Annotated in this window: 55 protein-coding genes (1 of these 55 cut by a window edge); 41 read left to right on the top strand and 14 right to left on the bottom strand. The window is 39.9% G+C overall.

The window, feature by feature from the left end; translation table 11 throughout:
• Nucleotides 1-19: 19 nt before the first annotated feature.
• From DX873_RS07440 to mnmE, 4 genes are all read right to left on the bottom strand, one after another.
• Nucleotides 20-580 (bottom strand): hypothetical protein, encoded by a 561-nt coding sequence (locus DX873_RS07440; RefSeq protein ID WP_147296621.1) that lies wholly within the window; start codon nt 578-580, stop codon nt 20-22.
• A gap of 466 nt (nt 581-1,046) precedes the next feature.
• On the bottom strand, nt 1,047-1,784 hold the full coding sequence (locus DX873_RS07435; RefSeq protein WP_116183748.1) for a LytR/AlgR family response regulator transcription factor: 738 nt from the start codon (nt 1,782-1,784) through the stop codon (nt 1,047-1,049).
• Complete coding sequence (locus tag DX873_RS07430; protein ID WP_116183747.1) at nt 1,781-4,039, bottom strand: tetratricopeptide repeat-containing sensor histidine kinase; 2,259 nt, start codon at nt 4,037-4,039, stop codon at nt 1,781-1,783. Before DX873_RS07430 ends, DX873_RS07435 begins: the two co-directional genes overlap by 4 nt.
• 222 nt (nt 4,040-4,261) lie before the next feature.
• A complete protein-coding gene (mnmE, locus tag DX873_RS07425; protein WP_116183746.1) occupies nt 4,262-5,632 on the bottom strand; it encodes a tRNA uridine-5-carboxymethylaminomethyl(34) synthesis GTPase MnmE in 1,371 nt (456 codons plus the stop codon).
• A gap of 180 nt (nt 5,633-5,812) precedes the next feature.
• On the opposite strand from mnmE, the gene DX873_RS07420 reads away from it, so the two are divergent.
• The 3 genes from DX873_RS07420 (at nt 5,813) to DX873_RS07410 (ending at nt 8,792) form a co-directional block, all read left to right on the top strand.
• Nucleotides 5,813-7,096, top strand: a complete 1,284-nt coding sequence (locus DX873_RS07420) for a phenylacetate--CoA ligase family protein (RefSeq protein ID WP_116183745.1) — start codon at nt 5,813-5,815, stop codon at nt 7,094-7,096.
• Between the two features lie 36 nt (nt 7,097-7,132).
• A complete protein-coding gene (locus DX873_RS07415; protein ID WP_147296620.1) occupies nt 7,133-8,260 on the top strand; it encodes an ATP-grasp domain-containing protein in 1,128 nt (375 codons plus the stop codon).
• Nucleotides 8,261-8,432: 172 nt separating this feature from the next.
• Nucleotides 8,433-8,792 (top strand): DUF4870 domain-containing protein, encoded by a 360-nt coding sequence (locus tag DX873_RS07410; RefSeq protein ID WP_116183743.1) that lies wholly within the window; start codon nt 8,433-8,435, stop codon nt 8,790-8,792.
• A 52-nt stretch (nt 8,793-8,844) separates the two neighbouring features.
• Here the strand turns inward: DX873_RS07410 and DX873_RS07405 are convergent, their stop codons facing one another.
• The 6 genes from DX873_RS07405 to DX873_RS07380 form a co-directional block, all read right to left on the bottom strand.
• A complete protein-coding gene (locus DX873_RS07405) occupies nt 8,845-9,915 on the bottom strand; it encodes a hypothetical protein (RefSeq protein WP_116183742.1) in 1,071 nt (356 codons plus the stop codon).
• 156 nt (nt 9,916-10,071) lie between these two features.
• Nucleotides 10,072-11,190: a DNA polymerase III subunit beta gene (gene dnaN, locus DX873_RS07400; protein ID WP_116183741.1), complete on the bottom strand. Its 1,119-nt coding sequence runs from the start codon at nt 11,188-11,190 to the stop codon at nt 10,072-10,074.
• Between the two features lie 119 nt (nt 11,191-11,309).
• Nucleotides 11,310-12,974 carry a gliding motility-associated ABC transporter substrate-binding protein GldG gene (gene gldG, locus DX873_RS07395; protein WP_116183740.1) on the bottom strand — a complete coding sequence of 555 codons (1,665 nt, stop codon included), beginning with the start codon at nt 12,972-12,974 and terminating at the stop codon, nt 11,310-11,312.
• A complete protein-coding gene (gene gldF / locus DX873_RS07390; RefSeq protein WP_116183845.1) occupies nt 12,974-13,705 on the bottom strand; it encodes a gliding motility-associated ABC transporter permease subunit GldF in 732 nt (243 codons plus the stop codon). The genes gldG and gldF overlap by 1 nt, the downstream gene beginning before the upstream one ends.
• The gene (locus DX873_RS07385; RefSeq protein WP_116183739.1) at nt 13,705-14,007 is read right to left on the bottom strand and encodes a putative quinol monooxygenase; all 303 of its coding nucleotides are present in this window, start codon (nt 14,005-14,007) and stop codon (nt 13,705-13,707) included. Before DX873_RS07385 ends, gldF begins: the two co-directional genes overlap by 1 nt.
• Nucleotides 14,008-14,838: an SAM hydrolase/SAM-dependent halogenase family protein gene (locus DX873_RS07380; protein WP_116183738.1), complete on the bottom strand. Its 831-nt coding sequence runs from the start codon at nt 14,836-14,838 to the stop codon at nt 14,008-14,010. It abuts the gene before it with no gap.
• A 125-nt stretch (nt 14,839-14,963) separates the two neighbouring features.
• Between DX873_RS07380 and DX873_RS07375 the strand changes: the two genes are divergently transcribed.
• From DX873_RS07375 to acs, 10 genes are all read left to right on the top strand, one after another.
• Nucleotides 14,964-15,923, top strand: coding sequence for a PhoH family protein (locus DX873_RS07375; RefSeq protein ID WP_116183737.1), 960 nt, complete (start codon nt 14,964-14,966; stop codon nt 15,921-15,923).
• 2 nt (nt 15,924-15,925) lie between these two features.
• A complete protein-coding gene (locus tag DX873_RS07370) occupies nt 15,926-16,879 on the top strand; it encodes a phosphoribosylaminoimidazolesuccinocarboxamide synthase (protein WP_116183736.1) in 954 nt (317 codons plus the stop codon).
• A gap of 146 nt (nt 16,880-17,025) precedes the next feature.
• A complete protein-coding gene (locus DX873_RS07365) occupies nt 17,026-17,439 on the top strand; it encodes an IS1/IS1595 family N-terminal zinc-binding domain-containing protein (RefSeq protein WP_116183735.1) in 414 nt (137 codons plus the stop codon).
• Nucleotides 17,440-17,534: 95 nt separating this feature from the next.
• A complete protein-coding gene (locus tag DX873_RS07360) occupies nt 17,535-18,764 on the top strand; it encodes a hypothetical protein (protein ID WP_116183734.1) in 1,230 nt (409 codons plus the stop codon).
• 12 nt (nt 18,765-18,776) lie between these two features.
• Nucleotides 18,777-19,040, top strand: coding sequence for a DUF4212 domain-containing protein (locus DX873_RS07355; protein ID WP_116183733.1), 264 nt, complete (start codon nt 18,777-18,779; stop codon nt 19,038-19,040).
• 21 nt (nt 19,041-19,061) lie between these two features.
• A complete protein-coding gene (locus tag DX873_RS07350; protein ID WP_116183732.1) occupies nt 19,062-20,774 on the top strand; it encodes a sodium:solute symporter family protein in 1,713 nt (570 codons plus the stop codon).
• 87 nt (nt 20,775-20,861) lie between these two features.
• Nucleotides 20,862-21,056, top strand: coding sequence for a hypothetical protein (locus DX873_RS07345; RefSeq protein ID WP_116183844.1), 195 nt, complete (start codon nt 20,862-20,864; stop codon nt 21,054-21,056).
• On the top strand, nt 21,049-23,736 hold the full coding sequence (locus DX873_RS07340; RefSeq protein WP_116183731.1) for a sensor histidine kinase: 2,688 nt from the start codon (nt 21,049-21,051) through the stop codon (nt 23,734-23,736). The genes DX873_RS07345 and DX873_RS07340 overlap by 8 nt, the downstream gene beginning before the upstream one ends.
• Entirely contained in the window at nt 23,733-24,095 is a 363-nt protein-coding gene (locus DX873_RS07335; protein ID WP_116183730.1) for a response regulator transcription factor, read from the top strand. Before DX873_RS07340 ends, DX873_RS07335 begins: the two co-directional genes overlap by 4 nt.
• A 31-nt stretch (nt 24,096-24,126) precedes the next feature.
• Complete coding sequence (gene acs / locus DX873_RS07330) at nt 24,127-26,034, top strand: acetate--CoA ligase (RefSeq protein WP_116183729.1); 1,908 nt, start codon at nt 24,127-24,129, stop codon at nt 26,032-26,034.
• Nucleotides 26,035-26,038: 4 nt separating this feature from the next.
• Here the strand turns inward: acs and DX873_RS07325 are convergent, their stop codons facing one another.
• On the bottom strand, nt 26,039-26,698 hold the full coding sequence (locus DX873_RS07325; protein WP_116183728.1) for a 3'-5' exonuclease: 660 nt from the start codon (nt 26,696-26,698) through the stop codon (nt 26,039-26,041).
• Nucleotides 26,699-26,700: 2 nt separating this feature from the next.
• Complete coding sequence (locus tag DX873_RS07320; protein WP_116183727.1) at nt 26,701-28,620, bottom strand: DUF294 nucleotidyltransferase-like domain-containing protein; 1,920 nt, start codon at nt 28,618-28,620, stop codon at nt 26,701-26,703.
• A gap of 128 nt (nt 28,621-28,748) precedes the next feature.
• Here DX873_RS07320 and DX873_RS07315 point away from each other — a divergent pair, with 128 nt between their 5' ends.
• From DX873_RS07315 to DX873_RS07280, 8 genes are all read left to right on the top strand, one after another.
• Nucleotides 28,749-30,521, top strand: a complete 1,773-nt coding sequence (locus tag DX873_RS07315; RefSeq protein WP_116183726.1) for a MutS-related protein — start codon at nt 28,749-28,751, stop codon at nt 30,519-30,521.
• Nucleotides 30,522-30,565: 44 nt separating this feature from the next.
• Nucleotides 30,566-31,726: a helix-turn-helix domain-containing protein gene (locus tag DX873_RS07310; RefSeq protein WP_116183725.1), complete on the top strand. Its 1,161-nt coding sequence runs from the start codon at nt 30,566-30,568 to the stop codon at nt 31,724-31,726.
• Nucleotides 31,727-31,848: 122 nt separating this feature from the next.
• On the top strand, nt 31,849-33,033 hold the full coding sequence (locus DX873_RS07305; protein WP_116183724.1) for an acyltransferase family protein: 1,185 nt from the start codon (nt 31,849-31,851) through the stop codon (nt 33,031-33,033).
• 23 nt (nt 33,034-33,056) lie between these two features.
• On the top strand, nt 33,057-33,776 hold the full coding sequence (locus DX873_RS07300) for a DUF6090 family protein (RefSeq protein ID WP_116183723.1): 720 nt from the start codon (nt 33,057-33,059) through the stop codon (nt 33,774-33,776).
• A gap of 221 nt (nt 33,777-33,997) precedes the next feature.
• Complete coding sequence (locus DX873_RS07295) at nt 33,998-34,561, top strand: lipid-binding SYLF domain-containing protein (RefSeq protein WP_116183722.1); 564 nt, start codon at nt 33,998-34,000, stop codon at nt 34,559-34,561.
• A gap of 207 nt (nt 34,562-34,768) precedes the next feature.
• Nucleotides 34,769-36,715 carry a hypothetical protein gene (locus DX873_RS07290; protein ID WP_147296619.1) on the top strand — a complete coding sequence of 649 codons (1,947 nt, stop codon included), beginning with the start codon at nt 34,769-34,771 and terminating at the stop codon, nt 36,713-36,715.
• 7 nt (nt 36,716-36,722) lie between these two features.
• The gene (locus tag DX873_RS07285; RefSeq protein ID WP_116183720.1) at nt 36,723-37,550 is read left to right on the top strand and encodes a DUF2490 domain-containing protein; all 828 of its coding nucleotides are present in this window, start codon (nt 36,723-36,725) and stop codon (nt 37,548-37,550) included.
• 33 nt (nt 37,551-37,583) lie between these two features.
• Nucleotides 37,584-38,444: an MORN repeat-containing protein gene (locus DX873_RS07280; protein WP_116183719.1), complete on the top strand. Its 861-nt coding sequence runs from the start codon at nt 37,584-37,586 to the stop codon at nt 38,442-38,444.
• Nucleotides 38,445-38,530: 86 nt separating this feature from the next.
• Here the strand turns inward: DX873_RS07280 and DX873_RS07275 are convergent, their stop codons facing one another.
• On the bottom strand, nt 38,531-39,391 hold the full coding sequence (locus DX873_RS07275; RefSeq protein WP_116183718.1) for an alpha/beta hydrolase family protein: 861 nt from the start codon (nt 39,389-39,391) through the stop codon (nt 38,531-38,533).
• Between the two features lie 331 nt (nt 39,392-39,722).
• Between DX873_RS07275 and DX873_RS07270 the strand changes: the two genes are divergently transcribed.
• From DX873_RS07270 to DX873_RS07260, 3 genes are read left to right on the top strand one after another with little or no spacing between them, the layout of a single operon-like run.
• Nucleotides 39,723-40,268 (top strand): hypothetical protein, encoded by a 546-nt coding sequence (locus tag DX873_RS07270; RefSeq protein WP_116183717.1) that lies wholly within the window; start codon nt 39,723-39,725, stop codon nt 40,266-40,268.
• A gap of 15 nt (nt 40,269-40,283) precedes the next feature.
• Nucleotides 40,284-41,393 carry an NAD-dependent epimerase/dehydratase family protein gene (locus DX873_RS07265; RefSeq protein WP_116183716.1) on the top strand — a complete coding sequence of 370 codons (1,110 nt, stop codon included), beginning with the start codon at nt 40,284-40,286 and terminating at the stop codon, nt 41,391-41,393.
• A 35-nt stretch (nt 41,394-41,428) separates the two neighbouring features.
• Nucleotides 41,429-42,172 carry a hypothetical protein gene (locus tag DX873_RS07260; RefSeq protein WP_147296618.1) on the top strand — a complete coding sequence of 248 codons (744 nt, stop codon included), beginning with the start codon at nt 41,429-41,431 and terminating at the stop codon, nt 42,170-42,172.
• A 16-nt stretch (nt 42,173-42,188) separates the two neighbouring features.
• On the opposite strand, the gene DX873_RS07255 is transcribed toward DX873_RS07260, so the two are convergent.
• Nucleotides 42,189-43,055 carry a helix-turn-helix domain-containing protein gene (locus DX873_RS07255; RefSeq protein ID WP_116183714.1) on the bottom strand — a complete coding sequence of 289 codons (867 nt, stop codon included), beginning with the start codon at nt 43,053-43,055 and terminating at the stop codon, nt 42,189-42,191.
• Between the two features lie 375 nt (nt 43,056-43,430).
• On the opposite strand from DX873_RS07255, the gene DX873_RS07245 reads away from it, so the two are divergent.
• The 17 genes from DX873_RS07245 to DX873_RS07170 form a co-directional block, all read left to right on the top strand.
• Complete coding sequence (locus DX873_RS07245; protein WP_067035995.1) at nt 43,431-44,642, top strand: site-specific integrase; 1,212 nt, start codon at nt 43,431-43,433, stop codon at nt 44,640-44,642.
• 88 nt (nt 44,643-44,730) lie between these two features.
• Nucleotides 44,731-45,000, top strand: coding sequence for a helix-turn-helix domain-containing protein (locus DX873_RS07240; protein ID WP_067035991.1), 270 nt, complete (start codon nt 44,731-44,733; stop codon nt 44,998-45,000).
• A gap of 2 nt (nt 45,001-45,002) precedes the next feature.
• Entirely contained in the window at nt 45,003-45,296 is a 294-nt protein-coding gene (locus tag DX873_RS07235; protein ID WP_067035988.1) for a hypothetical protein, read from the top strand.
• Between the two features lie 176 nt (nt 45,297-45,472).
• A complete protein-coding gene (locus tag DX873_RS07230) occupies nt 45,473-45,781 on the top strand; it encodes a DUF6660 family protein (RefSeq protein ID WP_067035985.1) in 309 nt (102 codons plus the stop codon).
• Between the two features lie 117 nt (nt 45,782-45,898).
• Nucleotides 45,899-50,308: a CusA/CzcA family heavy metal efflux RND transporter gene (locus DX873_RS07225; RefSeq protein WP_067035983.1), complete on the top strand. Its 4,410-nt coding sequence runs from the start codon at nt 45,899-45,901 to the stop codon at nt 50,306-50,308.
• Nucleotides 50,309-50,324: 16 nt separating this feature from the next.
• Complete coding sequence (locus DX873_RS07220; RefSeq protein ID WP_067036003.1) at nt 50,325-51,584, top strand: efflux RND transporter periplasmic adaptor subunit; 1,260 nt, start codon at nt 50,325-50,327, stop codon at nt 51,582-51,584.
• A 115-nt stretch (nt 51,585-51,699) separates the two neighbouring features.
• A complete protein-coding gene (locus DX873_RS07215; RefSeq protein ID WP_067036000.1) occupies nt 51,700-52,038 on the top strand; it encodes a P-II family nitrogen regulator in 339 nt (112 codons plus the stop codon).
• A gap of 11 nt (nt 52,039-52,049) precedes the next feature.
• Nucleotides 52,050-52,472 carry a Fur family transcriptional regulator gene (locus tag DX873_RS07210; RefSeq protein WP_067035981.1) on the top strand — a complete coding sequence of 141 codons (423 nt, stop codon included), beginning with the start codon at nt 52,050-52,052 and terminating at the stop codon, nt 52,470-52,472.
• Between the two features lie 34 nt (nt 52,473-52,506).
• A complete protein-coding gene (locus tag DX873_RS07205; RefSeq protein WP_067035978.1) occupies nt 52,507-52,878 on the top strand; it encodes a SpoIIAA family protein in 372 nt (123 codons plus the stop codon).
• 27 nt (nt 52,879-52,905) lie between these two features.
• Nucleotides 52,906-53,124, top strand: a complete 219-nt coding sequence (locus DX873_RS07200; RefSeq protein WP_067035975.1) for an SHOCT domain-containing protein — start codon at nt 52,906-52,908, stop codon at nt 53,122-53,124.
• A 42-nt stretch (nt 53,125-53,166) separates the two neighbouring features.
• Nucleotides 53,167-53,937 (top strand): AlbA family DNA-binding domain-containing protein, encoded by a 771-nt coding sequence (locus tag DX873_RS07195; protein WP_067035972.1) that lies wholly within the window; start codon nt 53,167-53,169, stop codon nt 53,935-53,937.
• A gap of 90 nt (nt 53,938-54,027) precedes the next feature.
• Nucleotides 54,028-54,384: a SpoIIAA family protein gene (locus DX873_RS07190; protein WP_067035997.1), complete on the top strand. Its 357-nt coding sequence runs from the start codon at nt 54,028-54,030 to the stop codon at nt 54,382-54,384.
• A 26-nt stretch (nt 54,385-54,410) separates the two neighbouring features.
• Nucleotides 54,411-56,399: a heavy metal translocating P-type ATPase gene (locus DX873_RS07185; protein ID WP_067035970.1), complete on the top strand. Its 1,989-nt coding sequence runs from the start codon at nt 54,411-54,413 to the stop codon at nt 56,397-56,399.
• A 38-nt stretch (nt 56,400-56,437) separates the two neighbouring features.
• On the top strand, nt 56,438-56,872 hold the full coding sequence (locus DX873_RS07180; protein WP_067035967.1) for a Fur family transcriptional regulator: 435 nt from the start codon (nt 56,438-56,440) through the stop codon (nt 56,870-56,872).
• A 124-nt stretch (nt 56,873-56,996) separates the two neighbouring features.
• Nucleotides 56,997-57,125: a hypothetical protein gene (locus DX873_RS19150; RefSeq protein ID WP_258537667.1), complete on the top strand. Its 129-nt coding sequence runs from the start codon at nt 56,997-56,999 to the stop codon at nt 57,123-57,125.
• A gap of 37 nt (nt 57,126-57,162) precedes the next feature.
• Nucleotides 57,163-57,372, top strand: a complete 210-nt coding sequence (locus tag DX873_RS07175; protein ID WP_067036942.1) for a hypothetical protein — start codon at nt 57,163-57,165, stop codon at nt 57,370-57,372.
• A 43-nt stretch (nt 57,373-57,415) separates the two neighbouring features.
• Nucleotides 57,416-57,671 carry the 5' end (the start) of a cation efflux transmembrane domain-containing protein gene (locus DX873_RS07170; protein ID WP_067036940.1) on the top strand. Its footprint extends 545 nt past the window's final position, so the window shows 256 of its 801 coding nt (coding positions 1-256); it begins with the start codon at nt 57,416-57,418; its stop codon lies beyond the right edge, outside the window.

The raw sequence follows: 57,671 nt of genomic DNA, 5'->3' as shown, positions 1-57,671 counted from the left end.
GGTTGATGTTTAATACTTTTTAATAGTCAATATTGATTAACTCTCCATTTAGGCCGTAGTTTAAGGTAAAGGTGGTGCCACCGTTTGGTGGTTTTAACATAACCACGTACTCGGTTTTTGTCCTTTCCCCATTTTTGGGCATTTTAACAAAAGCCATGTGCAGTAATGGATTTTCAATTTGTTTCTTGGCGGTAAGCTTTTCTTTTGAAATTTCGACCAGTCCCCCCAATTTCCCCAGATTAATAGTTTCATCTAGCTGAAACATAAAATCGGCGGCCTTTGTTCCAGCAGGCACTTCTAGGGTTATTTCAGAAGTTTGTGTCCAATTATCTTGAGAAAGGTTCCATTGTCCCATTTTTAAGGATTCTGGAGCTTCCGTAACGGTGACCCCAACAATATTTCCTATTGATTCATTATAGGTGATTGTTAAATCAGTATAATGGGCATCGTTACCAAACTTATCTTTTAGAATAATCTCAATGGCCCCAAAGCCTTTAGCGTTGGCCTTTTGTTTACTGGCTCCACCTCCACAGGAAACGAGTGTTGCCGCCATTATTAAGGTTATTAAAGTGGCTTTCATTTTTTCTTTTTTGGTTAATGATTTATTTCTCACTCGCTCCTCCAAAGAGGAAGAAAAAGGCTCTTCTGCCGAATATTAATAGGATTCTAATGACCCAACTTGCAGTACCGCCCCAAACATCAATCTAGGCTAAAAGCCTGATGTTGTAGTTAAAGACGGATAGCACAATTGAAAGAATATCCGTAGCCACCAGGACTAGACTTCCCAGACCTATATTTAGATTTGATATTTTCCATAAGAATTGGTTTTGTTATTTCTTGAAGAATAGCTGCTTATGGAAGGCTATTTTCCTAAGAGATTTCTGCAAGAAATGGTTTGGTCAGGGTAAAGATGAGGTAATGCGGTTTCCTATGAAACAGTTAATGTTTATGTGTGAAACCACAACTAATTTCTGTTGGTCCCAAACCCATATTCGTATTTTGGAAAAAAGAGGAAATAGGCTAAGGTATGCCTGGTGCAGGGTTAACTAATGACTATTGTATTCAAGGAAAGTAGAGATAAAAGCTTCTTTTTTTCTGGAAGAAACAGGAATCCTTTGACCATTTTTTAAAAAGATAATCCCTGATTTATCATATTTGTCAATAAACTTAAGGTTCACCATAAAAGATTGGTGGGGTCTTGTAAAATTTACCTTTTTAAGTTTTCCTTCATACTCCTTCAAAGGTTTGGAGGCTACATATTTTTTGTTATTGTTCAAGTAGAAGGTAGTGTACCCCTTATCGGATTCGCAGTACAGTAGTTCCTGCAGGTTGATGACCTGAAAACTATTGCTCAACGAAAGTACCAGTGTGGCTTCATCTTGATACCATACTTTTTTGGCGGTGTTTATTTGCTTCTTTTGCTCTTCCAAGGGTAGGGACTTAACTTTCTCTAGGGCAGTTTCTAGCTCACCAACATCCACAGGTTTTAACAAGTAGTCCACCGCACCTATTTTAAGGGCCTGAAGTGCATACTCCTCATATGCCGTAATGAAAATGATTTTATAGCTAAGGTGTTCCGTTTGGTCCAGAAAATCAAAACCTGTACCATCTGTAAGGTTGATATCCAAAAACACCAGGTCTGGTTTACAAGCTTCGGACACTACAACGGCTTCTTTTACAGAAGCACATTCACCAATGATTTCCACATCGGTCTCAAATGTTTCCAGAAGATTTATCAAGCCCTTTCGAATATAGGCTTTGTCCTCAACAATTAGGGCTTTCATGTATTCTCGATAACTTTATAAGGAATAATCAGTGTGACTTGTGTTCCTTGTGCATTATACTTTTTTCTGTCCTCAATGGATATGCCTCCAGGCACATTGAAATCTTTTGCCAAAAGTTGTAGTCTTTCAGCGGTAATTGTTGTGGCTAAAGACTTTTTGTTGGTATTTGATTTTTTTGAAATGGCATCAATCCCAATACCATTATCAGCAATGGAACAGCTCAATCTTTCGTCAATAAGGGTTAGATAAACTTCTAGTTCCCTATTGTCTTGTTGGGTCCTAAAGGCATGCTCAATGGCATTTTCAATAAAAGGCTGAATCAGCATAGGGGGTATTAGAAGCTGGTTAATATCTATACTTTCATCTACCACCAAGCTGTAATTGTAAGGTGGGTCAGCATCCATGTTTTGCAACATCATGTAGTTGTCAATGGCATCAAGCTCCTGAATGAGCGGAACCAATTTATCCCTCGAGTTTTCCAGTACAATACGCAATAGTTTTGAGAATTTTGACAGATAAGTCACTGACTTTTTCTCTTCCTTGTTCAAAATCATTCCTTGTAATACGGAAAGGGAATTAAAAATGAAATGGGGGGTCATTTGGGAGCGTAATAGCTTTTGCTCGGTTAGGATATTTTGATTCTTGACCTTAATAGTTGTAAACTTTTGGTAAAATACCAAGGAGCTCAATAGTATGGATACCGTTAAAATACCTATAACTGCCCAAAGGTAGTTTTGCTTTGATTTGGCCAAATCTTTAGATGTGGTCAGTACAGTTTTGGTTAATCTTAATTCACGAATACTAGCAGAGTCCAAAGCCTGTTTGTATTTGTATTCATATTCTAATTGGGCAATTTTTTCAACATTTTCTTTATTAAAAAGGCTGTCGTTTAAAATCTTAAATTGTTGATGACTTTCAAATGCCTTTTTGAAATCACCTAAGTTCTCATATATAGTTGAAAGTAAATTATAAGTATCCCTTTGGTAATCAATTGCCCCGATATTGTTTGAAATCTCTTTACATTTTATTGCGTTGATAAGGGCTAAATCAATTTTTTTTTGATTTAAATAGACTTTTGCTAATCCTAAATAGGAATGACATAGTCCCAATTGGCTTTCCAATTCAATATTGATTTCTTTGGCTTTTAAGAATTTCTGAAGAGCAATATTGTAATCCTTTAATTCTAAATATACATCACCCATACTGAGCAGACACCTCCCGATATTATCTTGATCGTTTATTGAAGTGCTCATTTCCAACGCTTCGGTCAAATAGATAAGTGCATTCTTATAATCCTTTTTTTGTCGGTATGCGACTCCAATATTATTCAATGAGATCCCTTTGTTCTTACTATTTATCTTGTTCTTCTTAAACTTTAATTTTAGCGACTCTTTGTAACTTGCAATCGCCTCATCGAATTTTTTATTCTTTTTATAAACAAGACCTAAATTGTTGAGAACAGATGAAATACCCGCAGTATCTTTCAGTATTTTATAATTGATCAAGGATTGGTTGTAATGTTCTAAGGCAAGTGGATAGTTTCCCTTATGTAGATAGCTGGTCCCCATATTATTTAAACAACTGGCCATCTCTAATTTATCATTGTTCGCCAGATTGATATCCATTGCTTTGTTGAAGTACTCCAAGGCCTTTTTATATTCGCCCATATCCAAATAACAGAACCCGATAAATTTTAAACTTACTGCCGTAGCTTTCGATTGTCCAATATTATTTAGAATTTCTATTGAATTCTTATAGTTTTCAATGGATTTATTATATTGATAATCATAATAATACGCCATTCCAATCTTTGCAAAGCAATCAGAAACACCTTTTTCGTAATGCTCTGTATTATACAGTAAAAGAGACTTTTTAAATAAACGTATTGCTTGCTTATTATTTGATTTCGAGGATTCAATTAGCCCCCTTATATAAATACTTCTAGCCCTCCCTTTTTTAAATTGGATATTTTCTGCTATCTCTTCTGCTTTATCCAAGTGTTCGAGAGATTTACCTATATCATTGTTGAAATAGGAAAAAGCCAATTCATTCAATAGATTCACCCTTATTGTATCCTTTTTTTGATGAAGCCCTAATTCAATTGTTAGGCTGTCAACTGTGCTTTTCTGTGCCTCCGTAGAAACTGCAATTAAGAAAAAGACTGGAAGAAGAAAACATTGAAAAACATTAAGGCCGCTAAATTTCAATGTACTTCCCAAAGTCTTGTTTCTAGTGAATACGGTCAAGAAATACATAGTAAGAATTGCATATTGTTTAATACTAATTGAACACGCATTTTACCTGAAATGCAAGGTTTAGTCCCAACCAAAATACGAGTTTTTAAAATCCTTCAAGAAATAAAACTGAGATATTCTTGATGATTAAATGACATGAATATATATCTGTCCGTTCAAAAGAAATATTCGTAGATACTGAATGATTATTTGCAAAGGTGCCAATTGTTTGTTTTACAATGGTTACTTTCCGATGCAGAAATTCGAAAAAATGTTACCCAGGAGATCGTCTGTGGTAACCTGACCTGTAATTTCACCAAGATGGTATAAAGCCTGCCTGATATCTATGGCCATAAGATCGCTCGGAAGGTCCATTTCCAGTCCTTCCTTTACTTTTTGGATTTCTTCCAGTGCTTTTAGTAGTGCATCATAATGCCTGCTGTTGGAAATAATGGTTTGATCTCCGCTCAAAGCTCCAGAATCAACTAGGCTCAATAGTTTTTTTTCCAATTCGTCAATCCCTTTCCTGTGTTTGGCAGAGAGGAATAGGACATGGGGGAATTCATCTTTGAGCAACTCTTTTTGTCTGTCATCCAAAAGGTCTAATTTATTACAGACAGGCAGCACTTCCTTGTTCGGATATTTTTTCTCTATACGTTCCAATTCCGCCCTATCAAAATCCGGATTATCAAAAAGGAAGAGAATAAGACGCGCTTCTTCAATCTTGTCAAAAGTGCGCTCAATTCCAATTTTCTCAACCATGTCTTGGGTTTCCCTAATGCCTGCGGTATCTATGAACCTAAAATTGATGCCATTTAGACTAATCTGATCCTCAACGGTATCTCTGGTAGTTCCGGCAATATTGCTCACAATTGCCCGCTCCTCGTTGAGTAAAGTATTTAACAACGTGGATTTTCCTACGTTTGGCTGACCTACAATGGCCACTGGAATACCTTGTTTGATAACATTGCCCAAGGCAAAGGAATCTATCAATTTCTTGAGAACTTCACTGATTTTGTCCAAAAGATTTTTGAAATGACTACGATCTGCAAATTCCACATCTTCTTGTGAAAAATCGAGTTCCAGTTCAATCAGGGAGGCAAAATTTAGAAGCTCTTCCCTTAGTTTTTGAATTTCATTGCTAAAACCACCCCTCATTTGTTGAATGGCTATTTCATGAGCTGCCTCACTGTCACTTGCAATTAGATCCGCTACAGCTTCTGCCTGGCTGAGGTCCATTTTTCCATTTAAAAAGGCTCGCAGCGTAAATTCTCCAGCAGTCGCCGTCCGGCAGCCTCTTCTCAACAAAAGTTGAATGATTTGTTGTTGTATAAAGGGAGAGCCATGGCACGAAATCTCCACAACATCCTCCCCGGTATAAGAGTTTGGCCCTTTAAAGATGGATACCAATACTTGGTCCAGCGTCTTTCCATTGTCCACAATATGCCCCAGGTGTATGGTATGGGTTCTTTGACCAACTAATTTTTTTGATTTAATCGATTGGAATATATCGTCTGCAATAGCAATAGCACCATCACCCGATATTCTGATTACTGCAATTGCTCCAGTTCCTGGAGGAGTTGCCATTGCCACGATAGCTTCTGAATAGCTCATGGTCAAAAATACAAATTAGACACTTGGCGATAAAATTGGGTAAACTATCTACACAGAAAGGTATCCTAACAAGATGAAGTAATTCTTTCTGACCTATGTGCTAAATATGTAGTTGATTTTGCTTTTTTTCATGTAATTTAAAAAGGTATCAGACGTTGTAAAACATAAGAGATTTTATAGATGAGAGAGCAAATCTTTTGGCTAGTTGATTTTTTTAGAGGACAACCTGTTCGCAAACATTACAAAGAACTAGGAGCTATCCTTAAAGACCCCTTTGGCGACTTAGCTAGTTCAATAAGGCAAAAAGCACTTTCAGAACTCTTGTCCCATGCCAATAAAACGGTTCCTTTTTATAAAGAAATCAGTCCTTCAAAGTTTGCTGATTTTCCTGTAATCGATAAAAAAAGGATTCAGGATGACTTTGACTCCTTCAAATCTGCAAAATTTGATACGGAAAACTTGTTTAAAGTGGCTACCAGTGGCTCTACAGGAGTACCATTTATACTTTTTCATGATCAACGTAAAAGAAATAGAAATACGGCAGATGTTCTTTATTTCATGGAAAAAACTGGATATAGAATTGGGAACAAATTTTTTGAACTAGAGGTGTGGCGAAAACATAACCAGCGTTCCAGATTGAGAAATTTTTTACAGAACAGTATTCAATTTGATATTTCAAAATTGACCGATGAGCGGATTGACGAAATGCTGGAATTGATAAAAAATACCAACCAAGAAATAAATATTCTTGGGTTTGCATCTGCATTGGAAACCATTTGCAAATACTTGGATGAAAAGAAACAAACTGCCAAGTTCAAGAATATCAAAGGAATTATTGCCAATTCTGAATATTTGAGCGATTACACCCGTGATGCTGTGGAGAGGCATTTTGGATCTCCCATATACTCCCGCTATTCCAATGAGGAAATTGGGATTATAGGCCATCAGACAAATACCTCAGGAACAGCTTTTGAATTGAATTGGGCTAGTTATTTTATTGAGATTTTGGATATGCAAGAGGATATTCCCGCTAAAAAAGGCTCCATGGGAAGACTTGTGATTACAGACCTTTACAATTATTCCATGCCGTTAATTCGTTACGACACTGGGGATGTGGGCATTTTTGATGAGCGGGGACAGCAATTCTTAAAAGTTGTTGAGGGGCGTAAAATGGATATGGTCTTTGACACAAGTGGTAATATACTTTCTTCTCATGTGGTTTATACAAAATTCCTGGCCTACTATGATTTATTGAATCAATATCAATTTATTCAAACAGGGAAAAAGGATTATACCATCAGATTGAATGCCAAAGTCAAATTTGACCGCGAAGAAGAATTGATAAAGTCTGTTAAGGAAGATTTTGGGCAGGATGCAAACATCAAAGTAGAATATGTTATGGAAATACCACCATTATCTTCCGGAAAACGGAGAAAAGTTATAAATAGGATGGTCTTTAAGTAATTTACATATTGTAGGTTAGAAAATCTGTTTAAAAGAGTGAGGCAAACAATTTCTGTACTTATTCCTGATGGTGAGAGTCACATGTTGATATTTGTGGTTAATAGTTTATCCAACATTCCACAATTGAAGATTTATGTGATGTCGGAAAAACCCGATATTGCCATGCGTTATTCTAGACATGTTCACAACTACTCATATTATCCTTTAGAATTGGAACCTAGGAAATGGATTGAGAACATTAATCAAGAAGTTGAACGCCATTCCATAGATATAATACTGCCAGTTTTTGAGACAGGAATCAGAAAGCTTATAGAGTACAAAGATCTACTTGATTTTCCAGAAAAGCTGATTTCATGGGTTGATTTGAAGAATTACGATATCGCAGTAGACAAATGGAGATTGGCACTCCATATGGAAAAAAATGGAATACCGTACCCAAAAACAAAATTGATTTGTTTTGAAAATGTGAATGACAAAATGGATTATCCCTTTATTGTCAAACCGGTCACAGATACAGGTGGCGGTAGAGGTGTTGAACTGATAGCAAATTATACTGATTGGGAGTTTTTCATTTCAAAAAATGCCCAAGATGAAGTAAAATATTTGTCACAAGAATTTATTATGGGGAGTGATTATTGTTGCAATGTCTTGTGCAAGGAAGGGAAGATTCTTTATTACACTATTCAAAGGGGAATATTATGGGGCAGAAATCGATTTTCAGCACAAACCGGGTATATTTTTCAGGATAAGCAAGAAATACTTGGGCTGACAGAGGACCTTATGAAATCATTGAATTGGTCAGGTGTTGCTTGCGTTGATATACGCTACGACAATAGCGATGATACTTTTAAAGTTTTGGAAATAAATGCACGATATTGGCGATCGTTAATGGGATCATTGTCGGCAGGAATAAATTTCCCATATCTCTCAATTGCGCAACATTTAAATCAAAATGTAGAAGTAGGAGAATTTAAAACTATAAAATATTTGAACCTTAAAGGTTTGGTAAGTTCCGTAGTCGAAAACCCGTTCATGATTTTTAAAATGGGATTTATTTGGAACAACACCCCTCTTAAATATGCATTGAAGGACCCTCTACCCATGATATACAAATTCTTCTGGAGAAATAAGAACCTGCTTTTGAAAAGATTTGGTAGAATATAGTTGAAAAAGTTTGGTCCATTTCTTTATCATTTGCTAGGATTTGGCTAGTTTAAAAGACATACGGTTTTCCCACTATTAGATGATGCCCCTTCTTAATTGATAAGTTTAATTTAAAAATGTAACATATTCTAGAAAATGTGCACTTATAGATTGAATATTAAATCAATCAAAAATGGAAGTCATCAATGGAAATGCAATTAGAAAGGACAATACATTGTTGTCCGTTACACATTTAACTCAACTGTTACATTATGTAACTGGTTTTGGGGGATTTATTGTACCCCTGATCATTTGGTTAACCTCGAGAAGAAATGTAGAGGGAATGGATGAACATGGAAAGGCAATTGTCAATTTTCAGTTGAGTCTATTGCTTTATATTATTATAAGCATTCCGGCAATCTTGTTGTTCGGACTTGGAATTTTAGGATTAATTGGTGTTGGAATATTGGGATTTGTTTTACCTATTGTAAATGCGGTAAAAGCAGCCAACGGGGAATCTCCATCAAATTTTTTGACCATACCTTTTGTATAAAAAAAGCTAGAGCTTTAGCTCTAGCTTTTTAAATCTAATCTATTTGTGAAGACTAGTCGCACACCACTGCATGCGCAATCACATAAATATCACCAGATAGACCTTCTTCAATTGTAAATTGACCTGGCGCAACGGTAGGTTTTCCGTTTTTACCTAATGGGAACATGTCATTACCAGCATACGTATGGGTCTCAGAGACCGTATAAGAGCTATCAATGTTGTAGGTAACTGTTACAGAGCCATCAGCATATTCTACTTCTACAGTTCCTACCAATTCACCTTTATTGATATCACATTGTCCCGCAGCTGCGTAAATTTCGTAGGATTCATCCGTTCCTTCTGAAAGAGGGCCGATTGACCATCCCCATTTACTGAAACCATTGTCCATAAAACAATTGTTCCCATCATTTCCTCTTGCATAGGCAGTTTCACAACCACCACTCGAAGGGCATTCAAGAGTATATGGTATAAACAAACTTTGTCTTCCATTTGTTGGAATCAATATTACAGCCAGTTTGTCTCCTTCACCTGGTTCATAACCTTCTCCATTGGCTAGTGCCAAATCAACAAGTTCAAGAGCCCTGTCATCATCCCAATCACCAAGATATAGACACTGGACGCAGTTACTGTCATCGATTAAGTACCAAATTGCTCTTTGGAAATCTCCAAAAGTATAGGGGTCTCCTCCTGAGCTAGCCTGACCAATGATATTCTGATTAAACAACCAGTTGACCAAATCAAAATTTTCTGGTTTTTCAAAAGCACCAATAGGAAGTTCTTCATAACTTGAATATATTTCTGCTTCAAAACATTCTCCAGCCTCTAAAGATGCATCTTGGTCAACGCACCATGCACTGTAATCACCAGCTAGACTGGTATCACTAATGGTTAGGTCAAAATAAGCATCGTTGGCGTCTACCCCTTTTGCAGTAGTACAGGCATTGACCACTGCTGGAAGATCTGGGAACAAGGAGATTTCACAAATCTCTTCTTCCACTACTTTTTCTTTTAACTTTCCTTTGCCATCAATACTGTCCAAGTTATCCGTTCCTGCAGGTTCAACTTCGCAGGAATAAAAAACCGCAACCATTGCAGCAAAAAGAGTCAGTGTTAATTTCTTCATGTCCAAGTGTTTAAGGTTTGAAATAATCTAGTTGTTAAAAATATGCAAAGTTGACGCTAGAGTCATTTTACAACGACCAACGTTGATAATACTCGACATAAGGTCAAGGTATTGGACTAGCTAGGAAATGTCACGAAGAATTTTGTAAGAAAGACCTTAACCGTTCAGCATTACAGGCATAACGAGCATAGTTACATGCTCCCCTTCATCCAATCCATCAATTGGAGTAAGGATACCGGCCCTGTTTGGTAAGCTCATTTCCAGTGAAACATCATCCGAAGATAAATTGTTGAGCATTTCTACCAAGAAACGGGAGTTAAACCCTATTTGCATATCATCTCCTTGGTAGGAACAGGATAGTCGTTCTTCTGCCTTGTTGCTGTAATCCACATCTTCGGCAGAGATGTTCAACTCGGCACCTGCAATTTTTAATCTGATTTGATGGGTGGTCTTGTTGGAAAATATGGAAACCCTTCTAACCGAGCTCAACAATTGATTTCTTGCGATGGTCAGCTTATTTGGATTTTCTTTAGGGATTACTGCTTCGTAATTGGGGTATTTACCGTCAATCAATCTACAGATGAGTTCAGAATTGTCAAAAATGAACTTGGCATTGCTGTCATTGTACTCAATGGTAACTTCTGATTCCGACCCGGCCAAAATTCCTTTCAAAAGATTCAATGGCTTTTTGGGCATGATGAATTCTGCCACCTGTGATGCTGTAACATCCTGTCGCTGATACTTCACCAATTTGTGTGCATCTGTGGCCACAAAAGTCAAATTTTCGGGCGAAAACTGAAAAAAGACCCCACTCATTACAGGGCGAAGGTCATCATTACCTGCAGCAAAGATGGTTTTGTTGATGGCCGTTGCCAAAATATCACCTAAAAGGACTGTAGAGCTAGGGTTGCTAACCTCCACAGCTTTTGGAAATTCAGCACCATCCGCATAGGCCAAAGCATACTTTCCATGATTGGAGCTAATTTCCACGGTATTGTTGTCCTCTACCACAAAAGTTAGGGGTTGCTCAGGAAAAGTCTTTAAGGTGTCCAGCAACAGACGGGCAGGAACTGCAATGGTTCCCTCCGCATCGGAATCTACTTCCAAAACAGAACTCATGGTGGTCTCCAAATCGGAAGCTGACACAGTGAGCTGATTCTTTTTTAGGTCGAACAAAAAATTATCGAGGATGGGCAAAGTATTGCTGTTGTTGATAACTCCTCCCAAAACCTGCAGGTTTTTCAATAGATATGTACTGGATACAATAAACTTCATCAAAGAGATTCTTTAGTATAGTTGCTGTTTCAACCTTTTTGGTCTAAAACAGGCTCTTAAAATGGATAAAAACAAATATATCTTAAAACGAATTAGCAACGAAACAAATTTATCAACACTTAGATACCAAATTTTCGTTTTCTATAGTAACTGAAGACCACCCCAAGGACCAACGTCAATAGTACCGGTATTCCAATATTCAAGAATTGCCATTTGGTTTTTTGCTCCACTATTTTTTTAGAATCCAAGAGCGGAATAGACACTTTTTTGTTCCTAATATGTATTAGTCCGGTATCGTCAAGCAAGTAATTAATGCAATTGACCAAAAACTCCTTGTTGCCATAAAAGCTATTGGTCCACTTGTCATAGCCCAATTCCAAAGGTCTGCCGTTTCTCAGTTGATTTTTTATGACATCTCCATCCGAGATTACAATCATTTTATTTGCGGGGCCTTCTTCAACCGTATTTTGTAATGATAACGGCTTGATTCTATTCTTGTACATGGAAGAAAAATTACCTTCCACCAAAACGGCCAAAGGTAGATTTCCATTGGTATAGGTTTCTTGATCGGGTGGATTGTTCAAAATTCCCAGACCAATTTGACCAGGAACACCTTCAGTCTTGGATAGGGGAGAGCTTTGAAGCAATACAAAATGTTCATAGTCATTTTCCAAAACCTCCATGGGACTTGTAAATTGATAACGGACCGCTTCAATATTCATATTGATGGGATGGTCATTTTTTGAAAATACCATCGGATAATAGTACCAGGGCACAGGATTGTACTGCGAATCATTTCCTTCACCAGTTGCCAAAACAATCTGGGTAAAATATAGATCATTCACCAAGAGCGGGTTGATCCTAACACCCATATTGAAGAAGAAATCCCGCATGTTCAAATCCCTTGGGAGGGCCAACGCGCTGCCATTTCCTTGATAAATACTGTCCATTTCAATGGCCACTTGGTCCATTAACCATACCGACTTTCCTCCATTGACCACGAATTGATCCAACACGTATTTTTCTTCATCCGAAAATGCCTGGGTCGGTTTTGCAATCAGGGCAAGGTCAAAACCTTTCAATTGATCCAACACCTTTTGAGGATTGCTCGATACCGAATCCAAGGTAATTGCACCAATGTTATAGTAATCCCGGATGGAGGTCAAGTAATCTGCCAAATACGCATCTGGAAGTTCACCATTTCCCTTAATGACCGCCACACTTTTCTTTTGGTCAATACTAAGCTTGGTAAAAGCATCTGCAAAGGCATATTCCAGTTGTTGTACCGAATTATTGATGCGGTCTTCGGTAGAGGACCCTAACTTATTTTTTAATAAGGGCACCTTAACGGTTTTATCCTTGGAATTGACCATTGCCCAAGGAAAAACCAGCTCCTGGGATACCTTACCATTTTCTTCAACGGTAACATTGGCAGGCTGCAGACCAAGACTTTGAAGTTCTGCTATGGTCTGTTGAGATTGTTCCTCGCCTTGTAATGGGTCAACCAGATTGTACTTTATATTGCTGTTTGCCGATGCAAATGATTCCAACAATTGTATTGTTTCAGTTTTGAGTCTTGAAAACTCAGGGGGAATATTTCCATCCAATAAAATGTCCACTACCACTGGAGTCTCAAATTTTTGCGCAACTTCTATAGCCGGCTCAGATAAGGTATATCGTTTATCTTCAGTGAGGTCGAATCTGGTATACAGAAAGCTTCCAACTAGGTTTAGTACTATTACGGCAGCAAAGGCCTTGAGTATGGATATTGAAAACCTCTGCATTATCTCGTTAGTTGATTAAGTCGTTGGCGGGTAAGATATAGAAAGAACAGGGAGAGGGAAATAAAATATACCAAATCCCGGGTATCCAATACACCTTGGGCCACACTTTTAAAATGGGATTGCGCCCCAAAGGACCTTATAAGTTCTTGGGTATCTCCACTCGTAAAAAGAGAGGAAATAGCCTCAAATCCATAAAAAACAAAGAAGCATAATAGAATTCCAATAAGGAATGCCATAATCTGGTTATCGGACAAGGTTGAAGCAAAAACCCCTATAGCCGTATATGTGGCAATCAAGAAAAACAGTCCAAAATAGGAACCAAAGACTACGCCCATATCTAGATTTCCTTCGATCATGCCCAATTTGGAAATGGCCAATACGTAAATAAAGGTGGGTAGAATTGCTATTAGACACAAGGAAAAACCACCCCAGAATTTACCCATAACCAAGTTCCAGGAAGAAATGGGTTTGATCATTAGCAATTCAAGCGTACCTGTTTTTAGTTCTTCCGAAAAGCTCCTCATTGTAATTGCGGGCACCAAAAAAACAAAGATCCATGGTGCAAGCAGGAAAAAGTTCCCTAAATCTGCAAAGCCGTAGTCAAAAATGTTGTAATCCCCTCTAAAAACCCATAGGAAAAGTCCATTGAGCAATAAAAATGAGCCAACTATCAAGTATCCGATTGGTGTGGTGAAAAAAGACCGTATCTCTCTTTTGTAGATTGCGAACATCATTTGGTTTTTGAAGAGTGAAGTTTTAAAACGCTCCAAGCTTCCGGCTTTTGCGCAAAGAGTTTTTTGGTGTTTCCCCAAACTCCTTTAAAAAAATCTGAATTTCTATAGTTTTCCAAGTCTGATTCCTTTTCCCAAAAGCTATAAGTGAAAAATACATTCGGGTTTTTTAGGTCTTGATAGAGTTCTACCAGGTTGCACCCCTCAAAGGCCAAAATCCCTTCTTTGGATTCTTCAAAAATTTGCTCAAAACTAGGAATATTTTCGGGTTTGAAGGTGAGTTTTACAATCCGTATCAACATTTATAAAAAATTTATGGTGACAGTGTCCCTATAGTTCAGTCCAAGTAGGGTAGATGCCCCTCCAACTGAATTTAGGTCACTTTTATAGATGGCCAATTCAACATAACCGGAAGAATTAAAAAGCGCAAGGGCATCCCCAGGGCCCTTTCTTTGTGGCTTGTCCAAATCAAAATTGATAATTCCGTTATAGCTTTCATGAATTTTTCGCAATCTGTTGGTGCGGGCAATGACCTCATAGTCCCTGCCATTTCGGTATGCTTCAAAAAGGCTGCGTCTAATGTTGGTGATCACATTGCCGTAGTTGTCAATATAGATGACATTACCAGAAATACTTTTCCCGTTGTTTGAGATTCTAGGTTCAAATTCCTTCAACTCTTTTAGATTGTCGAACGATTTGCCAATGACCTCCAATTTTCCCCCTCGTGCAATATGACAAGCTACAGGAACAAAGACATCAAGAACCGGAAAAGAACCAAGTTTTGTATTGGGAATATTGATTTCCACCATTTTTTCGGGACTCACCTCAGAGGTAATCAAAGAAATGACACCATTGTTGGAACTTACAAAAAAGTGCCCATCCACCAATACAACCATATGTTGGTTCTCAGGAGACAGTTCAGAATCAACACCCACAATATGCACGGTACCCTTTGGGAAGGACTTGTAGGCATTTTTTAAGATATACGAACATTCCTGTATGTTAAAAGGGCTTATGGCATGGGAAATATCAACAATGTCTACTTCGGGAAGGTTGCTGAGGATTGTTCCTTTAATGGCACCTACAAAGTGGTCTTTTAAGCCAAAATCTGTAGTTAAGGTTATGATTGCCATGCAATACTGTTGATATGTTTTTCCGTGGTCAAATTGATTTTTGGTTAAGTTTGTGAAGTAAAATTACATTAAAAAAGAAAGAATACAATTCTTCAAAAAATAACCTTTAAAATACCCCGCTTTTTTTGAACGAACTTATAATAGAACTGACGGAGATAAGCCCCCAAGATTTTTTTGGACGGCAGAATGAGAATATTGAACTTCTAAAGAAATATTTCCCAAAACTTAAGATTGTTGCCCGCGGTAGCAAAATAAAAGTTTATGGCGATGAAGAACTCTTGGAGGAGTTTGATAAGCGATTTGATATGCTTACCGATCAATTTGCCAAGTACAACAAACTTGATGAGAATATGATCGAACGTGTACTCACAAGCAATGGGCAAGAAGATTACACTTCCTCAAAAAGTAGTGGAGATGTGCTGGTACATGGTGTAAGTGGTAGATTGATCAAGGCGCAGACCGTGAACCAGAGAAAGTTGGTGGATGCGTGTAAAAAAGATGATATGGTCTTTGCCATTGGCCCAGCAGGGACAGGAAAAACATACACAGGGGTAGCTTTGGCCGTAAAAGCACTGAAGGAAAAACAGGTTCGTCGAATCATTTTAACCCGTCCTGCGGTTGAAGCAGGTGAAAATCTTGGTTTTCTTCCAGGGGATTTAAAGGAAAAACTTGATCCCTACATGCAACCTCTATATGATGCCCTTCGGGATATGATTCCTGCAGAAAAATTGGCAAAATACATAGAGGACGGAACCATACAGATTGCTCCAATGGCCTTTATGCGGGGAAGAACGTTGGACAACGCCTTTGTGATTTTGGACGAAGCACAGAATACAACCCACGCCCAAATGAAAATGTTTTTGACCCGTATGGGTAAGAACGCTAAATTTCTATTGACAGGAGATCCTGGTCAGATTGACCTTCCAAGACGGGTGATTTCAGGACTCAAGGAAGCCTTATTGATCTTAAAAAATGTTGATGGCATCAGTATAGTTTATTTGGATGACAAAGATGTCATCCGACATAAACTGGTCAAAAAAGTAATTGATGCCTACAAAAATATTGAGCACCAAAATCAATTCTAAATATGGGGCAAAATACCTTAATGGATACCGATTTCAATTTTCCCGGACAGAAATCGGTCTACAAAGGAAAGGTTAGGGAAGTATATACTTTGGAAAATGATATTTTGGTGATGATTGCCACAGATCGTCTTTCCGCTTTTGATGTGGTAATGCCCAAAGGGATTCCGTACAAAGGTCAAATCCTGAACCAGATTGCCACTCAGATGATGAAGGCTACCGAGGATATTGTGCCCAATTGGTTGTTGGCCAATCCCGATCCAAATGTGGCTGTGGGAAAGGCCTGCGCTCCCTTTAAGGTAGAAATGGTGATCAGGGGATATCTATCGGGCCATGCTGCTCGCGAGTACAAAGCGGGAAAAAGGATGTTGTGCGGTGAGCCTATGCCTGATGGAATGAAAGAAAATGATAAATTCCCAGAACCTATTATCACCCCTGCTACCAAGGCCGAAAAAGGAGATCATGACGAGGATATTTCAAGAGAAGAAATTCTTAATAGAGGTATAGTCTCAAAAGCGGACTACGAGGTATTGGAAAAATATACCAAAGCGCTTTTTAAGAGAGGAACTGAACTTGCTGGCAAGCGAGGTTTGATATTGGTGGATACCAAATACGAATTTGGAAAAACAAAGGACGGGGAGATTGTTTTGATTGACGAGATTCATACTCCGGATTCTTCAAGATACTTTTACGCGGACGGGTACGAAGAGCGCCAAGCAAAAGGAGAACCCCAAAAACAACTTTCCAAGGAATTTGTACGCCAATGGCTGATTTCCAATGGTTTTCAAGGGCTGGAAGGGCAGACGGTTCCTGAAATGTCAGATACTTATATCGAATCTGTGTCTGACCGTTATATAGAACTCTTCGAAAGTATCACCGGGGAAAACTTTGTCAAAGCAGACCTAGACAACATCCATTCAAGGATACAAAGCTCGGTTGAGGAATATCTAAAAAAATAACCCTCTTTTTTTCATAATCCCATTTTTTAAAGCTTTCAATTTTTGGATTGAAATAGCTTGGCTATTTCTATTGACAGATTGATAAATTCGTGTTTTTTGTCTATATGTTGCTAAATTGCTATATTTATGCTAATTAAATATATACAATGCAAACCTGTCCCAATTGTTCCTCGGATGTCTTCGTAAAAGCAGGAATTCTAAACAACAGACAACGCTATAAATGTAAAAGTTGTGGATACTACTTTACCGTAGGTAAACTGGGAAAACGTATAGATGATTATTACGTAAACAAGGCATTGCAGCTATATTTGGAGGGGCTTACGTATCGGGAGATTGAACGTATTCTCGGTGTAAGTCATGTCTCCGTAATGAACTGGGTCCGTAAATACAATATAAAACGACCCTATAGGACCAAGTATCACCCAACATATAAGATTTTGAGCCACACAGAGCTTGGAGCCTACTTTTCAGAGCAAGAAAATATTAAAGGAGCCGGTGTTTTGGTAACTGAGCTTGGTGATAAGTTCATGCTTATAAAATGGGAGCGTTTTCGTGATTAAATATAGTAAATGAGCAAAAAAGTATATTGATTTTCATTTAACAATACAAAATTTAGATGTTCGTGGTGCTTGAATAAACTACTAACATCTAGAAAATGAAAAAGATAACCTTACTTTCAGTTCTGATTTTGTTCGCCGGGAACTTGGCTTTTTCGCAAGGAAATACTGAATACACGGGCGGATACAAAATAAAGTTCAATGAAGATGGCTCCAAATATCTACGCATTATTGCCTGGGGACAATTTTGGGCACAGTACAATGACAATGTTCCTGATGATGCTAGCGAACTTAACTTTAGTGTTCGTAGAGCCAGGGTTTTGACCTTTACCCAACTGAACAAGAATTTCTTGATTCTTACCCATTTTGGACTTAACTCACTTAATGGTAATAATCTCAGTCCAACAGGTAAAGGGGAGTCTTCACAACTGTTCTTTCATGATTTTTGGGGCGAATGGAAATTGGGAAAAGATATTTCCGCTGGCGCTGGATTGCATTATTGGAACGGTATTTCTCGATTAAACAATGCGAGTACCCTCAACTTCATGACTTTGGACAATAACCGTCAGGCGTGGGCTGTTTTGGGGTTAACGGACCAATTCGCACGTCATGTTGGCGTATATGTGAAAGGAAAATTGGGTAAACTTCAGTACCGACTTGCCCTAAACGAAGCTTTGGCAAGCAATCTCCAGGATGGAGTGGTACCCACACCTAATGGGGCTGCAGTCTATCAAGGAAGAAACTTATTGGGTTCTGGAGATGCTGGAAAGCTTTTTCAAGGATACCTTGACTATAACTTTTTAGATCAGGAGTCCAACTTTTTACCTTATAAGGTTGGAACTTATTTGGGAAGTAAAAAAGTATTCAACATAGGTGCTGGTTTCTTAACGCATGCCAATGGCTCGGTTGTAGCCGATGCTGGTGGAAATCTGGAAGGAGAAGATGTAAATATTTTTGCGGTTGATGCTTTCTACGATGCTCCTCTTGGCGAAGATGGCTCAGCCATTACTGCTTACCTTATGTATCAAAGTAACGACTATGGGCGCAACTTTACCTTGGGCACTACCTATGAATCTGGAAGCATGGTCTATGGTCATGTGGGATATTTGATTCCAGGTCCAGCAGACAAGGCTCGTTTTCAGCCCTATATCTCGTATCAAAACAGGTCTATTGATGCCATAGACGACAATGCCAACCGTCTGGGACTTGGCGCTAATCTGTTCTTAACGGGACACCACTCTAAACTAAGTGTGGAATACAGTAACTTTAAGTATGGTAGCAACGATAATGTGGGAACGTTAACCTTGCAAGCCATGATTTATCTATAAAAACCAACAAATATGTCAGAAAAACAAAAAAAGGCAACAGCCTACTGGAAAGAGAATTTGCGGTATCTGGTGATTCTCTTAACAATATGGTTCTTGGTTTCCTACGGAGCGGGAATCTTATTCAAAGACGCATTGAACTCCATCCGAATAGGTGGTTTTAAATTGGGATTTTGGTTTGCACAGCAGGGATCCATCTATGTATTTGTAGTATTGATTTTTGTATATGTCCGCTTAATGAACAAGTTGGATAAAAAATATGGCTACGACGTCGATTAACTAACTTAAAAAAACAAGATTATGAGCGTTCAACTTTGGACATATATATTGGTAGGGATAACATTTGCCCTTTATATTGGAATAGCAATCTGGTCTCGGGCAGGTTCCACAAAAGAATTTTATGTTGCAGGAGGGGGAGTGTCTCCTCTGGCCAATGGTATGGCCACTGCAGCAGATTGGATGTCGGCGGCTTCTTTTATCTCCATGGCCGGTATCATTGCCTTCGCAGGTTATGATGGGGCAGTATATTTAATGGGCTGGACCGGTGGTTATGTGCTTTTGGCATTGCTTTTGGCACCTTATCTAAGAAAGTTTGGAAAGTATACCGTACCGGATTTTATCGGAGAAAGATATTACTCAAAAACAGCCCGGATCGTGGCAGTGGTTTGCGCATTGATCGTATCCTTTACCTATGTTGCTGGACAGATGAGAGGTGTTGGAATCGTATTTTCAAGATTCTTGGAAGTAGATATCAATACCGGAGTGGTCATAGGAATGGTAATTGTTTTGTTCTATGCAGTTTTGGGAGGTATGAAGGGTATTACCTATACCCAAGTAGCCCAATATTGTGTGTTGATATTTGCATTCATGGTTCCTGCAATTTTTATTTCCATCCAAATGACTGGAAATCCAGTTCCACAATTGGGAATGGGTGGAACCTTAACTGATGGTTCTGGAGCTTATTTGCTGGACAAATTGGATGGCCTCACTACCGAATTGGGTTTTGCCGAGTACACCAATGGCTCTAAAAGACTTATTGATGTATTTGCCATTACCTTGGCCCTTATGGTCGGTACCGCAGGACTTCCGCATGTTATCGTACGCTTTTTTACGGTTAAGAGAGTAAAAGATGCACGTAAATCTGCTGGCTTGGCATTGTTGTTCATTGCCATTCTGTATACCACTGCACCCGCTGTGGCAGTTTTTGCCAGAACCAATATGATCGAGACCGTAAGCGATAAAGATTACTCTGGTATGCCTGAGTGGTTCAAGAATTGGGAAACTACTGGTTTGATAAAGTTTGATGATAAGAATTCGGACGGGAAGATTCAGTACGTGGCCGATGCAGCTACAAATGAATTGACCGTTGATAGGGATATCATGGTACTTGCAAACCCTGAAATAGCAAATCTTCCTGCATGGGTAATTGCTCTGGTTGCTGCAGGTGGTTTGGCGGCGGCTCTTTCAACTGCAGCTGGTCTACTTTTGGTGATTTCATCTTCAGTATCTCATGACTTGATCAAGAACGTTTTCAACCCGGAACTTTCCGAAAAAGGTGAGTTATGGGCGGCTAGAGCCTCTGCTGTTGGAGCAGTTATTATAGCTGGATACTTCGGAATCAACCCACCAGGTTTTGTGGCGGCGGTGGTAGCCTTGGCCTTTGGTCTGGCAGCAGCCTCGTTCTTCCCGGCAATTATTTTGGGCATCTTCTATAAGAAGATGAACAGCAAAGGTGCCATAACGGGAATGATTGTAGGTATTTCACTGATGCTGTTCTATATGCTGAAGTTCAAGTTTGGAATCTTCGATGGAGGAAAAGCCGCAGTAGCAGGATTGAAAGAAAGCTGGTGGTTCGGAATTTCCCCGGAAGGCTTTGGAACCATAGCAATGGTAGTGAATTTCGCTGTGTCCTTGGTGGTCAACAAATTTACAGAGGAACCACCTGAAGAAGTTCAGGAAATAGTTGAAAACATTAGAATTCCCAGCGGAGCTGGGGAGGCATCGGCACATTGATTTCATTTGGTTGGTTACTAAAGACGGTGCTGGTATAATAACCCGCACCGTTTTTGTAATTTTAATTAGAAGAACCTAATCATGAACATGAAGAAAAGACATCAACAAAAACTGATTCTACTGGCAGCGGTACTTTTCTTTCTATGGAATGTCCCGTTTGTTGCTCTTTTTGATAAAGAGCTTCATGTCTTGGGATTTCCATTGTTTTATGCATTCATTTTTCTGTGTTGGTTGGGAGGCATAATAATTTCCTACATAATCCTTAAAAAGTTCTATGAGTAACTATTTGCTCATATTGATCATAGTTGGCTATTTGGGCTTCTTGTTCCTGATCGCTTTTTTTGCTGAAAAGAACGGTAAGAGCAAGTGGGTCAATAACCCATACGTCTATGTACTTTCCTTGGCAGTTTATTGTACCGCTTGGACCTATTATGGCAGTGTAGGGATTGCATCACAATCGGGAATCAGTTTTTTGGGTATTTATCTGGGACCCGTCATAGCTCTTCCTCTTTGGATAATTCTTATGAGAAAGATTATCCGTATTTCCAAACAACAAAAAATCTCCAGCATTGCAGATTTCATTTCCTTACGATATGGGAACAGTAGGTTTTTGGGGGCCTTGGTGACCTTTACCTGTTTATTGGCCATTATACCCTATATATCATTACAGCTGAAAGCGGTTTCCGAAACTTTTGAAATTATTACGGAAGACCAAGGTTATGCATCTTCCAGCATATTGAGTGACACCACTTTTTATATAGCCATTCTAATTGCGGTTTTTGTTGCATTCTTTGGGACATTATCTACGGATGCCTCCCTTCGGAAAAAGGGAATAATTGCAACGGTAAGTATAGAATCAATCCTAAAATTGTTCTTCTTTTTGATTGTTGGTATCTATGTGACTTTTTACCTTTTTGATGGTACGGAGGACCTGTACATCAAAGCTTCCTCCGCTTCCAACTTTAAGACGTTGAGCTCTTTTGGAGGTATAGAAAACGGATTCAATTGGTTATTTACCATCTGCTTATCGTTTTTTGCCATTTTTTTGTTGCCTCGACAATTTCACGTAGCTGTAGTGGAAAATGAAGAAGAAGGACACCTTAAAAAAGCTGTTTGGCTATTTCCTCTCTACCTTTTGCTGTTCAACCTTCTTGTCATTTTCATAGCATGGGCAGGAAACATTAGTTTACCCAGCTCGGTGAATCATGACTATTATACATTGCTCTTGCCTCTTCAGGAGGGAAATATTTTTTTAGCGACCTTGGTATTTATAGGTGGATTTTCCGCAGTTATATCCATGATCGTGGTATCTACATTGGCTTTGTCCACCATGGTCAGTAACAACATAATAATTCCCTACGGTTTTTTGAAGAAAATGATTCAGGGCAATCCAGAGGAAAATTCAAAGAACATTAAGAACATAAGAAGATTGGCCATTTTCACATTGACAATAGTGGCTTACTTTTTTTACATCATATTTTCGGCACAGCTGTCCTTATATTCCATTGGTCTCATCGCATTTGTGATTATAGCACAATTGGCCCCCTCATTCTTTTTTGGACTTTTTTGGAGAAGAGGTACAGCACAAGCTTCTATTTTGGGAATAGTAGTTGGGCTCGTGGTGGTCTGTTATACCCTCATCCTACCCATTGTGGTCAACACCGTTGATGCGGATAGTACCATTATGACATCAGGACTGTTTGACAAAGATTGGCTAAGACCTTCACAGCTGTTCGGTGTGGATTACCTTACCCCTGAAAACAATGCATTTTTGTGGAGTTTGAGCCTGAACACCCTTTGTTTTGTGGGCTTTTCGGTAAGCCACAAGGGAAACTACAGAGAGAGGAACTATGCTGAAATGTTCGTGAACTATGAAAACTATGAGAATTTGCAGGAGGGTGCCTTTGTTTGGAAAGGAGAAGCCTATGTAGCGGATATCAAAAGATTGCTCTACCGGTTTTTGGGCAAGCAGAAAACAGATAGGGCCCTTAAAATTTTTAATAGGAAACATAACATCGCCGAAACGGAGGAAAAAGCAGACTCACGGTTGATAAATTTTTCAGAAAAACTATTGACCGGTAGTATTGGGAGTGCATCGGCCAAAATATTGTTGTCCTCCGTATCCAAAGAAAAGCCAATTAGCTTGGTTGAGGTTTTGAACATTTTGGAAGAGACAAAAAAGACCAAGGCCAATAACAAACTTCTGATAGAAAAATCCGAGGAATTGTCTACAATGGCAGAGCAGCTAAAAAATGTCAACGTAGAGCTTAGGGAACAGGATAAACAAAAAGATGAATTTTTGGACACAGTGGCACATGAACTTAAGACACCCATTACATCAATCAAGGCTGCTTCGGAGGTATTGGTTGATGAGGATATGCCACAGGAGCTACGAAGGCAATTTCTTGAAAATATTAATAGAGACACGGACAGATTGGCAGCGTTGATACACAATATCCTTGACTTGGAAAAACTGTCGAGCGACAGGGCGGAGCTGAACATGAAGAGTCAAAAAATCAACAAAACCATAGAAAAGGCAATCAATGGAATTTCCCAAATAGCAGCTCGCAAAGGGGTTGAAGTAAGTTTTTCCCAACAAAAGAACATCAAGGGAGTTTACGATGAGGACCGTATTCTACAAGTATTGACCAATCTACTCTCCAACGCACTGAAATTTACCAAAGAAGATAAGGGCAAAATAGATATAAAAACTGCCGAGGATAATGGGTTTGTTTCCATTTCAGTGGAAGATAACGGAAGGGGAATCCCAAAAGAAGAACACAGTTACATTTTTGAGAAATTTTATCAATCAAAAAATCAGAATATCAAAAAGCCACAGGGAAGTGGTTTCGGATTGGCAATTTGCAAGCGAATTGTAGAGAGTCACAATGGAAAAATATGGGTGGACACTTCCTATGATAATGGTGCCCGTTTGATATTCACAATACCTAAATCAGAATGAAGAAAAAAATATTGATAGTGGACGATGAGCCCAATATTGTAATGTCATTGGAATATGCTTTCAAAAAAAAGGACTTTGAGGTATTCATTGCCCGTGATGGTACAGAAGCCCTTGAAATTGCGGAAAAACAATTCCCAGATGTTGTTCTGTTGGATATTATGATGCCTCAAATGGATGGTTATGCCACGCTTCAAAAAATAAAGGAGAACAAGGACATGCAAGACACAAAAGTTGTTTTCCTGTCTGCAAAGAACAAACCTGCCGATGTTCAAAAAGGACTGGATTTGGGCGCGGATATGTACATGACCAAACCATTTTCAATAAAAAAGATAGTGACGGAAATATCAAACTTGATGTAAAAAGAATTCAAATTAACTAAATAAAAACACCATGAGTAATTATCACATAAAACACTTAGAAGAGTATTTTCAGGTATATCGAAAATCCATAAGAAACCCAGAAAGCTTTTGGGACGAAGTAGCCGAAGAACATTTTGTCTGGAGGAAAAAATGGGACAAAGTTTTGGATTGGGATTTTTCAAAACCTGAGATCAAGTGGTTTGAAGGCGCAAAATTGAACATCACCGAAAACTGTATCGATAGACATCTGCATATTCGTGGTGACAAAACGGCCATACTTTTTGAACCCAATGACCCAAAAGAAGAGGCTCAACATATAACCTATAAGGAATTGCATGAAAAAGTATGCAAGTTTGCCAACGTGTTGAAGGATAAGGGCATTAAAAAAGGAGATAGGGTGGTTATCTATTTGCCCATGATTCCGGAGTTGGCTATTTCTCTTTTGGCATGCGCACGCATTGGGGCAGTACATTCGGTTGTTTTTGCAGGATTCTCATCTACAGCATTATCCACTAGAATCAATGATTGTGGAGCTAAAATGGTTTTGACTTCCGATGGATCTTTCAGAGGATCTAAAACCATCGACCTAAAAGGAATTGTGGATGAAGCCCTTACCCAATGTGATTCTGTTGAAAGCGTTTTGGTGGCAAAACGTACCAAAACAGAGGTTACCATGGAAGAAGGACGTGATTTTTGGTTGGAACCGTTGTTGGAAAAGGCTTACGCAGATTGCGAACCTGAAGTCATGGACGCTGAAGACCCCTTGTTCATTCTATATACATCTGGGTCCACAGGTCGCCCTAAAGGAATGGTACATTCAACTGCAGGGTATATGGTTTACACTGCCTATACATTTAAAAATGTATTCCAATACCGAGAGGATGACGTATACTGGTGTACAGCGGATATTGGATGGATAACCGGGCATTCCTACATTGTATATGGACCTTTGGCCAATGGTGCCACCACGGTAATGTTTGAAGGAGTTCCCTCTTATCCAGATTTTGGACGGTTTTGGGAGATTGTCCAAAAGCACAAAATTACCCAGTTTTACACTGCCCCAACGGCAATTAGGGCCTTGGCTAAAGAAAACCTGGATTTTGTTACAGAATATGACCTGTCCAGCCTCAAGATTTTAGGTACTGTGGGTGAACCCATTAATGAGGAAGCATGGCACTGGTACAATGATCATGTAGGTGAAAAGAAATGTCCAATTGTGGATACTTGGTGGCAGACAGAAACGGGAGGCGTACTTATTTCGCCCATACCATTTTCAACTCCCACCAAACCCACCTATGCCACCCTTCCCATGCCTGGGGTACAACCTGCATTGATGGATGAGAATGGCAATGAAATCAAGGGAAATCAAGTAGATGGAAGACTCTGCATCAAATTTCCCTGGCCATCCATAGCAAGAACTATTTGGGGAGATCACAAACGATATAAGGAAACCTATTTTTCTGCTTTCGATGGTAAATATTTTACCGGAGACGGTGCCCTTCGGGACGAAGTGGGATATTATCGTATTACAGGTAGGGTAGATGATGTTATCATAGTTTCCGGACATAATTTGGGTACGGCCCCAATCGAAGATGCCATAAATGAGCACCAGGCCGTGGCTGAATCTGCAATTGTAGGCTTCCCACACGACATCAAAGGAAATGCGCTTTATGGCTATGTTATTTTGAAAGAAACCGGAGAGTCCAGGAATAGGGAAAATTTGAAGAAGGAAATCAATCAAGTAATTACCGAACACATCGGACCAATTGCTAAACTTGACAAAATACAATTTGTTCCAGGGCTACCTAAGACTCGGAGCGGTAAGATCATGAGACGTATCCTTAGAAAAATTGCGTCGAAAGATACTTCCAATTTGGGCGACACCTCTACTTTGCTCAACCCAGAAGTGGTTGAAAAAATTATGGAAGAGTCGCTTTAAGCTATTACCAAAAAGGCCAAAACCTGTCTTTCTTCAATAAATTGTTAAGAGAGGCAGGTTTTAGTTTGCTTATAATATGAAGAAAAGCAACGGCTGTTATATAGGCGTCCCCAAGAGCAGTGTGCCTATCTCCTTTGGGCACATTGAATTCATGGGCCAGATGATCTAGGGAGAAATGTCCACCTAAATTTTCTCTATCCCTACGGCTTAAAGTTTTGGAATACAGTGTTGAGGTATCCAGGGATTTATTCATTAATTTGGGAAGTCCATTTCTTTTTAGGGCATTATTGATCATGGTAACATCAAATTTGGCGTGATGGGCAACAATGATAGCACCTTTAAGCATTTTAAGCAGCTTTTGGAGGGCTTCCAGCTCAGTTAATTGACCTTCAGAATCCTTTTTGAGAATCCCATGTATTTTGGCACTTTCAGATGAATATCGTTCTTGCTGAACAAAAACTTCTATGGCTTCATTGGCCTTTATGGCACTATTTTTAATAGTAAGTGCCCCAATGCTTAAAATACGGTCTTTTTTAATATCCAACCCCGTAGTTTCAGTATCCAGTACTACAAAAATGTTGTCCTCCAGTTGTGATGGGAGATTGGTCTTCAATGAAGCTTCGTAGCTTAGCCAAAAATCTGGATATGTTTTTGCCTTTCCCATTGCTATCGAAGTCTATGGGTCATAAAACGAACAGAGATCAGTTGTTGAATTTCCTTTACGGTTTTGAATGTTCGTTTAAGCTTCATTTTTTCCTCTTTGTTCAAGCTTTGCAATGAAATATACCTTCCAGAATCATTATGGGTCAAGCCTTGTCGTGTTCTGAACTTTAAAAGCGCTTTACTTGCGTAGGAACATGCCAGATAAAGCTCTTCGTTAGTCGGTTCCAATTGGGCCAATTTTTCATAGCGTTCCCAAGTATTGCTGATTCCGGTTATGTTGTGCGAAAGAATCAAAACTCTGGCAGCATCCACCAAGGGCATCATTGCTCGCCGTTTTAAATCAAAGGTATCCTTGTGTTCACCATCCTGTTCCACCAAAAATTGACGAAAAAAGCCAGTAGGAGAGGGGTTTTGCAAAGCACTGGTTGCTAAATGGGACAAGAAAATAGGGTATTTTTCAACGGTATCAAAGATATATGCAGATAGTTGTTCCACTAGCGCTTTATCACCATAGGTATGGTTATAATCAAAGAAGATGGTACAGAGCAATACTTCTTCTGGTCCGGGATTCATGATCCACTTAGCAGTCATTTGTTCAAACTCACTAAGACTTTTGCACCACTTGGGATTACTGGCCATCATATCTGCCGGACAATATTCATAACCTATAAGGTTAAGTCCTTGGGTAATATGTTTGGAAAGCTTCAGGAAATAATCTCGGGTAGTCTCAAGTTCGGATTCCTCAACATTGTTGAACAAGAGGGCATTATCCTGGTCGGTGTGCAACATTTGTTCACTTCTTCCTTGGCTTCCCATAGCTAACCAGGCAAAAGAAACCGGAGGTTCCTTCTCCATTTTTTGTAATGACAGCCCGATTACCTGTTTGATACAGGCATCGTTGAGTTCAGAAATGATTTTAGAAGTGAGGGACATGGGAATGTTTTGATCTAGATACCCCATTAAAAGGTTCATTACACCTTTTCTGATGGGTTTTATCTCATCAACCGATTTTGTTCTTTTTATGGCCTTGACCAATACAGCCGGATTGTTGCCGAGAGATAACATGATGTCATGCTTGGAAAGAATGCCCAAAGCTTTGGTGTTCACCGTGCCGTCCTCAGTGAGTACCAAATGACTGATATTGCTCTTCATCATGGCCATTTGTGCCTGGGTTAGAGTTAGTTTGGTAGGGTAGGTAATAACTGGTGACGACATTATTTGTTCCGCATTGACATCAATGCCAAAATTTCCAGTGGCAATTTTGTTTCTGAGGTCTTTGTCAGTAATAATCCCCACAGGAAGTCCCTCGTTTTCAATGAGCATGGCACCAATACCTTTCTGCGTCATTAAACGGGCAATATCCTTGACACTAGTTTCCATAGTAACGCTAGCTATATTATCCGAGTATTCAACGGGCTGTACATCCAATAACCGGGAACCTGAATTGTTGGGATTGAACTTGGCCGTGTCACCGAGCAATTGTCCTTTGTGCGTTGTAGAGTAGGGGTTTCTTGTATTTGAAGCAAAGCTTTCCACCAAATAGTTCCCAATGCTACCATTTTCCTTGGCATAAGGCTTAAAGAGTGAAATGGGTATGGCATAGAGCATACTTTCCTCCTGGGCCTTGGCGTCTAATCTATAGGTGTCGTTGGCTATAATGGGCCTAAGGCCAAAAATGTCCCCTTCATCACAGATATCGATGACCACATTTTCATCTTCCTTCCATAGCGCTATGGCACCCTTGTGAACCACATAAAAGAAATCGTGGGGCTGTTCACCGTTCTTAAAAACAATACTGCCCTTAGTTTTGTATAGAATGGTGATTTCCGTTGACAGGTCGAAGAGTTCCTCTAGGGATAAATAGGAGAATGGTGGGAATTTTTTGAGGAAATCGGCTATCCGTTCTGAAATACTATTTTTCATAACTCAAATTTAACGGTAATCATGCTTGGATGTATGGTTTAAAAAGTACCCTGTTCAGAATATTGAGCTTATATTAGCTTTTGGTTCTAATTATTGCAATTTTCTGCGCGTAACACCATTACCTACCTATGCATGATCCGGTTTTAGTTTACCAAAAACGCCTTAAAGAGTTCAATGAATTGATTCAGAAAGGCAACAGAACGCTTAAACTGATAGGTTCTTTGCGTTTATTGGTATTTCTGCTTACCGTGGTGTTAACCTATTTATTTTTTGAAAATACCCCTATGATATTGGTCATTCTAGGGGTAGGTGTAACAACTTTCGTTTTCTTGGTTAAGGTTTATCTTTCCCACAAGTCTTCCCATTTGCTGAATAAAGAAATATACGCCATCAATGAAGAGGAACTTCAAATTTTAAAAGGAGACTATCTAGATCGACCTGAAGGTCTGGAATATGAGGAAGCCAATCATTTCTATAGTTCGGATATCGATTTGTTTGGCAGGGGCTCTTTCTTTCAGTATGCCAATAGAACTGGACTTAAAGAAGGGCGAAAATATCTGGCCGATCTACTTTCTTCCAACAATATTCAAGACATCCCAAAACGTCAAGAAGCCATCAGAGAATTGGCAGGTAAGACAGCTTGGCGCCAGAACTTTACGGCGCTTGCCCGCATGGTGAAAAGTGAAACCCCCACTAAAAGTATCGTTGCATGGTTGAAAGGATTTAAACCGTTTATGGCTTCATATTTTAAATGGATTGTTCCACTTTTTGGTTTGGTATCAATTTTATTGTTGGCGGCCGCTATTTTGAGTTTTATTAGCTCGCAACTTCCTTTTTATTGGTTTTTGACTGGGTTGGCGATTACCGCAACGCACTTAAAAAAGGTGAATAATTTGAGTGCAAAGACCAATAGGATCAAAAAAGATATGCAACAATACGTCCTGTTGTTGGCAGCAATTGAAAATGAAACGGTACACGCTGAACTTCTAAAGAAGGAAAAGGAAGGGATTATAGCAGAACAAACGAAGGCGTCTGAAAAGTTTAAAAAATTTTCAAGGGCTCTGGACGCTTTGGACAACCGGAACAATCTACTTGTGGCAGTCATTGGAAACGGTTTCTTTTTATGGGACCTCTACTGCACCCTTCGAATAGAGCAATGGATTTTGGAACATGGCAAAGAGGTGGAACAGTGGTTTGATACCCTGGCATTTTTTGATGCCTTTAATTCGCTAGGGACGTTTGCATTTAATCACCCCAAAAACACCTATCCAGAGATTGTAGGGAACACTTCTAAACAAATAGAGGCCAAATCCCTGGGGCATCCCCTAATTTTTGGCGAAAAGAGAATCTGTAGCGATGTTCTATTGGAAAAAGAAGACTTCTTTATAATTACTGGGGCAAATATGGCGGGAAAAAGCACTTTTTTAAGAACGGTATCCCTGTTTATGGTAATGGCCAACTCCGGATTGCCGGTTTGTGCAGTGCAAAGCAAGTACAGTCCCATTAAACTCATCACCAGTATGAGGACGATAGATTCACTAACGGAGAACAGCTCTTATTTCTTTGCTGAACTGTCCCGCTTACAGTTTATCATGGACCAACTTAAAGAAGATACCTATCTGGTTGTACTAGACGAAATATTGAAAGGCACCAATAGTGTTGATAAAGCTTCGGGATCAAAGGAATTGATAAAGAAACTGAGCAAAATGGGAGTTACAGGAATCATTGCCACGCACGATTTAAGTCTTTGTGAGCTTTCCAAAACTCAAGACAAGGTGAAGAACCATTTTTTTGAAACTCAGATTGTTGATGATGAACTGCATTTTGATTATCTCCTAAAGGAGGGTATCTGCAAAAACATGAACGCTTCATTTCTACTGCGCAAAATGGATATTGTTTAAATCATCGTTATATCACCGTAGACAAATAATGTTTACATTTAGGTATGATGGAAGAAATACCCATTAGGACCAACCTTATTTCCCAAATACTGATTCTTGGGGTGTTTTTGGGCATTTATCTTTCCTATTTCCTCATAAAAAAATCACTAAAGACAAAATCTCCCAATTTTTTTATGGGATTGCTCTTGCTGATTTTGTCTTTGATTATGTTAGAGGGATGGCTGAATTATACCAGTTACATCTTTAGAGTCCTGTTCCTGACAAATTTTTCTGAGCCCTTGAATTTTGCAATTGCCCCGGTTATTTATTTGTTCATGTCGTCTCAATTAGGTGATAAAAGAACTAGGATGGATTGGTTGCACTTTATTCCCTTTGTGCTTTGGTTGGGCTATTGTATGTTCTTTTTTGGACAACCGGATGTTTTCAAGTATAATGACAACCTTGTTGCCATGAATTTGGGTATACCCTCTGTAAAAACTACCCAACCCTATGTAGGCGATCCTTTGAGCATCCGAAACTATGTAAACCTTGCTACCATTATCCACATTGTCGTTTACAATATCATTCTAACACGAAGATTGCTTCTTGCAGTCCGTAAAAATGGAGAAACCGTGTTCAATACCAAGGACAAAAAGTTACGTTCCATAAGAAACTCCTTTTACCACTTTTTAATAGTTACCCTAATCCTGGTTTTTGTAAAGGCCAATTACATAAGTGATGTTGGGGACTATTTGATTTTTCTGTACATGACTTTTATGATTTTCTTGACTTCACATGATATCATGAATACCTCTTCGTACTATAAAAGGGCATCTTCTTTTTTGGAGGGTCCGGTGCTGAAGTACAAAAAATCGTCTTTGGCAGATGAAGACAAATCAGCAATTTTGGAAGCCATTTTTAACCAGATGAAAAATGAGAAGTATTTCATGAGCAGCACAGCTTCGCTATCTGGTTTGGCAAAATCGATTAACGAAAGTTCCCACCACGTTTCGCAGGTGATCAACGAAAAATTGGGGCTATCATTTTTTGAACTTTTGGCCACCTACCGCGTGGAAGAGGCCAAGGAAATATTGAACTCGGAAATGGGAAAGAAACTGACCATTGAAGAGATTGCCGAGCGGGTTGGCTACAATTCAAAATCGGCATTTAATACGGCATTTAAGAAGATAACCTCGCACACTCCTTCCAGCTTCAGGGATTTGTAATCATCTGATTATCAGTAATATTTAGTGTTTCCCTATAAACTCGAACACCGTACTTATCGGGAGATTCGTTCAATGGCTGTTTGGGTCAATACATTTGGCTAAAACTGAAAAAACAAACAGCGATGAACTCTCAAAAATCAATTAAAAAGGACAGAAAATATTTTATTGACTGGTTAAGAATTGCACTGATTATTAGTGTATTCTTTTTTCATGTTGGGATGATCTTTAGGACGGAACAATGGCATGTTAATAGTACCGAAACTTTTGAGTTCCTGGAGCCTATCATGTGGTGGCTACATTTATGGAGAATGCCTTTGTTATTTCTTGTGTCTGGCGTGGGGACCTTTTATGCCATAGGACACAGAACCTCATGGCAATATGTAAAGGAACGTCTGAGAAGGCTATATATTCCTTTTACGGTTGGGTTCTTTACACTTGTGCCGCTTATGGTATTTGTGGAGCGTATAGATCAATATGGTACCCTATGGAATTTTATTCCCCATATGTTTGATGGTGGTCCGTACCCAGCAGGAAATATCTCTTGGCACCATCTATGGTTTATTTTATACCTACTTCTAATATCCTTGTTGATTGCTCCATTCTTAAACTATACCAAAAGTGGACACTATAACATGCTCAGGGGAAAGCTGATCAACATTACCTCAAAAACATTGGGACTTAACTGGTTTTTGCCCGTCCTCATATTGTCACAGGTCATTTTAAGGCAATATTTTCCAAATAGTACGCATGCTTTGGCCAATGACTGGGCCTACTTTGTGTATTATATGCTGTTCTTCTTAAGTGGGTTCATGCTGTTTACCAGTGATAAGATCATCAATGCTCTAGTTGAACAGCGTCGCCTGTATTTATATCAGACCATTTTATTTACCATACTTACGCTAACCTCCATGTACTTGGTGAATGACGAACTTTTTCGCCACTATGGTTATATGGTGTTTAGTATATCGGTAGCATGGTCTTGCGGATTGACCATGCTTGGGTACTTCAAAAAGTATTTTAGCAAGGACAATAAATATAGAAGTATCCTAAATGAGGCCATTTACCCATTTTACATTCTGCACCAGCCCGCCTTGATATTTATTGGCTATGTGGTTTTGCAATGGGACATATCTTATGGCTTACAGGCTATATTGATCACGGTTTTTTCTTTGATTGCAATTATTGCAACCTACCTGATCATTAAGAGATATAATGTTCTGAGGATTGCATTTGGACTTAAAAAAAAGCCAGAACCAAAGGTTCTTATTGAGGGCCAAACCACGCCGTCACCGGTGTTTGACAAGTAATTTCACCTTAAAATCCATTCATTATGACCCTGTTTCGAAAAATACGTAAAGACCTTATTAAAAAGGGGCAGTTAAAAAGATATTTCTTGTATGCCATCGGAGAAATCCTTTTGGTCATGATCGGTATCAGTCTAGCTTTTCAATTGGATAATTGGAATGAAGACCGAGTGAAGAAAAATACTGAAATCAGCTATTATAAAAACATCCAAGATCAAATAGTAGAAGATAGAGGGTTGATTGTTGGTCTGGTCAATTTCAACAAAACCTATATGGAACAATTTGAATATGCTGCCAAGATTGTAGGGATGAATGACCGAACAAAAATGGATACACTAGGCATAATTGTAAGCAACCTAACGCAATATTCCGATTTTGACCGTCAAGGAAATATTTATGAGACCATGGTGAACAGTGGTGAGGTCAAAATCTTGCGAAATCATGACATTGTGAATGGATTACGGTTGTTGGAAGAAAAGTATCTATACATCAATAGAATGGAGAATATTCATTATGATGCCATGATGAACTACGTTATTCCGGCAGTAAATCCCAATTTAAAACTTGCCAAAGCCCAAATTATGAAACCGGATGCACTGTACACCTATGAATTTCAAAACCTGGTCTTGTCGCTGATACAAATCATGACCGAAAAGGACAAGGTCTATAATGAAGCACTGGACATTATTGAATCGGTAACGGGATTGATTGAAAAAGAAGAGACCAACGAAAATCAATTTTTGTAGTAAGTAAAACAATGTGTGCAAAAAAAAGACATACTACAACTTCATACACACAGTTCGTTCTTGGATTTGGATGGAGTAGGGGAAAACCTTCAGCTGCAAAAAGTAAAGCAGTTTATGTAGCTCCAAGGGCCATAGACCGAATAAAATAAAGTTAGAGCGGCATTTTATAATTAGAGTTTATTTATCAATCATAACAATTAAAATCACAAAAAGTAAACAACATGAAAAAATTACAAATTAAAAAGACGGAAATGGCCATAACATTAATGGCTTTGTTATTATCCTTTGCGGTAAGAGCACAGGTAGATGGGTGGAATCCCAGACTTGAAACTGAGGCCGAGTGGGCCATGAGTTCCATTTTGAGAAACGAACCTAAGTTGGAAACCTTTAAAGAAGAGGCGTATGGCTATGCAATCTTTCCCAAAGTAACCAAAGCGGCAATTGGAGTAGGCGGAGCTGCCGGAAACGGCATCGTTTATGAGCAAGAAGTGGCTGTTGGAAAAGCACATTTAAAACAGGCTACGGTGGGAATCCAGTTTGGGGGACAACAGTATGTAGAAGTCATCTTTTTTGAGGACAAGGAGACATTTGAAAAGTTCACCAATGGAAAATTGAAGTTTAATGCACAGGCTTCGGCTGTGGCATTAAAATCTGGAGCCTCCGTTGATGCAGCCTATCAAGATGGGGTAGCGGTGTTTACCATGACCAAAGGCGGGGTAATGTACGAAGCTTCTTTAGGCGGGCAACACTTTAAATATAGACCTAAAGTAGAGTCAGGCTCGTAAAATAATGGGTTTTATTCCCAAAAGTTCACAAAGAATCCGTTAGCATAACAAAGCCCTTGAATTTTTAAGGGTTTTTTGTTGCCAGAAGGTGACTCGAATTCTTCAAAACTAAGTGGTTAGTACATAATAAGTTATGAAGCTATTCCTTTTAATTTAATAACTTTTCAAAAAACCAACATCCAACCTGGGAACGAAAACGTATACACTATGTTTAAAATGGATCATATCAAGTTTTCTTTTAAATTGTTTTTGGTGTTTTTCACCTTATGCCAATTGATACAGGCCCAGGAAAGGCAAGAGTTTTCTGGACCTATGAAGATTGGACCGTATATAGGTAAGGCCGAGTACACATTTATTCTAAAAGATAATGACACCATTCTTGATGGGGCTTTTAGAATGAACCAATCGAATTTGGATGCCCTGCTCAAGAATTCTGATGGCTTCTTTTCATTTACCGGCAGCTTTGATAATGGATACCCAGACGGGGATTGGAAGTTCCAGTTTGGAGAGTTTCAATCCGAAAGCGAAACAGAAGTTGTCGGATACCAATATCGGGTCAAGGTCAGTGGAACACAGCATGAGGCCACAGGAAACATGGTCCTTGGAAAACCGGATGGTAATTGGACCTATATGGTCACGGAGATTGAAAATTCTGAGGTCAATAAGACCTTGTTCTCCAGTACGGTGGAATTTGACCAAGGTGTGCCCCAAAAAAGTTTCCGGATAGAAAACGAACACAATAGCCTCGTAGGAAGGTTTCTTAGGAACGGTTTAGCCCACGATATTTGGACACTCTATTCCGATGAGTTCTCCGATAGATCCGAAAATTGGTTTTTCAACGAAGGGGCTCTTCAAAAAATAGAGTACAACTTGGCTGATGGAGAGGTCATCACCAAAAAAGTTGCTTCGTCTTCAAATCTTACTAAAGTCATTGATTTGGACGAGCGGTTTATCAACCTATTGAAAATAAATCAAAAAGAGCCTGACACCACGGTTGTTTTCCAAAAGGGAATAGGGGAGCTGCTCACAGAAAATAGTGGTTATTACAGAGGATTGGATACGATTTTGTCCGCTTTAGGCAAATCAGAATTCATGCCAGGTTTCAAGGTTAAAGCAGCCCATTTTCCATTGGATTCTCTTGGAAATGAGCAACTACAATCCATCAAGACCCAATATGCCCGTGTTAGGAAAACGAGTCAATCGCTTCTTGAAAATACACAGTTGAATATTTTAAGACGTTCCGATCGGGAGGCACAGTTCTTATACGCTGTTATTTCGAAGATTTCAGAAGATTTTTTAAATCCCGCAGAAAAATTGGTGGACTATCATAATCAAGGGATTCTTGAGTTCATTCCGACTGAACGGTTGTTTGATAATGTATGGTCCAAAGGAATACCATCCAAGACCATATTGGTACAAGGGGAAGAAGGGGAGCAAACTTATGTGGGACCTGGGGCCAACGAATTTGAGCTGTCTGAAAATACGATTACTTCAGTTCATCAGCTCATTCAATATGCAGCATTGAGTATTGAAAGTATTGCGGGGAAGTTGGAAGAAAAACTGTTGAAAGAGAGTAAACAGCAAGAACTTGTGGCCCTTGAAGAGAAGATGATTGCCCAATCCAACCATATTGGTCAAGTGTTGGATTCCGTAAAACTAGGATTGTCAAAAAGAGAGAGGGAGGCCTTGGAAAGCATTCAAAACTTAGCGGATGCCCTATTGGAAAAGTATGCAACCATGGACGGTACAGGTAATAAAACCGACTTTGGATTGCAGGTAATCGATTGCCTTGAACAATTGGATGGACTTACCATCGCTGTAGCAGAATTACCCAATCGGTGGGCAAATATCCAAGAAAAGTATCAAGACGATGTTTGGAATCCGTTTATGGCCACGGTTATGAGTGAAGAGGTAAAAAAACGAATTTCCAATTCGTACAGAAGTGTACTCGTGCCCTACTTGTTGGAGGAGATTAAATCCAGCCTTAGCTGTGATAACGTGACCAAGCTCAAAGCCCTGCTGAACAGTTCTTATCAGCGGATGTTGGAAATGCGTGAGGAGAATACATCCAAACTGGAGCGCAAGTTGAGAAAAGAACAAGACCCAGAAATGATAATTCAATTGTTCAACCTGAAATCTTCAGAAAACGAGTAGACGAACAATGAAATCAGGTTTCAATAGGTATACATATATTGCGATTCTACTGGTCTTGTTTATCAAGTTGCCACAGAGTGTCCATGCACAAGAGGTTTTACCTTCAGAATCAAAGTTGAAGGATGCCAAGACGAAAATATGGTTCAACACCTATGGCAATATCAGAATATCAAAGCGACTCTTTTGGGATGCACAGACCCATTTTCGTTTTGAAGAAACGGAGGATACGCCGTTCATTGGCCAAATAGGACAGATTTATAACCGACATGCTATTGGATACATTTATTCGAAGAAGATCAATTTTAGTCTTGGAGGCGTGGTTCGAATCAACTTCAATACCGATGAATCTTCCACAGATAGAAAAGTAGTGCCCGAATGGCGTATTTGGCACCAATACCAATTTGCACAGCCCATGTACAGTGCCATGATTTATCATCGTATTCGGATTGAACATCGATGGACCCAGGGCTTTGAAGAGAACAGCGAGTATATCTATAGAAACCGCTGGCGGTATATGTTCCGTGCCAAAGTACCATTGAACAATTATAAACTGGAATCAAAAACACTTTACGTTTCGCCAGAGGCGGAACTGATCATGCAAAGTGGAAAGGCGGTTGTTGGCAGTGTTATGGAAGACCTTCGATTGACCACCACGGTTGGTTATATATTAACCCCTCGTTTGACCGTGGCGGGTGGTCTAATGTATTCCCAAGGACAAACTCTTGAAAACCCCGGAGTTTTCAAACAGAATTGGACTATGAGGTTCCACGTATATTTCTCTCCTGATATTAGAAAGGTTAAAAATAAGCTTCCCGCGATCCATTTTAACGATTAGAACGTACATCTATCTGTAAGCCTCAAAATCATCATGGGAAATAAACGAACCATTTATCTACTCTATTTTTTATTGGTAATGACATCAGGAGCCATTATAGCTTTATTGTTTAACACCAATATTCTGCAAAATCAACTCCTACAAGAAAAACAAGTACGAGAAGAGATTTCCAAGCAAGTGGCCCTACATGAACAATTGATGGATATTGATTTGCTTTTGGTGGATGGTGACTACGGAAGTGCTTTGCAAGCCTATCGAGCAAAAGAAGACCAATTGGAGGCAAATGCGGACAACTTGATTGATTTGCGTATTGCGCTTGCCGAAAAAATGGAGGTGATGGGGAAACAAAGTATGATCGACCCACTTCAAAATACAGAATTGCAATCCAAAGATACCTTACAACCACAACTGGTAGACAACGCAAAAGAAATTCAGCAATACGATTCCATAAGCTTTGCTTTGGAGAAGGCCAAGGTTCAATTATCTCGCATGAAACGACTGATTCAACAAAAATCGTTTGGCGAGTACCTTACATTTACCAGTAGCAAAGGTAGCCAAGTTCACTATGTGGGACAGGTGAAAGATGGCAAGGCCAACGGCCATGGAGTTGCAATTTTAAGCACCGGTAGTCGATACGAGGGTGAGTGGAAGAACAACCTACGGGATGGTGAGGGTACCTTTTATTGGGCCGATGGACAACACTACGAAGGAGAATACAAGAACGACAAACGCCATGGCATGGGTGCCTATCATTGGCTAAATGGTGAAAAGTTTGTTGGATTGTGGCAGGAAGATCAGCGCACGGGAGAGGGTACCTTTTATGGAAAGGACGGTAAGGTGGTGGCCAGTGGTTTTTGGGAAGATGATAAGTTGATCGCAGCCAATAAACCGTAACCAAGATTTTTGGTAGAGTTCGTGGTGACCAGGTAATTATACCAACTCATGAGCATGAAAGTGACCATACGATTCAATTTTTAAGCTCAAGTTTTCAATAAGTTTAAATACCAATTTCTTAAAGCAGGTATTACTTCTTTGCCAAATTCTCCCGTAGTCTCATCTACCATGTCATGGTTATAATTTTCATAGAAATGTATGGTGAAATCCTTATTCATTTTTTCTTTGAGGTCTTCCAGAATTTTTAGGTCATAGAAAGTAGGATTACTTTTATCTTTCCCACCGTATATCCATAGGATTGGGATATCGACGTTCTGTAGAGCTTCCGAAGGATCATAACCTTGAACTCCATTGTACGAATTTAGTTTGTCTGTAGCCATTTCAATCGACGTTTCTTTTACCAAATCACTGAAATAATCCGAAACTCCAACAGAACAGGCCACACCTGAAATACAAATCGCGAAGGAAATTTTAGAGCTTCTGTAAGCTGCCAGAGGAGAAATCCAACCTCCTTGACTGGACCCCATAAGTCCTATTCTTTCTTTATCTATAAATGGTTTTTCATAAAGAAAATCAACAATGTCCAGAACTACTTGTGTTCTAATCGGAATTCTTTCTGCACTTGTTTCTGCATTCATGCCTATATAATCTCCAGTTGAATCTCCCACACCTCTCTTGTCATAAACAAAGATGTTTGTAAGTATTCCGTTAAAGATTCCCTTGACCATAGGTGTGATTTGGGAACGGGTTACTTTTCCTGAGCCGGGCACAATGATGATTAATGGTAATACTGCAGTGGAATCAGGTGTAAACAAGGTTCCTTCAATTGTAGATGATACAGATTTTACCGTCATGTCTATTGAAATGAATTCCCGATTTGATTGTGATAAAATTGGGGTAACGGAAAATATGATCACCATTAATAGTAGAGTTTTCAATTGTCTCATAGTATCTGTTTTGTAATGAGGTTTTACGTGAAATTTGGACACATTTATTTTGAGACGAGAACGGAAGATTGTTGTTACGTCCAATGAAATAGAACATGGTAATTAGCAATTTTTACCCCTCTTCCCATTTGGCACTTCACTTTATTTGCGATGTTGATAATCATTGTAATGAAGAAACACCTGCCAACTTGGATATCTAACCCATTCTTTTTCTAGTGAAAACCAATAAAAACTAAAAACAGCCTGAGACTTATATAGTCATAGAGAAATAATTTATCCTATTCTAGACCTAAAATTGAAAGAAGATCATTAAACAACAATCAATTGATTTATGAAAAAACTAACACTACTTTTTTTATTTGCCTTAAGTATTTCATCAACAGCACAGGCTCAAAAAATCGACTATCATGCACTTGATGAGAAATATCAAGATAAGGTGGCTACTTTGGATGCTGTTGTCAAAACACTTTATGAGGTAATTTCTGGAGAGAAAGGAGAAGAAAGAAATGAAGATTTACTTCGCTATCTGTTTCATCCAGAAGCAAAATTAATTGCCAGCGGAAAACGTGAAAATGGAAATTATGGGGCACGTTATGTAACAATGGATGAGTATGCGGACAAATCACTGAAATGGATGTTAGAAAATGGGTTCTATGAAATTGAATTACATCGTGTTGTAGAACAATTTGGGCACATTGCCCATGTATTTTCTACTTACGAAACAAAATATAAAAAGGAAGACAAAAAACCATTTATGAGGGGAATCAATAGCTTTCAATTAATGAATACAGGCAAGAGGTGGGTCGTGATAAGCTTGTACTTCACTCAAGAAACCAAAGAGAACCCAATTCCTAAGAAGTATTTGCCGAGTGAATAAAAATGACAATGAAGGATGGATAAAAGAACATTTTTAAAATCAGCAGTTGTATCGACAACGGCTTTGCTAGCTCTTGGCCCGATTGCCTGTGCTGGCAATAAGGAAAAAAAGAAAGCTTTAATCTTAGGAGGAAGAGGTTTTTTAGGCCCCACAATTGTTACAAAATTTTTAGAGGCGGGATATGAGGTAACTTTACTGAACAGGGGAAAAACGAACCCACATCTATTTACTGAGTTGCCTATCATTATTTGTGATAGAGAAAAAGAAGATTTATCCGATTTAAAGAAGGTTGCTTCTCAAATTCAAGCTCATCAGTGGGATGTTGTTGTAGATACTTGGAGCAAAAATCCTCTAGCTGTAAAAGACTTTTTAGCGATGTTTTCCAGCAGTATTGATCACTACCACTATACATCAAGTATTGTTGCTTATGGTGGAAAATGGGATAAAGCTATCACTGAAGAAACAACACTAAGGGAGTTGCCAGACAAAGAAATTAAGTACGATACAGAGTTGCCGTATATCTATAGAAAATGCTTTTCGGAAAGATACATCATGAGTTCTGGCGTCAATTATACGCTTCATCGTTCTCATGGAATGCGAGGGTTTAGAATTCCAGACCCAATTGATGAACCATATTGGCCTGTAAAATTTTATAGAGGAGATAGGTTATTTGTACCATTAGATGAAAATCATGATACTCAAACCACGGATGTTGAGTCTTATACAGACTTTATTGTGCATACATCCAACAATAAGATCTATGGAGCATTTAACGTAGCAGATCCTACCATAACTTTTGAGCATTATGTCAAAACCTTGACAGAAGTGTTTGGGCAACCAAAAGAGCTGTATCATATTCCAAAAGATTTCTTGGCCAAACATGACATTTTACCTTACAGGGACTTACCAAGATGGAGACCAAACCCTTATGGTTTCTATCATATTGATGTTACAAAAGCCATACAAAATGGATTAAAAATTCGTTCATTGGAAAAATTGTTCAAAGATCAAGTTGATGGTTATAGGCATAGAAATCCTAAGGATGATTTTGTGTTTGGACATCATGGAACCATCTCTCAACAAAAAACAGAAGAAATCATTGCTTTGTGGAAGAAAACCTTGTAATATGCTATAGCACAAATAGAAATAATTAGAACATAATGATAAAACACATTACTTTAAGATTAATTACTGTTTGTTGTTTGATGGTATTTATAGGATGTCAATCTAAAAAGGATGTTGCATCTACCGAGGATCTTCTTAGTGTGATGAAGACCAAAAATGCCGGCAAATGGTTTGAGAATTTCCGTTTCAAACAGCACACTATACGTTTCAATGAAGAAGGTAAAAAGATAGACTCTACGGTCTGGTATGAATCTGTTGGGTATCCCTACAACTTTAGGATAGATCGAGATGTTTCACAAGGTATTTATACCATTTTTAAAAACGATTCAACATATAACTTCAGGAACGATACGTTGGTTAGAACCACAAATAAACCTGCAACCCATTTGCTTTTTAAAGGCGGATTGTATTTCATTTCTTTGGAAGAAACTTTGGCAAAATTGAAGAAATACAACTATGATGTATCTGCATTTCGCAAGGATGTTTTTAAAGGGGAACCTGCCTATGTTGTAGGTGGGGAGGATAATCAGTTTTGGATTCATGCAGAGAATTTTTACTGCATGAGGAGGATTTACAAAACCGATAATAATCAAAAGGTAGATGTCGTTTATGAAGATTTCAAACCTCTAGATAAAGGTTGGGTGGAACAAAAAGTAACCTTTTTTGTGGCTGGAAAAAAGCGATTGGAGGAATTCTATTTTGATATCAAAACCATCGAAGAATTTGATAAAAGAATTTATGATGTAAATCAGAATTATAAGTGGTATACAAATTATTGAAGGTACGGGATACCACTCATTTTGAATTCCTTTTAACAGCTCTTCTCAAGTTCTTAACATCTGAAAAACCAACCATTCGCGTTACTTCAGTATAGCTAAAATCTTTTTGTAAAAGTTCTTTGGCTTTGCTTAAACGTAACATTAACAGGTATTGGATTGGAGATATTTGATAAATTGATTTGAAACTTCTTGTAAAATGATATTTTGACAAGTAAGTGTTTTGAGCTAGTTCATCCAGACTTATCTTTCTGGTGTAGTTATCTTCAATATACTTTTTTGCATTATCTACCCTTCTGTACAATTCTTCCTTTGTGGACTTTTTAGAGGAGTTTAGAGCTCTTAAAAGTTGTTCAATTTTAACTTGATCTTTAATTAAACATTCCGATAAGGACAAATAAAATTGATGTATGTCGAAATCCGTGTTTTTTCCAAAGCTATGGTAGATATGATTAATTTGGCTTTCTAAAAACTTTCCGGTAAGGTTATCTTCAAAACCATGCTTTTTCTCTGTAAAAATTGGTAGGTCAGAGTATTCAAAAGGGTTGTCGAGAAGTTCAACTTCTAAGCTCGTTCTAGTTCTGAAGACATCTTTCACCAGTTCATCTGAAGGAAAAAGACAAATACCATCCGCGAGCTGTTGATCGACGTTTACTTCTATTTCAGATTTGGGATTGACGACCATAAAAGAATTTTCGTCAATGTTAAATGTGTTTCCATTAAGGCGATATTTCTCTGTTCCGTTTAATACTAATTTTACTGAAAAAAGAGCCTTTGAACTAGAAGCATAAAAGTCATTGATTCGGGATACAACCACTTCACCAACGAGGTTTTTGGAATTGGTTAAAGGTTTTCCTGAAATAGTTCTTATGTATTGGTTTTTCAACAGGGGGTTGATTTTTTCCTATATGACTAGAAAACTATTGATTTGTTACATTGAGGGCCTTGCTGTCTTTGAAACTTATATAACATTGTTTAATAAGTATAATCAAACTTGTACCAGGGAAAATAAAAAGGCCCCCAATTTCTTGAGAGCCCGTTTTTTGTAGCGAGAGGGAGACTTGAACTCCCGACCTCAGGGTTATGAATCCTGAGTCTTTTGAATCCATTTGGGCTTATTTGATTTGATAATCAATTGTTTATAAGATATTTAAGGATGTTCAATTTTTATTCAAAGCCATAAAAATTCATATTAAAACATGATTTGTTGTACATATGTTGTACATAGATTTCGTATCTTTATAAGGCAAAAAATAACACTATGGCGACTGTAAAGATAGTATTACGCAAGAATTATCAGAAGAAGGACGGGACTTTCCCAATTGCCCTACGAATAACAAAAGATAGAAAGTCCAAGTTCCTTTTTACAGGTGAGTACATTCTTGAAAAGGATTGGGACCAAACAAAGGGGTTGGCTAAAAAAAGTCATCCTAATTCTTCACGCCTTAATAACATGCTTTTGAAAAAGATTACTGAAGCGCATGACATGGCTTTGGAAATTGAATCAAGCGAAAAAAAGCAATCTGTAGCTACAATCACTAAAAAGATTGTGGGAGAGGATAAATATGATTTTTTCAAAGTAAGTGAGGTTTTTTTGGCGAATCTCCTAAAAAGAAAAAAGTTCAATCAACAATACAATCAAGAAAAGAGGTTGGAGATTTTTAAAACTTATTTAGGGCGAAAAGAGCTTTCCTTTACCGATTTGGACGTCACCTTATTGAAAAGGTTCGAGGCATATCTTCTTTATGAACGAAAAGTCGCTCCAAGAACGGCGATAAACTATTTAATGCTTATCCGCACCATTTATAATTTTGCCCGAAAGGAATATCATGTTGATGATAGGAACTACCCATTTGGAAAAGGTAAAATACAGATTAAGTTTCCTGAAAGCGAAAAAATCGGATTGAACAAGGAAGAGGTTCAATTACTTGAAACCGCAGACAATTTGACAAAAGCACAGCTTCATGCGGTGTACGTATGGCTAACGAGCTTTTACTTTGCGGGTGTTCGGGTTGCTGATGTCATAAAACTAAAATGGTCCGACTTTAAAGATAATCGCTTATATTATCGTATGGGGAAGAACAGGAAACTTGTCTCATTGGTCGTTCCCGATAAGACCAAAGAAATTCTTAAGTATTTTGAGGCTCAAAAGAGGGGGAAGGATGATTTGGTTTTTCCTTTTTTAAAAGGCACCAATTTGAAAGATGACAAAAGAGTAGCAACTAGGGTTAAAACCGTAACCCGAAATTTAAACCGGCGATTGCAAATCGTTGGAGAAAAACTGGGTATTGAGAAAAAACTATCTATGCATATAGCCCGTCATAGCTTTGGAAACATTTCTGGCGATAAAATACCTATTCAAATGCTTCAAAAACTGTATCGTCATTCTTCGATTACAACAACGGTTAACTATCAATCGAATTTCATGCACAAAGAAACCGATGATGCCTTAGAAAAGGTAGTAAACTTTTAAGAACATCCAGTAGTTCGGGTATTTTGTCGAAAGATTTGAATACAATTGGATTATTAGGGTACCTTGTACTTTTCTATAATTGTATTCGATGCAAGTAGTTTGCCTACAAGAAGAAGCTTTCTATGCCTTGTTTGACAAGGTAGTGGAATATTTAGAGCAAAAAAGAGCTGATAAGCCAGAAAAATGGATTGACGGCGAGGAAGCAATGTTTCATCTCAAAATAAAATCCACCACCACTTTGCAAAAACTGCGGGACGAGGGTAAAATCAGGTTTTCCCAACCTCAAAAGAAAGTAATTCTGTACGATCGGGATTCTATTAATGAATATATCGAGGCACACGTTCGTGAAACTTTTTAGCCATGGAAGAAAATATAAAAATTGATGAGGAGTATAAAAAGGCATTCAATCTTGGATATGAATTGGCGAAAGAGTTGAATCTAAAAACTCCGATGTTCAAAAGTGTCGTGCCGACCGACGATCACATGAATGCTGTGCAAGCAGGAATGATGCAATACAGTAACGAACTAAATAAAAATCTACATAAAGGAAATGTCCAACATCAGGAATCAAATGTAAAACCACAAAATATTGCCAGTGTTCAATCAAACAAGAATAATAAGGATATGGGAAAAGGATTGGACTTTTCCAATTGAGAAGACCATTGCTCAATACCCTTTATCCTGAATTGAAAAATGATGAATCCGTATGGTAGTTGGAATTGGTAAAAAGGTTATTTCTTAAGTTTTGACGCAAAAGCGTAGACTACCAATTCTTCAGTCTTTCCAGTTTTTGCATAGGCGTTGCATCGATTTTTTTATATTTTTGTACCGTGAAATTTTTAACAATCATATTGTCCTTTTACTTTTTGGCGCTCAATGTAGTGCCCTGTGGCGATTCGGGCAAAGCTAAAGATGACGCCCAGGTCGTTTCGGTAATGGACTATGATGGCAATCACGACCAAGATTGTGAGCTGTGTTCACCATTCTGCCAGTGCCATTGTTGCCACGTGCATACAATTGATTTTGATATAGCCGAATTTCAACCGCTTCAATCCGTGATTTCTCAAGAAAACTTTGCCCATTTTGATAGCCTTGGCAAAGATTTTGCCCTTTCCCTTTACCAACCCCCTCAAGTATAATTCAGTTTTTTTAAGGATAGCTCTATCCTATCGTGATGCTTTCAACGTAAGCATCACATTCTAAATGCATTGCATCTCATTGCATTGCGATGTTTAAACTGAATTAATACTTTTTCTATGATTAACAAAATCATTTCATTTTCCATAAACAACAAATTTATAATCGGTTTGTTTATGGTTGCCCTAATAGGCACCGGAATATGGTCTATGGCCACTATAAATCTGGGTTCTGTACCTGATATTACCAACAACCAAGTACAGGTTATTACCGTTGCCCCAAATTTAGGTACTGAAGATATTGAGCAATTCGTGACCTATCCCGTAGAATTGGCAATGGCAAACCTTCCTGACGTTATCGAGCTGCGTTCGGTATCCCGTTTTGGATTGTCAGTTGTTACCATTGTCTTTAAGGATGAAGCAGGTACCTATCTGCCCCGGCAATTGGTGCAGGAGAAATTAGCTGAAGTTGCTGAAGAAATTCCCGAAGGTTTTGGTACACCATTTATGGCACCCATAACTACAGGTTTGGGAGAAATCTTTCAATATACCTTAAAAGTCGAGGAGGGCTACGAAGACAAATACGATGCTATGGAGCTTCGTACCATTCAGGACTGGCTGGTAAAAAGGCAAATGGCCCTAGTGCCCGGCGTAGTGGAAGTAAACGCGTTTGGTGGGTATGTCAAACAGTATGAAGTTGCCCTAAATCCCGATAAGCTAAAGAGCTTTGGCATCACGATGGGCCAGGTATTCGAGGCACTTCAAAAAAATAATGCAAATACCGGAGGTGCCTATATTGAAAAAAATCATCAAGCCAATTTTATTCGGGGCGAAGGACTCGCAAGAAGTCTTGAAGACCTAAAAAATACCGTGGTCACGACTCAAAACGGGACCCCCATACTGGTAAGCGATGTTGCAGAAAAAGTAGGCTATGGCAACCAGGTGCGCTATGGCGCCTTTACACAGGACGGGCACGAAAGCGTGGGCGGGCAGATTTTGATGCTCAAGGGCGAGAGCCCGAGCAATGTCATCGAAAATGTGGAAGGGCGAATCGCTGAAATACAAAAATCACTTCCCGAAGGCGTTACTATAGAACCTTTTCTTTCACGAAGTGAACTTATAGCGCGAACTACCAGTACCGTAAAGAAGAACCTCGTGGAAGGCGCGTTGATCGTGATTTTTGTACTTGTCCTGCTATTGGGTAGTTTTCGTGGGGGCCTTATTACGGCATCGGTCATCCCGCTTTCATTGTTGTTTGCATTCATATTGATGAGGCAGTTCGGCGTTTGGGCAAATCTGATGAGCCTTGGTGCCATCGACTTCGGTATCATTGTAGACGGGGCCGTCATCATTGTGGAAGGTATGGTGCACCATATACAGATGCGGCTGAAAAAATCCAAGGCCGTATTTACGCAAGTAGAGATGGACGAACTGGCCTATGAATCGGGCAGTACAATGATGAACTCGGCCTTTTTCGGTCAATTGATTATCCTGATTGTTTTTACCCCTATCCTCTTCCTTACTGGAATAGAAGGCAAAATGTTCCGTCCAATGGCCTTCACCTTCGGTTTTGCCGTTTTGGGGGCAATTATATTGTGCCTCACCTACGTGCCGATGATTTCCGCCCTGTTCCTACGTCCCGCCAAAAACCCAGACCACTGGTTCGCCAAGTTTGAACATAAGATTGAAGGTTTCAGCGATAAAATTATGGCAACCTTGCACAAGGGGTATCAACCGCTGTTGAATTTTGCTCTACGGTTCAAGGCTGGTGTAGTGTTGGGCGCCGTCGCCCTATTTGCCATTGCGGTATTTATATTCAGTGGTATGGGGGGTGAGTTTATTCCTAAACTCGATGAGGGCGATATAGCGATGCAGGCCCTTATAAAACCTGGAAGCAGCCTAACGGAATCCATTGAAGCTTCCAAAAAACTACAAAACCTGGTAAATGAATTTCCAGAGGTCAAGACAATGATTTCAAGGATTGGAGTTGCCGAAATCCCTACGGATCCGATGCCAATGGATATCGCCGATAGCTATGTTATCCTAGAAAAGGATAAAAGTAAATGGACGAGTGCCGATAGTAAAGAAGAATTGATAGAAAAGATAAAGGAGAAAATATCGGTCATCCCGGGGGTGAACTTCGTGTTCACCCAACCGGTCGAGCTGCGGTTCAACGAGTTGCTAACCGGAGTAAGGGAAGATGTAGCCATAAAACTCTATGGAGAAGATTTGGACATTCTGGCTGAAAAAGCCAACGAAATGGCATCCATAATTCAGACCGTGCCGGGTGCCGGTGATGTAAGGGCAGAGGCCACTAGCGGTTTGCCTCAAATGACCGTTGTCTATAATCGTGCGAAAATGGCACAGTACGGAGTTACAATTGAAAAGCTCAATGATTACGTGAGCGCGGCCTTTGCCGGTGAAGCGGCCAGTGTCATCTTTGAAGGGGAAAAACGGTTTGAAGTGGTAATACGATTGGCGGAAGCCTATCGTAAGAACATTGACAATCTTAAAAACCTGTACATCGATTTACCCAATGGCAACCAAGTTCCATTAAAAGAGGTTGCGGATATTAGTTATAAACCGGGGCCGATGCAGATATCGCGTGATAATACCTATAGAAGGATTTATGTTGGTGTAAACGTTAGGGGCAGGGACGTTAAGTCAATGGTCGAGGAAATACAGGCAAAACTTGATGAACAACTGGAACTGCCTCCTGGGTACTATATTACCTATGGTGGTTCATTTGAGAATTTACAGCGTGCAACAGACCGTCTTATGGTGGTGGTACCCATTGCCCTGGTATTGATTTTTATCCTACTGTACTTTGCCTTGAAATCATTTTCACAATCGGTGATGATATATATGGCAGTACCGTTGGCAGCTATTGGTGGGGTCTTTGCCCTTTGGTTACGTGGTATGCCCTTCAGTATCTCGGCCGGAGTGGGATTCATCGTACTCTTTGGCGTGGCCGTCCTCAATGGACTAGTGCTCATCAACAAATTCAACGATTTAAAAGAAGAAGGAATGACAAATATCAAAAAACGCATCGAAGAGGCCACCCACGAGAGATTGAGGCCAATATTGCTTACGGCTACGGCAGCCATTATGGGTTTTGTGCCAATGGCGGTCTCCACGTCGGGGGGTGCTGAAGTACAAAGACCGTTGGCCACTGTGGTAATTGGCGGTTTGATTACGGCCACCTTGTTGACACTTGTGGTGGTGCCCGTCCTCTACAACTGGCTCGAGAGCAGAAAGCAGCGCAAACAATCCGACAACGGAGATACCGGATATGTAAAGAACAGTCTGCCTATGCTCGGGATTCTACTTGCCGTAAGTGGTTTTTTGTCATCGGGTACGGTGGTTGCCCAAGAACCTGATCCTGTCCAGACCCTTACCCTGCAACAGGCCGTTGACAAAGCCAGGGAGTATTACCCAACCTTAAAACAGGGCGAGGCCTTCATTGCACGGGAGAAGGCCTTAAGGGGCACAAGCTTCGATTTGGGGAACACCCAAGTATTTACCGGTAAGGAAGAAACGGGCAGCGGTGTGCCCGGCGTTCAGACCGTGATTGGTGTTCAACAGGGAAATATCGATCTACTGTCGGGCTTTTCCAAATCCAAGTTTTTCAAGGAAAGGGTAGCCTTGGGAGAAAAACTGTATGAGCTCAGCGAACAGCAATTGGTACGCAATGTGATGCTGGCCTACAACCAGATACAGTACAATACCGCCCAGCTGCGCTTTGCCGAGCGCCTTGACAGCGTCTATACAGACTTTGAATCGGCCGCAAAGCTGCGGTACGATACCGGTGAGACGGGAAAATTGGAATACATTGCGGCCTCTTCGGAATACCAGCAGATACAGGTACTCAGGCAACAGGCCTACGATGATATCGAGATTGCCAAAAGGCAGCTGAAGCAATATCTGGGCATTAATGACCCCATCGACATAGCTGACGAACCTTTTACCGCTTGGGCGGAAAGGTTTCTGGATTCACCCTCGGAGAATATAAATAAGAACCCTTTGTTACAGTTTGCCGAACAGAATGTGGCCGTAAGCGAAGCCAATGTAGAGGTAGAGAGATCACAGTTCCTGCCCAAGTTCAACCTAACCTATGGAAGGCAAACAGTTGACGACGTTTCAGGCTTTAACACCTATCAAGTGGGAATAAGTATTCCCCTGTGGTTCTTACCGCAAAAGAACAGGGTGAAAGCGGCAAAGGCCGATGCGATTTTGGCCGAGAGCCAATACCTTGAACAGAAGGCGATGACCGAAAGCACGTTGGCCCAATTGGTTAAGGCTCTGGAAAAAACCCAAAAAAGTCTTGAGTATTACGAAAAAGGGGCACTGCGGTTGGCCGATGAACAAATTGCCACGGCAGAACTGGCATCCCGGGAAGGCGAGATAGACTATGTAAACTATATCACTATCCTTAATAGTGCCATACGCATAAAACAGAACCACTTACAATTTATAAATCAGTATAACCAGCAGGCCATTGAAATTCAATATCAACTGGGCAACCTATAATTTAAAAGAAAAAGAAATGAAAAATATAGCAATTACATTGACATCAATCCTGGCCTTGACAGCGTTCCTTGTTTCCTGCAACGGTAGGCAAAAGGGAGAATTAGGCCATGATGAGGGCAAAGCGACCACTAAAGAGACGTTACAGGAAGGGGAAGAAGGGCATGGTAATGAGGCCCATGCAGAAGAGGGCGGCCATGAGGAAGAAGAAGGTTCCGTTGAAATTACCCAACAGCAGGCGGAAACCATCGGCCTCGAAATGAAACCTTTGGAAGAACGTAGCCTGGGCAACAACATCAAGGTAACGGGCAGACTCGAACTTTTCCCACAGGACAGGGCCAATATAAGCCCCTTTGTGGGCGGCAATATAAGCTCGGTACTTGTTATAGAGGGTGATAAGGTGCGCAAGGGACAGGTTCTCGCCTATTTGGAACACCCCGATATCATAACGATGCAACAGGAATTTCAGGAGAAAAATGACGAACTGGTCTTTTTGGATCAGGACTACGAACGAAAAAAAACCCTCTATGACAAAGGGGTCTCATCCGGCAAGGAATTTCAGATGGCACAATCCAAATATCGTTCCACGACCTCTTCGGTCAATGCAATGCGGGCAAAACTACGGCTATTGGGCTTTAATGTTGACGAAATCGCCAATGGTAAAATATATCAGGGTGTACCCGTTATAAGTCCCATTAGCGGTTTTGTCGATGAGGTGTTGATAAGCCTTGGCGATTATGTGGCACCACAATCCAAGATGTTTGCCGTAAGCGACAATTCTAAGATACACGTGGATCTAAAGGTATATGAAAAGGACATCCCGAGGGTCAAAGAAGGGCAAAAGATTTTTTTCAGTGTTGCCTCGAGACCAGACGAGCTGCTTACCGCTGAGGTACATTCCATAGGCAAGACCTTCGAGGAAGATCCCAAGGCCGTGCATATCCACGCCCATATAGAAAATCCCGAAAGGGATTTATTGCCTGGTATGTATGTAGAGGGCAGGATTGTACAGGATGAAAAAAACACTCTGGCAGTACCCGAGGAAGCGGTCATCAAAGAGGGTGAAAAGTCGTTCATTTTTGTACTTGACGATGGCGATGCCCAGGAAGAAGGCAAGCTCAAATTTAAAATGGTGCAGGTATCGGTAGGGGTTATCGATTTGGGCTTTGTTTCCATAAATCCCATGGAACCCCTTCAATATGGTTCAAAAGTGGTTATCAATGGGGCCTATACCCTTTCTTCAGAAATGGTGAAAGGCGAATTGGAGCACGGACATTAATTCTCTAAAAAATCAAGGATTTTGATTCCGGGTTTGTTTATCATCTTAATTAGTTAGTTAAAAATTAGAAAACATGCCCGGTTCAAAATCGATTAAAAATTTAAACATTTTAAAAATGAAAGAAATAAAAGCATTTGTTAAACCGAACAGGATACAAAGGGTCATCGAAGCCCTTAGCGATAACGGTTTTAAAAGTATGACGCTTTCACAGGCGGAGGGTACCGGGGCGTTCAAAGCAAAAGGAGCAAGACCCTCCCTTGATTTTAATATAACCGATAGCCCGGTGGTAAAAGTGGAGTTGGTATGTCAAAATGAGGAGGCGCAATCAGCCATAGATATCATATTAGAAAATGGTAAAACGCCCGAACCTGGGGATGGAATCATTTATCTATCCTATATTGAGGATGCCTTTCAGATCAAAACAGGAAAATCCCTTAAACGCTACGATCTTTAACCCCTTTTAAAATGGAAAGAATTGTCAAAAAACTGGAAAGCAAGGGAATACGGCCCACACCGATGCGACTGTTGACCTATAAAAAGTTACTGCAAAGCGAGGTAGCCATCAGTTTGGGAGAGCTAGAGAATTTTTTCGAGAAATCGGAAAGGAGCACCCTTTTCCGGACGATGAAAACATTTGAGGAAAAAAATATTGTACATCAGATAGCGGACGGTACAGGGATTATGAAATATGCACTCTGTGAGGAAAACTGTGGATGTGAGGTGGGCAGCGACCTGCACCTACATTTTCACTGCACCCAGTGTAACGAGACCGTTTGTTTGACCGATCGTAAAATCCCACAGGTAAACCTGCCTCAAGGATATATGGCAGACGATATCAATCTGGTCGTAACGGGAGTATGCAATAAATGCAGTGGCAATTTGGAGTAGCCTTAAAGGCCAATAACATCAAAAGAATACGACGATGATAGCAATCTATAAAAAAGACCAAATCATATATACCATCGCAGATCAAGAAATGGATGCCGATGATGGGGCGACCTTGGTCAAGGCCCTGAATGAACATTTGAAAAGCAATGAACAAGCCGCTTGGTATATGGAAATGGAGCCTCGCAAAAAAGGAGTGAAGAAAAGCAGCGGTGAGAGGTTGGATTTTTCCTTTCCCGAAGAAACACGGCTTAAGAAAATAGCCTTGGTGGGCGAAAAAACTTGGCAAGAACGGTTTACCGAATCGCTATTGCCGTTTAGCGAAGCCCACATAAAATATTTCGGACCTGAAGATGGAAACATGGCCAACAACTGGCTCGAACAAACAAGCAATTTCAATAGTAACTGAAACATGAATCTTTAAATCTAGAAAATTATGATGGACGATTGGTATTTTGGGGGAATGCACTGGATATGGTGGGGGTTATGGATAATCCTCATCTTCTGGATATTTTTAATTCCCTACCCCACACCGGGACAGAAAAGAAAAAGGGACACCGCAATGGAAGCCCTGAGAGAGCGGTACGCCCGGGGCGAAATCGACGAAGAGGAATTTGAAAAACGAAAGACGTTCCTGTTAAAGAACAAAAAATAACAGTGTTTTGCTTTTGACCGAACGACCATAACACCGTTATCTATGCAAAGAAGAAAAATAGGGATATGGCTTTTGGCAGGCTTTGCCTTTGGGGTATTTATACTGCAACCCTTGGGCCTATCCCTTTTTCTCTTTGACCGGTCGGGCGATTCCGGTCACTGGTCAAGCTTTTTTCTTGAAGCCTTCAAAACCGTATGGAACGTTGTCGATGTTGACCAAATTCTTAGAAACCTGTTGTTCGGGACAATGGGAAGCAGCCTTGCCCTGATGGTCTTTTTCAGAAAAAAGATTTTTCAACTGAACAGGCAACGGATGGACAGGCAAACCGTTCTCGAACTCATAAACAAGGGAGAGAGCAGCCGGGTGGAATTCAAGTCAAGCTTGCGATGGGATGTACGGCAGGGCAAGGTAAACAAACAACTTGAGCTTATCATTGCAAAGACCATTGCCGGGTTTATGAACACCGAGGGGGGCAAGTTGCTCATGGGTGTCGATGACGGGGGAACCATTCTGGGCCTGCAACAGGATTTCGATACGCTTAAAAAGCCGGACAGCGATGGCTTTGAGCAGTATTTGATGCAATTGATCGCTCAAAAACTGGGAACCCATCTTTGTACGCTAGTGAACGTAGCATTTTTTGGGTTTGGTCAAAAGCAAGTGTGCTGTATCGAGATTTTACCAGCCCAAATGCCGGTATATGTGAACCTTGAGGGACGGTCACGGTTTTATATACGCACGGGCAATGCCACGCGCGAACTAGATTTGCCCGAAGCCCTGGTGTATATAGGTAAGGAAAAGGCACAGTGCAACTAGAAACAGGAGGTTATTGGGCCATGCAGGAAGGGTTATTGGCACTTCCGTTGCACGTTTGTTTTAATTAGATTGATTAAAAAATATACAAAAATGGTACAGATAATAAACTTAGAACAGGAACATCTTATTGCCGCTAAAATCAGCGGGAAACTTACGGAAAAGGATATGGAAAAGATGCATCCGCTCATCCACAACATCATAGAAAAAGGCCATAAAGTGGATTTCTATATTGAAATGGAAGATTTTGAAGGCTATACCCTTAAAGGCTTTTGGGAAGACCTAAAAATTGATTCGGCACACTTGGGAGATTACGGCAAGATAGCCTTTGTGGGTAACAAAAAATGGCAGGAGTGGGTGGCTAAGGCAACTGATTTTTTCACTAGCTCGGAAGTTAAGTATTTCGATATTTCCGAGAAATCACAAGCCCAAAAGTGGATTAAATCTTAATTAACGATAACAAAACGATTAATAATATGAATGACAAGGAAAAACATAGTAATGACGATGGCCACAATCACGACCACGGTGGCATCTTCGGCAAAAACACCGAACTCTATTTTGCTATATTAAGTGGGGTCACACTAATAACAGGTTTCCTATTGGAGAAATTTACAGGGGTTTCAGAAAACATTCCTTTTGGACTCTATATTGCGGCCTACTTTTTTGGAGGTTATTTTACCCTGAAGGAAGCTATTAGCAAAGTGGCCAAGGGCGAATTTGAAATCGATTTCCTGATGCTGGTCGCGGCTGCGGGGGCGGCCTATCTGGGCGAATGGGCAGAAGGTGCCTTGTTGCTTTTCCTTTTTAGTCTGGGTCACGCATTGGAAAACTATGCAATGGGCAAGGCAAAAAAGTCCATTGCGGCACTGACCGACCTCGCCCCAAAAACAGCCCTTCTCAAGAAAGATGACGATACCGTTGAAGTGGGTATTGAAGAACTACAGGTGGGCGACATCATCGTGGTGCGCCCCAACAGCAAGATATCCGCCGATGGTGTAATTGTAAAAGGTAACAGTAGTGTTGACCAGGCACCCATTACCGGGGAAAGCGTTCCGGTGGACAAAACACCAATAGAAAATCCGGACAAAGAGTATACCTCAAAAAGCAATATTCCCAATGAGAACCGTGTATTTTCAGGAACCATCAATGGCAACAATACCCTTGAAATAAAGGTAATCAAAGAGGCAAAAGATTCTACCCTCAACCGCTTGGTCACTATGGTTCAGGAGGCTCAAGACCAGAAATCGCCCACCCAGTTGTTGACCGACAAGTTTGAGCGGTACTATGTGCCAGCGGTCATTATACTGGTCGTTGCACTGAATTTTGCTTTTTTGGTCATCGATGAACCGTGGAGCGAAAGCCTATACCGTTCCTTGGCGGTATTGGTAGCTGCAAGTCCGTGCGCGCTCGCCATTTCGACGCCATCTGCTGTATTGAGTGGTGTGGCAAGGGCTGCGCGTGGCGGGGTCTTGATAAAAGGCGGTCGCCCATTGGAAGATTTAGGGGTGCTTACCGCATTGGCCTTTGACAAGACAGGAACGCTTACCGAAGGAAAACCAAAGCTTACCGACGTCGAAAGTTTTGGCAGTATAGATAAAAAGGAACTGTTGGAAATCGCGATTGCGGTTGAGGAACTGAGCGACCACCCCCTGGCAAAGGCAGTTGTACGGGACGGAATGGAACGGCTCGGGAAGGACACAAAGATTCCGGATGCCGATGATTTGGAGGCCGTACAGGGCAAGGGCATAAAGGCAAACTATCAAGGGAATTCCATTTACATTGGTAACCTGGAACTCTTCGAGGATATTGATAAGGGCGTACCCGACGATGTATCAGAAAAGGTAAGAGCGCTTGAAGGGGAAGGAAAGACCACGATGCTAATAAAAAGGGGCAATGAATTTATAGGGATGCTGGGGCTGATGGACACCCCACGGGAAAAAGCCAAGGAAACCCTTGCCCAACTAAAGGAAATAGGCATCAAGAAAATGATAATGCTTACGGGCGACAACCAGAAAGTGGCAGATGCCGTAGCCGAGGAAATTGGGTTGACCGAAGCTCGCGGAAGTCTGCTTCCCGAAGAAAAAGTGGAGGCCATCAAAAAACTTGCGGAACAGGAAAATAAACTGGCAATGATAGGTGATGGGGTCAATGATGCCCCTGCTATGGCAAACAGTACCGTTGGTATTGCAATGGGTGCGGCGGGAAGCGACGTGGCTTTAGAAACCGCAGATATAGCACTAATGGCAGACAAACTGGAAACCTTGCCTTTTGCCATCGGTTTAAGCAGAAAAGCGAAGGCGATAATCAAGCAAAACTTATGGGTTAGCTTGGGGGTTGTTGCCCTTTTAATTCCTGCGACAATTATGAGTTGGGCAAGTATAGGGATAGCCGTGGCCATTCACGAGGGCTCTACGTTGGTAGTGGTGGTCAATGCATTGCGTTTGCTCGCCTACAAAAAATAAATTCAATAAAGGAGATTGCCTTTGAATCAAGGTTAAAAATGAACAAAACGGAAAAAATATTGTCGAATTACGGTATTCGCCCTACTCAAATGAGGTCCAAGATATACAGGTATCTGAGAAGGAAGCAAAGTGCCGTGTCCTTTTCCGACTTGAAAAAGGTCTTTGCTGAAAAGAGCGAAACCAATAAGACAGCAAACAGAACGACCTTTTATCGCAACCTTAAGATTTTTGAGGATAAAGGACTTATTCATCAGATAAATGATGGAACCGGAGTGGCAAAATTTGCGATTTCCGGTGAAAATGCAAAAGGTGAATACGGTTCAGATTTACATCTGCACTTTCATTGTACCGAATGTAAGAAAACAATCTGTTTGCCAAATAAAATACCGGAAGAAAGTTTACCAGCTGATTATAAAATAAACGATGTCAACCTGGTATTAAAAGGAATATGCGTGAAATGTAAGAAAAAATAACAGGTGGGAGTTCCAGAACTTTGAACCCTTGCGCCCAAGAGTCAAGTTCAAGGTTCTTCCACCTTATTTAACCAAAAAAATACAACTATAGAAAAATATGATATAACAATTATTGGTTTGTGTTTTGGCGATAATGGAATTCAGGGCAGCGGCAGAGGATATCGCACGGATGCCCCATTGGCATCCCACATTTTCAGAAACCTTTAAGGAAGCCTTTCTGGCCGCTACCGAAGATAGGGCATTGCATATATAAATATTGGGGCAAGTAATACCATATAAAATATAAGATGATGAAGAAAATTCAAAAGCTAACCCAGGAAATCAACGAATTGACAGTAAGGATTGAACACGAATATCCCGAACTCTATCGGTATTTGGATGAGAACCCCATAACGATTCCCGTAGATGATGAAGCAAAACCGACCATTAAATCGTTCGCTGATTATTTGGAGAGCTTAAAATCGATTTTGGAAAAATATATGGAATCCCATAATAAGTAAAGAGTGAAAAGACCAAACGTAGAATTTAATACAGATTATTTAAATGTCCACCATAAACAAAACCACTTTTAAGGTAAGTCAAATGGATTGCCCTTCAGAAGAACAGATGATAAGGATGAAACTGGAGTCAAACCCTCAAATCAAATATCTGGACTTTGACATTCCGAATAGAAAGTTGGATGTGTACCATCAGGGGAATGCCCAAGAAATAAACGTGGAATTGGGTGCATTAAAGCTGGGGGAAAAACTTTTGGGAACAGAAAAGGCGGAAACACCTATTGCCGAAGACGAGACCAAAC

It is taken from the genome of Flagellimonas nanhaiensis (assembly GCF_003382275.1).
In the GTDB taxonomy this organism is placed as follows: domain Bacteria; phylum Bacteroidota; class Bacteroidia; order Flavobacteriales; family Flavobacteriaceae; genus Flagellimonas; species Flagellimonas nanhaiensis.
This window is presented reverse-complemented; position numbering and strand designations above follow the sequence as displayed.

What these genes read in the sequence shown, in the direction of transcription:
- DX873_RS07435 (WP_116183748.1), bottom strand. Translation starts at nt 1,784, where the DNA reads ATGAAAGCCCTAATTGTTGAGGACAAAGCCTATATTCGAAAGGGCTTG.
- DX873_RS07225 (WP_067035983.1), top strand. Translation starts at nt 45,899, where the DNA reads ATGATTAACAAAATCATTTCATTTTCCATAAACAACAAATTTATAATC.
- DX873_RS07215 (WP_067036000.1), top strand. Translation starts at nt 51,700, where the DNA reads ATGAAAGAAATAAAAGCATTTGTTAAACCGAACAGGATACAAAGGGTC.
- acs (WP_116183729.1), top strand. Translation starts at nt 24,127, where the DNA reads ATGAGTAATTATCACATAAAACACTTAGAAGAGTATTTTCAGGTATAT.
- DX873_RS07410 (WP_116183743.1), top strand. Translation starts at nt 8,433, where the DNA reads ATGGAAGTCATCAATGGAAATGCAATTAGAAAGGACAATACATTGTTG.
- DX873_RS07200 (WP_067035975.1), top strand. Translation starts at nt 52,906, where the DNA reads ATGATGGACGATTGGTATTTTGGGGGAATGCACTGGATATGGTGGGGG.
- dnaN (WP_116183741.1), bottom strand. Translation starts at nt 11,190, where the DNA reads ATGAAGTTTATTGTATCCAGTACATATCTATTGAAAAACCTGCAGGTT.
- DX873_RS07355 (WP_116183733.1), top strand. Translation starts at nt 18,777, where the DNA reads ATGTCAGAAAAACAAAAAAAGGCAACAGCCTACTGGAAAGAGAATTTG.
- DX873_RS07405 (WP_116183742.1), bottom strand. Translation starts at nt 9,915, where the DNA reads ATGAAGAAATTAACACTGACTCTTTTTGCTGCAATGGTTGCGGTTTTT.
- DX873_RS07190 (WP_067035997.1), top strand. Translation starts at nt 54,028, where the DNA reads ATGGTACAGATAATAAACTTAGAACAGGAACATCTTATTGCCGCTAAA.
- DX873_RS07325 (WP_116183728.1), bottom strand. Translation starts at nt 26,698, where the DNA reads ATGGGAAAGGCAAAAACATATCCAGATTTTTGGCTAAGCTACGAAGCT.
- DX873_RS07280 (WP_116183719.1), top strand. Translation starts at nt 37,584, where the DNA reads ATGGGAAATAAACGAACCATTTATCTACTCTATTTTTTATTGGTAATG.
- mnmE (WP_116183746.1), bottom strand. Translation starts at nt 5,632, where the DNA reads ATGAGCTATTCAGAAGCTATCGTGGCAATGGCAACTCCTCCAGGAACT.
- DX873_RS07245 (WP_067035995.1), top strand. Translation starts at nt 43,431, where the DNA reads ATGGCGACTGTAAAGATAGTATTACGCAAGAATTATCAGAAGAAGGAC.
- gldG (WP_116183740.1), bottom strand. Translation starts at nt 12,974, where the DNA reads ATGCAGAGGTTTTCAATATCCATACTCAAGGCCTTTGCTGCCGTAATA.
- DX873_RS07310 (WP_116183725.1), top strand. Translation starts at nt 30,566, where the DNA reads ATGATGGAAGAAATACCCATTAGGACCAACCTTATTTCCCAAATACTG.
- DX873_RS07220 (WP_067036003.1), top strand. Translation starts at nt 50,325, where the DNA reads ATGAAAAATATAGCAATTACATTGACATCAATCCTGGCCTTGACAGCG.
- DX873_RS07295 (WP_116183722.1), top strand. Translation starts at nt 33,998, where the DNA reads ATGAAAAAATTACAAATTAAAAAGACGGAAATGGCCATAACATTAATG.
- DX873_RS07290 (WP_147296619.1), top strand. Translation starts at nt 34,769, where the DNA reads ATGTTTAAAATGGATCATATCAAGTTTTCTTTTAAATTGTTTTTGGTG.
- DX873_RS07275 (WP_116183718.1), bottom strand. Translation starts at nt 39,391, where the DNA reads ATGAGACAATTGAAAACTCTACTATTAATGGTGATCATATTTTCCGTT.
- DX873_RS07205 (WP_067035978.1), top strand. Translation starts at nt 52,507, where the DNA reads ATGATAGCAATCTATAAAAAAGACCAAATCATATATACCATCGCAGAT.
- DX873_RS07360 (WP_116183734.1), top strand. Translation starts at nt 17,535, where the DNA reads ATGAAAAAGATAACCTTACTTTCAGTTCTGATTTTGTTCGCCGGGAAC.
- DX873_RS07345 (WP_116183844.1), top strand. Translation starts at nt 20,862, where the DNA reads ATGAAGAAAAGACATCAACAAAAACTGATTCTACTGGCAGCGGTACTT.
- DX873_RS07305 (WP_116183724.1), top strand. Translation starts at nt 31,849, where the DNA reads ATGAACTCTCAAAAATCAATTAAAAAGGACAGAAAATATTTTATTGAC.
- DX873_RS07185 (WP_067035970.1), top strand. Translation starts at nt 54,411, where the DNA reads ATGAATGACAAGGAAAAACATAGTAATGACGATGGCCACAATCACGAC.
- DX873_RS07285 (WP_116183720.1), top strand. Translation starts at nt 36,723, where the DNA reads ATGAAATCAGGTTTCAATAGGTATACATATATTGCGATTCTACTGGTC.
- DX873_RS07340 (WP_116183731.1), top strand. Translation starts at nt 21,049, where the DNA reads ATGAGTAACTATTTGCTCATATTGATCATAGTTGGCTATTTGGGCTTC.
- DX873_RS07385 (WP_116183739.1), bottom strand. Translation starts at nt 14,007, where the DNA reads ATGTTGATACGGATTGTAAAACTCACCTTCAAACCCGAAAATATTCCT.
- DX873_RS07270 (WP_116183717.1), top strand. Translation starts at nt 39,723, where the DNA reads ATGAAAAAACTAACACTACTTTTTTTATTTGCCTTAAGTATTTCATCA.
- DX873_RS07235 (WP_067035988.1), top strand. Translation starts at nt 45,003, where the DNA reads ATGGAAGAAAATATAAAAATTGATGAGGAGTATAAAAAGGCATTCAAT.
- DX873_RS07210 (WP_067035981.1), top strand. Translation starts at nt 52,050, where the DNA reads ATGGAAAGAATTGTCAAAAAACTGGAAAGCAAGGGAATACGGCCCACA.
- gldF (WP_116183845.1), bottom strand. Translation starts at nt 13,705, where the DNA reads ATGTTCGCAATCTACAAAAGAGAGATACGGTCTTTTTTCACCACACCA.
- DX873_RS07320 (WP_116183727.1), bottom strand. Translation starts at nt 28,620, where the DNA reads ATGAAAAATAGTATTTCAGAACGGATAGCCGATTTCCTCAAAAAATTC.
- DX873_RS07260 (WP_147296618.1), top strand. Translation starts at nt 41,429, where the DNA reads ATGATAAAACACATTACTTTAAGATTAATTACTGTTTGTTGTTTGATG.
- DX873_RS07335 (WP_116183730.1), top strand. Translation starts at nt 23,733, where the DNA reads ATGAAGAAAAAAATATTGATAGTGGACGATGAGCCCAATATTGTAATG.
- DX873_RS07380 (WP_116183738.1), bottom strand. Translation starts at nt 14,838, where the DNA reads ATGGCAATCATAACCTTAACTACAGATTTTGGCTTAAAAGACCACTTT.
- DX873_RS07365 (WP_116183735.1), top strand. Translation starts at nt 17,026, where the DNA reads ATGCAAACCTGTCCCAATTGTTCCTCGGATGTCTTCGTAAAAGCAGGA.
- DX873_RS07195 (WP_067035972.1), top strand. Translation starts at nt 53,167, where the DNA reads ATGCAAAGAAGAAAAATAGGGATATGGCTTTTGGCAGGCTTTGCCTTT.
- DX873_RS07265 (WP_116183716.1), top strand. Translation starts at nt 40,284, where the DNA reads ATGGATAAAAGAACATTTTTAAAATCAGCAGTTGTATCGACAACGGCT.
- DX873_RS07300 (WP_116183723.1), top strand. Translation starts at nt 33,057, where the DNA reads ATGACCCTGTTTCGAAAAATACGTAAAGACCTTATTAAAAAGGGGCAG.
- DX873_RS07315 (WP_116183726.1), top strand. Translation starts at nt 28,749, where the DNA reads ATGCATGATCCGGTTTTAGTTTACCAAAAACGCCTTAAAGAGTTCAAT.
- DX873_RS07240 (WP_067035991.1), top strand. Translation starts at nt 44,731, where the DNA reads ATGCAAGTAGTTTGCCTACAAGAAGAAGCTTTCTATGCCTTGTTTGAC.
- DX873_RS07430 (WP_116183747.1), bottom strand. Translation starts at nt 4,039, where the DNA reads ATGTATTTCTTGACCGTATTCACTAGAAACAAGACTTTGGGAAGTACA.
- DX873_RS07420 (WP_116183745.1), top strand. Translation starts at nt 5,813, where the DNA reads ATGAGAGAGCAAATCTTTTGGCTAGTTGATTTTTTTAGAGGACAACCT.
- DX873_RS07180 (WP_067035967.1), top strand. Translation starts at nt 56,438, where the DNA reads ATGAACAAAACGGAAAAAATATTGTCGAATTACGGTATTCGCCCTACT.
- DX873_RS07175 (WP_067036942.1), top strand. Translation starts at nt 57,163, where the DNA reads ATGAAGAAAATTCAAAAGCTAACCCAGGAAATCAACGAATTGACAGTA.
- DX873_RS07350 (WP_116183732.1), top strand. Translation starts at nt 19,062, where the DNA reads ATGAGCGTTCAACTTTGGACATATATATTGGTAGGGATAACATTTGCC.
- DX873_RS07370 (WP_116183736.1), top strand. Translation starts at nt 15,926, where the DNA reads ATGGGGCAAAATACCTTAATGGATACCGATTTCAATTTTCCCGGACAG.
- DX873_RS07440 (WP_147296621.1), bottom strand. Translation starts at nt 580, where the DNA reads ATGAAAGCCACTTTAATAACCTTAATAATGGCGGCAACACTCGTTTCC.